This window comes from Thalassolituus pacificus, from assembly GCF_025318105.1.
Lineage (GTDB): Bacteria > Pseudomonadota > Gammaproteobacteria > Pseudomonadales > Oceanobacteraceae > Venatoribacter > Venatoribacter pacificus.
Genome location: NZ_JAOANI010000032.1, coordinates 1 through 57,671, shown reverse-complemented (window position 1 = coordinate 57,671; position 57,671 = coordinate 1). Strand labels below are relative to the sequence as shown.

General features: G+C 51.5%; 45 protein-coding genes (1 of these 45 running past the window's edge). 22 read left to right on the top strand and 23 right to left on the bottom strand.

The annotated features are described in order from the left end of the window. Together NYR02_RS19110 and NYR02_RS19105 are read left to right on the top strand one after the other, a co-directional pair. A protein-coding gene (locus tag NYR02_RS19110; RefSeq protein WP_260977962.1) for an aminotransferase class I/II-fold pyridoxal phosphate-dependent enzyme crosses the window boundary here: on the top strand, positions 1-437 show its 3' end. The gene continues 874 nt to the left of window position 1, outside the view; the window shows 437 of its 1,311 coding nt (coding positions 875-1,311); its start codon lies beyond the left edge, outside the window; it ends in the stop codon at positions 435-437. Between the two features lie 83 nt (positions 438-520). Beyond that, complete coding sequence (locus tag NYR02_RS19105; RefSeq protein ID WP_260977961.1) at positions 521-1,543, top strand: type I glyceraldehyde-3-phosphate dehydrogenase; 1,023 nt, start codon at positions 521-523, stop codon at positions 1,541-1,543. Positions 1,544-1,629: 86 nt separating this feature from the next. On the opposite strand, the gene NYR02_RS19100 is transcribed toward NYR02_RS19105, so the two are convergent. Further along, entirely contained in the window at positions 1,630-2,811 is a 1,182-nt protein-coding gene (locus NYR02_RS19100) for a GGDEF domain-containing protein (RefSeq protein WP_260977960.1), read from the bottom strand. Positions 2,812-3,008: 197 nt separating this feature from the next. Here NYR02_RS19100 and NYR02_RS19095 point away from each other — a divergent pair, with 197 nt between their 5' ends. Continuing rightward, the gene (locus NYR02_RS19095; RefSeq protein ID WP_260977959.1) at positions 3,009-4,952 is read left to right on the top strand and encodes a methyl-accepting chemotaxis protein; all 1,944 of its coding nucleotides are present in this window, start codon (positions 3,009-3,011) and stop codon (positions 4,950-4,952) included. Positions 4,953-4,960: 8 nt separating this feature from the next. Here the strand turns inward: NYR02_RS19095 and NYR02_RS19090 are convergent, their stop codons facing one another. After that, positions 4,961-6,730 (bottom strand): ABC transporter transmembrane domain-containing protein, encoded by a 1,770-nt coding sequence (locus NYR02_RS19090; protein ID WP_260977958.1) that lies wholly within the window; start codon positions 6,728-6,730, stop codon positions 4,961-4,963. Between the two features lie 466 nt (positions 6,731-7,196). Here NYR02_RS19090 and NYR02_RS19085 point away from each other — a divergent pair, with 466 nt between their 5' ends. After that, on the top strand, positions 7,197-7,688 hold the full coding sequence (locus NYR02_RS19085; RefSeq protein WP_260977957.1) for a substrate-binding periplasmic protein: 492 nt from the start codon (positions 7,197-7,199) through the stop codon (positions 7,686-7,688). A gap of 188 nt (positions 7,689-7,876) precedes the next feature. Here NYR02_RS19085 and NYR02_RS19080 read toward each other — a convergent pair whose 3' ends face one another. Both NYR02_RS19080 and dapC read right to left on the bottom strand, forming a co-directional pair. Further along, entirely contained in the window at positions 7,877-8,308 is a 432-nt protein-coding gene (locus tag NYR02_RS19080) for a SufE family protein (RefSeq protein WP_260977956.1), read from the bottom strand. A 9-nt stretch (positions 8,309-8,317) separates the two neighbouring features. Beyond that, positions 8,318-9,511, bottom strand: coding sequence for a succinyldiaminopimelate transaminase (gene dapC, locus NYR02_RS19075; RefSeq protein WP_260977955.1), 1,194 nt, complete (start codon positions 9,509-9,511; stop codon positions 8,318-8,320). 163 nt (positions 9,512-9,674) lie between these two features. Here dapC and NYR02_RS19070 point away from each other — a divergent pair, with 163 nt between their 5' ends. Further along, a complete protein-coding gene (locus NYR02_RS19070) occupies positions 9,675-11,489 on the top strand; it encodes a sensor domain-containing diguanylate cyclase (RefSeq protein ID WP_260977954.1) in 1,815 nt (604 codons plus the stop codon). Here NYR02_RS19070 and NYR02_RS19065 read toward each other — a convergent pair whose 3' ends face one another. Together NYR02_RS19065 and NYR02_RS19060 are read right to left on the bottom strand one after the other, a co-directional pair. Then, positions 11,490-13,310 carry a GGDEF domain-containing protein gene (locus NYR02_RS19065; protein ID WP_260977953.1) on the bottom strand — a complete coding sequence of 607 codons (1,821 nt, stop codon included), beginning with the start codon at positions 13,308-13,310 and terminating at the stop codon, positions 11,490-11,492. A gap of 185 nt (positions 13,311-13,495) precedes the next feature. After that, the gene (locus NYR02_RS19060) at positions 13,496-14,848 is read right to left on the bottom strand and encodes an 8-oxoguanine deaminase (protein ID WP_260977952.1); all 1,353 of its coding nucleotides are present in this window, start codon (positions 14,846-14,848) and stop codon (positions 13,496-13,498) included. 355 nt (positions 14,849-15,203) lie between these two features. Here NYR02_RS19060 and NYR02_RS19055 point away from each other — a divergent pair, with 355 nt between their 5' ends. Then, on the top strand, positions 15,204-16,889 hold the full coding sequence (locus tag NYR02_RS19055; protein ID WP_260977951.1) for a sensor histidine kinase: 1,686 nt from the start codon (positions 15,204-15,206) through the stop codon (positions 16,887-16,889). A gap of 21 nt (positions 16,890-16,910) precedes the next feature. Here the strand turns inward: NYR02_RS19055 and NYR02_RS19050 are convergent, their stop codons facing one another. The 5 genes from NYR02_RS19050 to NYR02_RS19030 form a co-directional block, all read right to left on the bottom strand. Continuing rightward, positions 16,911-17,615, bottom strand: coding sequence for a TetR/AcrR family transcriptional regulator (locus NYR02_RS19050; protein WP_260977950.1), 705 nt, complete (start codon positions 17,613-17,615; stop codon positions 16,911-16,913). Positions 17,616-17,727: 112 nt separating this feature from the next. Further along, positions 17,728-18,465 carry a hypothetical protein gene (locus NYR02_RS19045; RefSeq protein ID WP_260977949.1) on the bottom strand — a complete coding sequence of 246 codons (738 nt, stop codon included), beginning with the start codon at positions 18,463-18,465 and terminating at the stop codon, positions 17,728-17,730. Positions 18,466-19,016: 551 nt separating this feature from the next. Beyond that, positions 19,017-19,943 carry an ABC transporter permease gene (locus tag NYR02_RS19040; RefSeq protein ID WP_260977948.1) on the bottom strand — a complete coding sequence of 309 codons (927 nt, stop codon included), beginning with the start codon at positions 19,941-19,943 and terminating at the stop codon, positions 19,017-19,019. Between the two features lie 3 nt (positions 19,944-19,946). Continuing rightward, the gene (locus tag NYR02_RS19035) at positions 19,947-21,017 is read right to left on the bottom strand and encodes an ABC transporter permease (protein ID WP_260977947.1); all 1,071 of its coding nucleotides are present in this window, start codon (positions 21,015-21,017) and stop codon (positions 19,947-19,949) included. After that, positions 21,010-22,548 carry an ABC transporter ATP-binding protein gene (locus NYR02_RS19030; RefSeq protein ID WP_260978010.1) on the bottom strand — a complete coding sequence of 513 codons (1,539 nt, stop codon included), beginning with the start codon at positions 22,546-22,548 and terminating at the stop codon, positions 21,010-21,012. Before NYR02_RS19030 ends, NYR02_RS19035 begins: the two co-directional genes overlap by 8 nt. A 273-nt stretch (positions 22,549-22,821) precedes the next feature. On the opposite strand from NYR02_RS19030, the gene xdhA reads away from it, so the two are divergent. The 9 genes from xdhA (at position 22,822) to NYR02_RS18985 (ending at position 32,654) form a co-directional block, all read left to right on the top strand. Further along, entirely contained in the window at positions 22,822-24,282 is a 1,461-nt protein-coding gene (xdhA, locus tag NYR02_RS19025; RefSeq protein WP_260977946.1) for a xanthine dehydrogenase small subunit, read from the top strand. Further along, a complete protein-coding gene (gene xdhB, locus NYR02_RS19020) occupies positions 24,279-26,639 on the top strand; it encodes a xanthine dehydrogenase molybdopterin binding subunit (RefSeq protein WP_260977945.1) in 2,361 nt (786 codons plus the stop codon). The genes xdhA and xdhB overlap by 4 nt, the downstream gene beginning before the upstream one ends. Beyond that, positions 26,636-27,571 (top strand): xanthine dehydrogenase accessory protein XdhC, encoded by a 936-nt coding sequence (gene xdhC / locus NYR02_RS19015; RefSeq protein WP_260977944.1) that lies wholly within the window; start codon positions 26,636-26,638, stop codon positions 27,569-27,571. Before xdhB ends, xdhC begins: the two co-directional genes overlap by 4 nt. A gap of 91 nt (positions 27,572-27,662) precedes the next feature. Continuing rightward, positions 27,663-28,658, top strand: a complete 996-nt coding sequence (gene alc / locus NYR02_RS19010) for an allantoicase (RefSeq protein ID WP_260977943.1) — start codon at positions 27,663-27,665, stop codon at positions 28,656-28,658. A gap of 10 nt (positions 28,659-28,668) precedes the next feature. Beyond that, positions 28,669-29,184, top strand: coding sequence for a 2-oxo-4-hydroxy-4-carboxy-5-ureidoimidazoline decarboxylase (gene uraD, locus NYR02_RS19005; RefSeq protein WP_260977942.1), 516 nt, complete (start codon positions 28,669-28,671; stop codon positions 29,182-29,184). A 49-nt stretch (positions 29,185-29,233) separates the two neighbouring features. Next, positions 29,234-29,593, top strand: coding sequence for a hydroxyisourate hydrolase (gene uraH, locus NYR02_RS19000; RefSeq protein ID WP_260977941.1), 360 nt, complete (start codon positions 29,234-29,236; stop codon positions 29,591-29,593). Position 29,594: 1 nt separating this feature from the next. After that, the gene (locus NYR02_RS18995) at positions 29,595-30,131 is read left to right on the top strand and encodes an ureidoglycolate lyase (RefSeq protein ID WP_260977940.1); all 537 of its coding nucleotides are present in this window, start codon (positions 29,595-29,597) and stop codon (positions 30,129-30,131) included. Between the two features lie 16 nt (positions 30,132-30,147). Next, positions 30,148-31,473, top strand: a complete 1,326-nt coding sequence (gene guaD, locus NYR02_RS18990; RefSeq protein ID WP_260977939.1) for a guanine deaminase — start codon at positions 30,148-30,150, stop codon at positions 31,471-31,473. Continuing rightward, entirely contained in the window at positions 31,473-32,654 is a 1,182-nt protein-coding gene (locus tag NYR02_RS18985; protein ID WP_260977938.1) for a urate hydroxylase PuuD, read from the top strand. Before guaD ends, NYR02_RS18985 begins: the two co-directional genes overlap by 1 nt. A 23-nt stretch (positions 32,655-32,677) precedes the next feature. On the opposite strand, the gene NYR02_RS18980 is transcribed toward NYR02_RS18985, so the two are convergent. After that, on the bottom strand, positions 32,678-33,658 hold the full coding sequence (locus NYR02_RS18980; RefSeq protein WP_260977937.1) for a substrate-binding domain-containing protein: 981 nt from the start codon (positions 33,656-33,658) through the stop codon (positions 32,678-32,680). Positions 33,659-34,115: 457 nt separating this feature from the next. Next, positions 34,116-35,288 (bottom strand): helix-turn-helix transcriptional regulator, encoded by a 1,173-nt coding sequence (locus NYR02_RS18975; protein ID WP_260977936.1) that lies wholly within the window; start codon positions 35,286-35,288, stop codon positions 34,116-34,118. Between the two features lie 88 nt (positions 35,289-35,376). Here NYR02_RS18975 and NYR02_RS18970 point away from each other — a divergent pair, with 88 nt between their 5' ends. Next, positions 35,377-36,831 carry a LuxR C-terminal-related transcriptional regulator gene (locus tag NYR02_RS18970; RefSeq protein WP_260977935.1) on the top strand — a complete coding sequence of 485 codons (1,455 nt, stop codon included), beginning with the start codon at positions 35,377-35,379 and terminating at the stop codon, positions 36,829-36,831. 88 nt (positions 36,832-36,919) lie between these two features. Here NYR02_RS18970 and NYR02_RS18965 read toward each other — a convergent pair whose 3' ends face one another. Together NYR02_RS18965 and NYR02_RS18960 are read right to left on the bottom strand one after the other, a co-directional pair. Beyond that, entirely contained in the window at positions 36,920-38,827 is a 1,908-nt protein-coding gene (locus tag NYR02_RS18965; protein ID WP_260977934.1) for a ribosomal protein L7/L12, read from the bottom strand. Positions 38,828-39,019: 192 nt separating this feature from the next. Continuing rightward, positions 39,020-40,258 carry a hypothetical protein gene (locus tag NYR02_RS18960; protein WP_260977933.1) on the bottom strand — a complete coding sequence of 413 codons (1,239 nt, stop codon included), beginning with the start codon at positions 40,256-40,258 and terminating at the stop codon, positions 39,020-39,022. Between the two features lie 563 nt (positions 40,259-40,821). On the opposite strand from NYR02_RS18960, the gene NYR02_RS18955 reads away from it, so the two are divergent. After that, complete coding sequence (locus NYR02_RS18955) at positions 40,822-42,093, top strand: DUF3137 domain-containing protein (RefSeq protein ID WP_260977932.1); 1,272 nt, start codon at positions 40,822-40,824, stop codon at positions 42,091-42,093. Between the two features lie 32 nt (positions 42,094-42,125). Then, positions 42,126-42,701 (top strand): LemA family protein, encoded by a 576-nt coding sequence (locus NYR02_RS18950; protein ID WP_260977931.1) that lies wholly within the window; start codon positions 42,126-42,128, stop codon positions 42,699-42,701. Positions 42,702-42,784: 83 nt separating this feature from the next. Here NYR02_RS18950 and tkt read toward each other — a convergent pair whose 3' ends face one another. Beyond that, positions 42,785-44,773 carry a transketolase gene (tkt, locus tag NYR02_RS18945; protein ID WP_260977930.1) on the bottom strand — a complete coding sequence of 663 codons (1,989 nt, stop codon included), beginning with the start codon at positions 44,771-44,773 and terminating at the stop codon, positions 42,785-42,787. Positions 44,774-44,881: 108 nt separating this feature from the next. After that, the gene (locus tag NYR02_RS18940) at positions 44,882-45,043 is read right to left on the bottom strand and encodes a hypothetical protein (RefSeq protein WP_260977929.1); all 162 of its coding nucleotides are present in this window, start codon (positions 45,041-45,043) and stop codon (positions 44,882-44,884) included. A gap of 50 nt (positions 45,044-45,093) precedes the next feature. On the opposite strand from NYR02_RS18940, the gene NYR02_RS18935 reads away from it, so the two are divergent. Next, positions 45,094-45,957: an SDR family NAD(P)-dependent oxidoreductase gene (locus NYR02_RS18935; protein ID WP_260977928.1), complete on the top strand. Its 864-nt coding sequence runs from the start codon at positions 45,094-45,096 to the stop codon at positions 45,955-45,957. A gap of 255 nt (positions 45,958-46,212) precedes the next feature. Then, positions 46,213-48,546, top strand: coding sequence for a M48 family metallopeptidase (locus NYR02_RS18930; protein WP_260977927.1), 2,334 nt, complete (start codon positions 46,213-46,215; stop codon positions 48,544-48,546). Positions 48,547-48,666: 120 nt separating this feature from the next. Here the strand turns inward: NYR02_RS18930 and NYR02_RS18925 are convergent, their stop codons facing one another. After that, positions 48,667-49,413, bottom strand: coding sequence for a TrmH family RNA methyltransferase (locus tag NYR02_RS18925; protein ID WP_260977926.1), 747 nt, complete (start codon positions 49,411-49,413; stop codon positions 48,667-48,669). Between the two features lie 4 nt (positions 49,414-49,417). Then, entirely contained in the window at positions 49,418-51,046 is a 1,629-nt protein-coding gene (locus NYR02_RS18920) for an NAD(P)/FAD-dependent oxidoreductase (RefSeq protein WP_260977925.1), read from the bottom strand. 311 nt (positions 51,047-51,357) lie between these two features. On the opposite strand from NYR02_RS18920, the gene NYR02_RS18915 reads away from it, so the two are divergent. Further along, on the top strand, positions 51,358-51,894 hold the full coding sequence (locus NYR02_RS18915) for a hypothetical protein (protein ID WP_260977924.1): 537 nt from the start codon (positions 51,358-51,360) through the stop codon (positions 51,892-51,894). Positions 51,895-51,988: 94 nt separating this feature from the next. On the opposite strand, the gene NYR02_RS18910 is transcribed toward NYR02_RS18915, so the two are convergent. Beyond that, entirely contained in the window at positions 51,989-52,891 is a 903-nt protein-coding gene (locus NYR02_RS18910) for a LysR family transcriptional regulator (protein WP_260977923.1), read from the bottom strand. Between the two features lie 113 nt (positions 52,892-53,004). Between NYR02_RS18910 and NYR02_RS18905 the strand changes: the two genes are divergently transcribed. Further along, a complete protein-coding gene (locus tag NYR02_RS18905; RefSeq protein WP_260977922.1) occupies positions 53,005-53,922 on the top strand; it encodes a DMT family transporter in 918 nt (305 codons plus the stop codon). A 333-nt stretch (positions 53,923-54,255) separates the two neighbouring features. Here the strand turns inward: NYR02_RS18905 and NYR02_RS18900 are convergent, their stop codons facing one another. The 3 genes from NYR02_RS18900 to NYR02_RS19660 are packed head-to-tail and all read right to left on the bottom strand — an operon-like array spanning position 54,256 to position 57,572. After that, a complete protein-coding gene (locus NYR02_RS18900) occupies positions 54,256-56,466 on the bottom strand; it encodes an efflux RND transporter permease subunit (protein ID WP_338055966.1) in 2,211 nt (736 codons plus the stop codon). Continuing rightward, on the bottom strand, positions 56,445-57,323 hold the full coding sequence (locus NYR02_RS19550) for an efflux RND transporter permease subunit (RefSeq protein WP_338055964.1): 879 nt from the start codon (positions 57,321-57,323) through the stop codon (positions 56,445-56,447). Before NYR02_RS19550 ends, NYR02_RS18900 begins: the two co-directional genes overlap by 22 nt. A 3-nt stretch (positions 57,324-57,326) precedes the next feature. Then, positions 57,327-57,572 carry a hypothetical protein gene (locus tag NYR02_RS19660; RefSeq protein WP_476756260.1) on the bottom strand — a complete coding sequence of 82 codons (246 nt, stop codon included), beginning with the start codon at positions 57,570-57,572 and terminating at the stop codon, positions 57,327-57,329. Positions 57,573-57,671: the final 99 nt, after the last annotated feature.

Genomic DNA, 57,671 nt, shown 5'->3' with positions numbered 1-57,671 from the left:
GTGCCTTTATTCACAGCGATGCCCAGACCCGTGAGCGTCTGTTGCTGCGCCTCACACCGGGCAGCAACTGGGTCAGCCATCTGCTGCAGGATCTGATCAGCCTGCTGCTGGCCAGCGATGAGGTACAGCAACAGCTGACACAGGCGGCGGATTATTACCGGGCGCAGCACAGCGCACTGGCGGCGGCGCTGAATGCGGCAGAATTACCGGGACTGCCAGTGCTCAGTGCACCGGCGGATGGTCTTAATTTCTGGCTGCCATTGCCGGGGCTGGATGCAGAACAAATCAGCCATCGTCTTGCCCGCTACGGCTGGCTGGTGCGTGATGCGGCGGTGTTCAGTGTGCGTCAGCCACAGAGTGCATTGCGCATAACCATCAGTGAGCTGGACGGCGAACAGCAACAGAAGCTGATTGCTGATCTGCGCAAATGCCTGTGACAAAAACGGTGCGGCTTTGCCAGCACCGGTTAAATCCGCGAGAATAACGACCTGATTTTTCTGGCCCGGAGGCCGGGTATTTTATGACCACCCGTATTGCTATCAATGGTTTCGGCCGTATCGGCCGTTGTGTACTGCGTGCTCTGTACGAAAATGGCTATCGCGATCAGTTGCAGGTTGTCGCCATTAACGAGCTGGCCGATATTGAAACCATCAGCTACATGCTGCGCTACGACAGCACCCACGGACGTTTTCCGGGCCAGGTTGAGGTGGTGGATGAACGTCATCTGAGTGTGAATGGCGACCGTATCTGTATCCGCCACGAAGCGGATGCCGCCGCCCTCGACTGGGCTGCGCTGAATATTGATCTGGTGCTGGAATGCAGCGGCCAGATAAAAACCCGCGAAGAGTGTGAGCAGCATCTGGCCGGTGGCGCGCATAAAGTGCTGATTTCTAACCCTGCCGACAGTGCGGTGGATAACACCATTATTTTTGGTCTTAATCAGCACACGCTGAGTGACGATCAGCACATCGTTTCCAATGGTTCCTGCTCGACCAATTGTCTGCTGCCGATTCTGACTTTGCTGGATGACGCCTTCGGCATCGAAGCCGGGGTAACCACCACCATTCACTCGGCGATGAACGATCAGCCGGTGATTGACGCCTACCATTCCGATTTACGCCGCACCCGCGCTGCAGGGCAAAGTATTATTCCGGTCGATACCGGATTGCCGCTGGGCATTGCGCGGTTAATGCCGAAACTCGCCGGTAAAATCGAAAGCCTGCATGTGCGTGTGCCAACCATTAACGTGTCGGCGCTGGATATCAGTCTGCAATTACAGCAGCCAACCACCACGGATGTGGTTAATTCACTGCTGGCAGAAGCCAGCACCGGTGCATTAAAGGAGATTATCGGTATCACCGATGATGCGCATGCTTCTATCGATTTTAATCATGATCCGCGTTCAGGGGTTGTCGATGCCACCCAGACCCGTGTCAGTGGCGGTCAGCTGCTGAAGTTGCTGGTGTGGTTTGATAACGAATGGGGTTTTGCCAACCGTATGCTGGATACTGCCTGCGCCATGAGTGCAGAGAATCGTCGCTAATGTTTTTGCTTATGCCCTGGATATTCTTTCAGGGCTAGATGGGCTGCTCCCTGTGCTGCCTCTGATAAATTATTGTGTTGCTGGTTTTATTTATCGGGGGCTGGGGCAAAAACATACTGATTGCGGCCGTTGTTTTTTGCGTTATAAAGGGCTTCATCGGCACGGATGCAAACAGAGTCAATGGTGTCGCTGGCCAGAACCGGCGTAATTCCAAAACTGCATGTCACTGGTTGCTCCAGTTCCTCAACCCCTAGACTGCCGGAGTTAAGCAGCTGCATTATTTTTTCAATTCTATTAATGGCCGTATCCCTACTGCATTCCTGCAGTAAAATCATAAATTCCTCACCGCCAAACCGGTACACCTTATCGACAGGGCGGATATTGGCCTCAATCAGCTTCACAAATGCCAGCAATACCTTGTCACCAATATCATGACCAAAGTTATCGTTAATCTTTTTAAAGTGATCAATGTCGGCGGCGATAATAAATAAGCTTTTATCGCTCTGTTCCAACCGCGATGCCATCTTTTCAATATCCCTGAAATGATCCTGAAAGGATCTCCGGTTCAGGGCATTGGTTAATGAATCACGATAGGCCAGGTTTTTCAGCTGAAGTGTTTTTTCACGCAGAGAGTGCTGGAGTAAATATTGCTGTCTTACATTTTTATGGTGGGTGATCGATAACAGTATGCCTGCGCCATTAGTGAACGTATAACCAAAAATCATCATTATCTGGTCATGAACATTCAGTTCTTTCAGGGTGAGTACAATGAGTATCGCCATGGACGAGTGGTAGAGACAGATGATTGTTGAGAGCTTTACCGTCAGTATGCCGGCAGCGTACAGACTGAGCATGATGATGATGTCAAACAAGGCGTACAGTGCGTAGTCACCCAGAAAGGTAAACGAACCCAGCTCCAACAGAACAAACACCACAAATAAAGTACAGAACAGCAAGGCATCGTAAGTGGAAGGGCGCTGCACATGGGGAATAACCAATAAGAAAATAATACAGACACCGATATGAAGCAGTCGCTGTATCAGCAGAAACGTATCCCATGGTGCAGGTTTCACAACCATGAAATCAGACAGCATAAACATAGGGATGGATATGGTAATAAAAGCACAAAGTCCAAAGACCAGGCGACGTTGTTTCGGCAGTTCCTCCTGACGGAAGAGGTTCTCTTTCTCAGGGTCTTTAAAAACGGCAAGAAAGCGATGCATGTGCGGCGATCCTAAGTCCATATCAACAGTCGGCTTTTCCCCCATTACTTTACCTCAACGATTGTTTAGTAATAGCCTAGCCCAACTTGCTGATCCGTCCACATCCCGGTGCTATCGTACTGAATCACGCATACAGTGGCCGCAGGGCGGGCGCTGTAACGCTTGTTATTAATAAAAGTGTCGATCAAAAACCGGGCTAAACTGCGAATAAGACAGCCGTTTATATATGCCGGAGTTATTGCATGCTTATCCGTACCCGCCTGACCCTTGCCCTGTTGTCAGCTGTCATCATCCCTTTGCTGATCATTACCATTCTGGTTGTTCTGGAACTGCGCAGCAGCGCTCTGAACAGCTTTGAAACCCGCAGCAGTGCTGAAATCCGTCATATTGATACCGCCTTCAGCCTTTACCTTAATGGTCTGGCGGAAGATGCCGCTTTTCTGGCTTCGACCCAGGCGCTGAAAGCTCTGGACGAGTCGGTATCGGATTATCGTGGTGCAGCAAAACCGACCTTTGCTCAGCGCAGTGGCAGTGTTGAGGCTGATGCCTATGCACTGATGGACGATTTCGGTAAAGCGCGGCCGGATCTGGCTTATGTTTTTCTGGGGCTCAGCAGTGGTGGTTATATTCAGTGGCCGGGCAGTGATCTGGGCAAGTATGACCCGCGTCAGCGTCCCTGGTATATCGCTGCTCAGGCTGATCCTGGCAAGCCGGTACGGGCAGCCGCCTATGAAGACGTAAACACCGGAGCACCGCTGCTTGATTACTTGCATACCTTTACCACCGACAGCGGCCTGCAAGGTGTGGTCGGGGTGGATGTCACCCTGAGTAAGCTGACCGATATGGTGAAACAGGTACAGTTCGGCAAAGACGGCTATCTGATTCTGGTGGAAGAAACCGGTACGGTGCTGGCCGATAGTGGCAATAAAACAAATAACTTTAAAAATATAAAAGAGCTGGGCGAAGCCTATCAGCAGTTTTTTGCCCGTGAAGGATTATTTGAAACTGAGCTTAATGGGCAGCGCTGGTTTGCAACGGCTTACACCTCACCGGCGTTGGGCTGGAAATTTATCGGCGTTATTCCGGCTGACGAAGTGTTTGCTGTTGCCACTAAAGTGCGCAATACCATTTTACTGATCAGTCTTGTGTTGCTGGGTATTTTTGCCGTACTGGCTTACTGGATCAGCAACCTGATTGCCAAACCGATTGGTGCAGTTACCCGGGGTCTGGAAGAAGTTGCCAGTGGCGAAGGGGATCTGACGCGCAGACTGAGAGTGCTCAGCTCAGATGAGTCCGGACAGATGGCTAATGCCTTTAACCGTTTTATCACCATGATTCATTCACTGGTATCCGATATTAATGAAGGCGCCGCAGATGTAAAAAATCAGGCTCTGGCTGCACAGGCTATTTCCGATCAGCTGGCGGGTATTTCTGATCAGCAATCCAACTCGATAGAACAGGTATCGACAGCTTTTAATGAAATGGTGGCGACGTCCAACGAAGTGGCAAAAAACTGCAGTGAAACGGCAATTGCCGCCGACCAAAGCCAGCATCATGTTGAAGACGGGCGGCAATTTATTCAGAAAACGACGAACGCAGTCACGGCTCTTGAAAAGGTCATTGAAGATTCCAACCAGGCAATGTCGACCCTGGCAGAAGAGTCGCGCAATATCACCACCATTCTCGATACCATTCGCGGTATCGCCGAACAGACCAATTTACTGGCACTGAATGCTGCCATTGAGGCGGCACGAGCAGGCGAACAGGGGCGCGGCTTTGCGGTAGTGGCCGATGAAGTACGGACTCTTGCCGGGCGTACTGCGGAATCAACCGAGGAAATTGATCAGATGATTACATCGCTGATTAACCGCACCAGTGAGGTGTCGGGCAAGCTGGCCAGCAGCCTGGATCACTCACGGGAAACCGCAGAGACTACCGAGCAGACCCGTGCGGTATTTGAGTCCATCGAAGAATCCGTCTCCCGAATCCGTGATATGGCCACCCAGATTGCGGCGGCCGCTGAAGAACAGCATCTGGTGGCGGAAGAAATTAACCAGAATATTATCCGCATTAATACCGAAGCCACCAATGCCAACGACAGCTCGCGACAGCTGAAAGAAAACTCTGATTCGCTTGGCAATCTGTCGCATGATCTGTCAGCGCTGGTCAGCCGCTTCCGGGTTTAAATTCAGGGTCACTGGGCTGGCTGATCGTCGGTGTTTTTAAACTGGGTGTTTTTAAACTGCAGATCGGCCAGCCGTTTGTACAGTGGCGAATGTTGCATCAGCTCCTGATGTGTTCCTATCGCCACCAGTTGGCCATGATCAAACACCGCAATACGGTCAACATTAGTGATGGTGGCTAAGCGGTGGGCAATCACAAAGGTGGTGCGGTCTTTCATTAAGATATCCAGCGCCTGTTGCACCAGATGCTCACTTTGCGCATCGAGGGCGCTGGTGGCTTCATCCAGCAATAATATTTCCGGATCACGTAGAATAGCACGGGCAATGGCCAGTCGTTGTTTTTGTCCACCGGACAGCTTCACCCCTTGCTCACCTAAAAAAGACTGATATTTATCCGGTAATTGCTGAATAAATTCATCGGCATTCGCGGCCCTGGCTGCGGCCAGAATTTCAGTCTCACTGGCATCGGGTTTGCCATAACGAAGGTTATCCAGCACGTTGGCGCTGAACAGCACCGGTTGCTGTGGCACCAGGGCAAACTGGCCGCGCAGCTGCTGTAAATCCCAGTCCCGTAACGATTTTCCATGCAGCAGAATATCGCCCTGTTGTGGATCGCGAAAGCGCAGCAATAAATCAAATAAGGTGGATTTTCCGGCTCCGGATGGACCAACCAGTGCGATGCGCTCACCGGGTTGTATATCCAGCGTTAAGTGACTGATGGCTTTACGGTCCGGGCGACTGGGGTAGTGATAATGCACATCGCGGAAACTGACTAATGGCTGACCGGCTTTTGCCTCAAGCAGAATCTCTGTGCTTGGCTGCGGTGATTGAATATCGGCTTCGGTCGCAAGCAGCTCGCGGATACGCTCAGCGGCGCCGGCGGCACGTTGTACTTCACCATAGACCTCGGTCACGGCAGCCAGCGAACCGGCGACCATAATGGCGTAAAACACAAAGGCAGCCAGATCACCGCCTGACAGTTTTCCGGCAATCACATCACTACCGCCGATGTACAGCATACCGGCCACAGAACCCATCACCAGCACCATTACCAGAGCAATCAGCCAGGCGCGCTGGCGGATTCGTTTCAGGGCGACATCAAAGGCACCTTCAGCGGCGAGGGCGAATTGCTGGGTAACAATATCTTCGCGGGTAAATGCCTGCACCACTTTAATATGCTGCAGACTTTCACCGGCCCATGCGCCGACGCTGGCAATTTTATCCTGGCTGTCACGGGACAGTTTTTTCACCTTGCGGCCAAAATAAATCATCGGAAAAACCACTAAAGGCACGGCGACCAGAACAATCAGGCTGAGTTTTAAATTGCTTAAAAACATCAGCGTGATGCCACCGATAAAGGTCAACGAATTACGCAGGGCAAAGGAAAATGATGAGCCGATAACCGTTTGTAGTAATGTGGTGTCGGTGGTTACCCGGCTCTGAATTTCACCGGCCAGATTATCTTCAAAAAAGCTCGGAGGCAGGCTGACCAGATGCTGATACAGTTGTTTGCGGATATCGGCCACCACCCGCTCACCGAGCCACGACACCATATAAAAGCGGAAATAAGCGCCGGTAGAAACCAGTACAACCAGAATGGCGAACAGCTGCAGGGCATCGGCCAGACCTTCGGTGGATTGTGCAGCAAAACCATTGTCGACCATTAAGCGCACGCCTTGTCCTAATCCGAGGGTGAGCCCAGCGGTAGCAACCAGCGCAATAATGGCGATGGTTAAACGGAATTTATAAGGGCGGATAAATTGCCAGAGCCAGAGCAGCATCAGAAAGGTCTTTGTTAATAAGAAGTTACTCAGGCTAACGGCTGCGCACTTTTGGAGCAAGGTGCATACACGACGTTCTCATGCTGACGGTACATCGTGCAGTCTGTTTGCTGCTGGTACAAATGACAGTCTGCATACGCGGCAGAAGTGATAACGCAGGCTAAGATAATCTTTAAGACAATATTCGGAAGGATGAGTTATGCGTTTCTCAAAGTTACTGAAGTTCGTATTCATACTGTTACTGACTGCCGGATTTAAACCCGTTTGGGCAGGTGACCTGACGGAGCTGGAATACATAACCGAATCTTATCCGCCTTATAATTTTAAGGAAGGTAACCAGCTGCAGGGGATCGCAGTCGATGTCTTGGTTGCTGCAACGGCGGCCGCGGGCGATCCTTTATCTGTTGCCAGCATTCGTATGCTGCCCTAGCCGAGAGCGTATCTTCGGGCTCAGAAGGAGGATGGCGTGGTGCTTTTTTCTACCACCAGAACTGAGCAGCGTGAACCGTTGTTTCAATGGGTTGGTCCTATTGCCGCAACCCGGGTGGTTCTGATGGCCCGTAAGGCAGACAATATTGTTATCAGTAGTGTTGATGATATCAGCCGCTATACCGTGGGGGCGATTCTTGATGATATTGGTGAGCAACTGTTAAAAAGCGCCGGTGTTGCTGAATCTTCGATCAAAATTATTCCTTCAGCAGATGCGTTAGCGAAAATGCTGGGGGCGGGGCGTATTCAGCTTTGGGCTTACGAAGAGAACGTCGCCCGTTGGTATATTAAACAAAGCAAACTCGACAATACTCAGTTCGAAGTTGTGCATGTGCTGAAAGAGAGTGATCTTTATTACACGCTTAACAACAACATACCGGCAGAAACGGTTCAGCGTTTGCAGAATGGTGTGGATAAAATCCTGAATGATAAAGCCGCGTATCAAAAAATTCTGGACCGTTATTTATAAGCCGTCGGCACAGATGAGCATCATCGGTAAGTATGTGCGTTCCAGCCGTAGGGCGGGCACTGCCCGCCAGGCTGTGGGAACGGCTTTTATCTGCGTGAACGGCATTTATCTGTGGGAACGGCTTTCAGCCGTGACAACACCGAAAAAACCATCACGGTCAGCACTGGCGTTTTATCAGGCGGGCGTACTCAGGCGTTACGCGCCGTATCCTGAATACGCTGCACCATCGCGCGCAGCCCGTTACCACGGGTCGGACTCAGGTGTTTGACCAGATCAATTTTGCTGAAATAGTTGTCGATATCAAACGCGATAATATCGGCCGGGGTTTTGTGGTTGTACGCCGCCAATACCACACCGAGTAAACCGCGCACGATGTGTGCGTCGGAGTCGGCTTCAAAATTCAGCACGCCGTTATTCAGTTCGCTGTCGATCCACACCTGACTCTGGCAGCCGCGCAGCAGGTAAGTATCATTTTTCTTGTCATCACTCATCGCCGGTAATTGTTTACCCAGATCGATGATGTATTTGTAGCGCTCTTCCCAGTCGTCAAAAAAGCCGAGGGTATCGAGGATGTCGTCGGTGCTGATGTCTGCCCCGAACGGGTTCTGTACTAAAGCCATGATCAGTCCTTACAGCGATTCAACAAAACGGCGGATACGGTGTGCAGCTTCGATGCATTCATCCACGCTGGCCACCAGTGCCATACGTACGCGGTTTTCACCGGGGTTAATGCCATCGACGGTGCGCGATAAATACGAGCCGGGCAATACGGTTACATTCTGCTGGGCAAATAACTGCTGGGCGAAGGTTTCTTCATTAATCGGGGTTTTGGCCCATAAATAAAAACTGGCGTCGGTCTGTTCCACCGCCATGACCGGATTAAGAATTTCAATCACCGCGCGGAATTTCTGCGTGTACAGCGCACGGTTATCGGCAACGTGCTGCTCGTCGTTCCAGGCGGCGATAGAGGCCAGCTGCGTTTGCAACGGCATAGCACAACCGTGGTAAGTACGGTACAGCAGGAAAGGTTTTAACAGCGCGGCGTCACCGGCAATAAAACCGGAGCGCAGGCCTGGCAGGTTGGAGCGCTTGGACAGCGAGTGAAACACCACGCAGTTTTTATAATCGTGGCGGCCTAAACGGGCACAGGCTTCGAGCAGGCCTATCGGCGCTTCTTTGCCATCGACATAAATTTCGGAGTAGCACTCATCACTGGCCAGGACGAAATTGTAACGGTCGGCCAGCTCAATCAGCTGTTTAAACTGTTCGAAGCTCAGTACGGCACCGGTCGGGTTGCCCGGCGTGCACAGGAACAATAACTGGCAGCGCTGCCAGACATCCGCCGGCACGGCGTTGTAGTCCGGGTGGAAATCGTTATCGGCCAGACAAGGCAGGAAATGCGGTGTGGCACCGGCCAGATAGGCTGCGCCTTCGTAAATCTGATAGAACGGATTCGGGCTGACCACCAGAGCATCAGGCTGACTGCGGTCAACCACCGCCTGGGTAAAGGCAAAAATAGCTTCGCGCGTGCCGTTGACCGGAATCACCTGCGATACCGGATCAATGCTGTTCAGACTGAAGCGGCCTTTGAGCCAGCTGGCAATGGCTTCGCTCAGCTGTGGCAGCCCCTTGGTGGTCGGGTAATTTTCCAGACGGCTGATATTGTCGATCATCGCCTGTTGTACAAAGGCCGGAGACGGATGCTGAGGCTCGCCGATGGACAGCGCAATGTGTGGCAGCTGCTCATTCGCCGTAACGGCGGCTTTCAGCTTAGCGAGTTTCTCAAAGGGATAGGGCTGTAATTTGCTCAGATCGGGATTCATGCCTTCCACCGGAGTTCGGAATTTCAGATGCGCGGCATTATACAGGCATTTGCGCAGGATGCTGCTTTGGCGGCCTGCCGGAATTTGACGCTGGCCATCATGCCACCCATAGTTTCAGCACGGATATTGTTTCGGACGGAAAATAATGCGGCGGCGTATTTGTTTGATATTAGCCTGGCTGCTGACCTTATCTGCCACAGAGTTGCAGGCGGAAATAGCGCAAGAGTTCCGGGCGCAGCAGGGCGTCATGAATCTGTCCGGCAGGCCGGTAACTCAGCCATTGGCGCTGGCGGGAGAGTGGCGTTTTGCCTGGCAGCAGCTGAGTGATGGCACAGGCAGTGATGACTGGCCGTTGTTTGTTATGCCATCGACCTGGGATCAGAGCGGCCAGGCCGGTTATCAGTACCCGGGGCAGGGCTATGCCACCTTTGTGCTGGATATTCAGGGGCTTGATCCACAGGTTGACTGGGCGTTGTTTGTGCCGGAAATCGCCACCAGTTTCCGCCTGTTGGCCAATGGCCGCGATATTCTGCATGGCGGCCGCGTGGGTACTTCCCGTCAGGAGGTACAACCCTATCAGGGCAATCGCTGGGTCAGGCTGGGAGGTATCGCTGATGGCCGTCTGCAGCTGGTGCTGCAGGTTGCTAATTATCACCATCACAGTGCCGGGCCATGGCAGCCACTGTTACTGGGCCCGGAAGATCAGATCACCCGAGGCTACGCCCAGCATGTGATTTATGAAGCCGTTATCCTGCTGCTGTTATTGTTGATTGGTCTGCTGTTGGTGATGGAATATACGGTAGACCGTAAAGACCGCACCGGACTGTGGCTGGGGCTGTTTACCCTGATGCTGGGCGTACGCCTTGGTACCACCTCATTTGCCCCGCTGTACTGGATGCTGAGCCTTAATCCGCCCTGGGAACTGCATATCCGGGTGCTTTATATCAGCATGCTGGTCAGCCCGGTGCTGTTGTTTGGCTGGCTGCACTCTGCTTTCGGTACCGACTTCAGCCGGAGTCTGCGTAATCTGTTCAGCCTGCCTTTCCTGTTAGCCGCGCTGCTTTGTCTGTTGTTACCGCCGCTGTGGTTTACCGCATTACTGGGAATCTTTGGTGGTTTGCTGCTGCTGGGCGTGGTGGTGTCAACGTCGGCATTGCTGCGTATGGTGTATCTCGGCCGTCGTGGTGCCTGGCTGATTCTGCCGGGGACGATGCTGTTGGGTGTGGCGGTTATTCACGATGTGCTGCTGAATAATCAGCTGCTGAGCGGACAGTACTGGTCGCCGCTGGGGTTTCTGATTTTTATTGTGTCGATGATCTGTAACTTCCTGCTGAACCGGGTCTGGTCACGGCATGAAATTGTTCGCCTGAGCGAAGAACTGCGGCTGATAAACCGCGAGCTGGAACAGCGGGTGGCGGAGCGTACTCAGGCGCTGGCGGAGAAAGCCAACGCCCTGCTGGATGCCAACCAGCAGCTGCAGGTGCTGGCGGATGTGGATGGTCTGACCGGCCTGCTGAATCGCCGTGCTTTGCTGGAGCAATTGCAACAACTGAAACAGTGGCAAGGCAGCGTCGCGGTTTTGTGGATCGATCTGGATCACTTTAAACGTATTAATGATGGTTTTGGTCATGCCGCCGGTGATGCTGTGCTGGCGGCGTTTGGTGCATTGTTGCGCCGCCTTGGACGTGACCGTGACCGGCTGGCACGGCTGGGCGGGGAAGAGTTTGCGGTGCTGCTGCTTGATTGCGGAGCCGAGGGCGCGGAAACCTTTGCCCGGCGTCTGCAGCAACAGTTGCGTGAGTTGCAGGTGCCGGACTGGCCGCAGATTCATAATCTGAGTGCAAGTACCGGTATCACCGTCGGCCGTCTGGGAGAAACCGATGGCGAAGAGCTGCTGAACGCGGCTGATCAGGCGATGTATGAAGTAAAACACTCGACCCGTGACGGTTACAAAATTGCCGCCGACTACCGTCGCTGATCAGTGACCAGCGGCTTTAATGGCAACCGGCAGGATGGGTTGTATCTCCTGTCCCAGACAATGCCAGGCACTGCCTGTTTTTTGCTTGGCCTGCTGTTTTGCCTGTGCCGCCAGTTGCGCGAGGCTTTGCGGGTCCTGATTTTCAATCAGGGTTGATGGCACCACGCCAATGGCTAAACCGAGCAGCGGAATCCGGCTCAGCTGGCCGCTGCGGTCATGGGCGTTAAGATAGCCACGACTCCAGTCGTCGTTGCGGTGAAACTCCGAACACTGCTGGTTAAACGCCTGCAATAGTTGCTCACACAGCGGATAAAAATCTGCTTCCTGGCTGATCAGTACAAAATCATCGCCACCAATATGGCCAACAAAATTAAGCGCCGAACTGTGCTGTTGCAGCAAGCGGCCGAGCCAGCGTAATACCGCATCGCCCTGACGGTAGCCGTACTGGTCGTTATAGGGCTTGAAGTGGTTCAGGTCGAGGTACAGCAGATAGAAATGGCTTTGCTGGCGCAGCAGTTGCTCAATATGTTCGTCGATCGGTACGTTGCCCGGTAACAGGGTTAGCGGGTTGGCATAACGGGCTTTCTGAATCTGGCTGTCGGTAATGTGTTTGAGCAGGTCTTTGCTGTTTACCACGCCCTGATAACGGCCTTCGCAGGTAACAATCAGATGCTGGCGCAGGTCTTCGTCATCATCGTCGGTGAGCACTTTACTGACTGCTTCCAGAGTCATGGCGCAATCGACGATCAGCGGATTCTGCTGCATAAAGTGACCAACGGTTTTGCGTTCAAACAACGCGCGGCCATACGGTTGGGCGAATAATTCCAGTAATTTACGCCGGTGCAGTAAACCGACCGGGCGTTCTTTTTCCAGTACCGGTAATGACATCAGTAAGGGATTGTCGCGGAACCGTTCATCCACTTCGCGCATCGGCACGGAGGCGGCAATGGTTTCCAACGGCTGGCAAAGATTGCCGATGGGCTGCTCAACGCCATTGGCGTGTATCGGGCGGGTAGGGGGGATGCTCTGTTCGGGCGTGAGAAATTCCGCTTTGCTTTGCGGCTTGCCGAGCAGATAACCCTGGCCGATATGAATGCCCATGCTGCGGATTAAATTCAGCTCGCCCTGGGTTTCGATACCTTCGGCAATCACTTCGCATTGCAGTTGTTCACACAGATGCACCACCGAGGTAACAAAGGCCTGCTTTACTGTGTCCTGATCAATGCGGTCGATAAAGTGACGGTCAATTTTTACATAGTCTGGGCGAATTTCGGACCAGAGTTTTAAGCCGGAGTAACCGCTGCCCAAATCATCAATGGCGATGCCATAGCCCAGCTCTTTCAGGTGGCCGATCAGAGTCAGAAACCGGCTGGTATTATCAATGGGAAAACGCTCGGAAATTTCCAGTACAACATCGGTTGGTTGCAGACCGTGATGACCTAAACGTTCGGTCAGCTCGCTGAGTTCTTCGCCATAGGTTTCTTCGGCCGAGGTTTCTTTGGCCGGGGTTTCTTTAGCATAGTTGAGCAGGCTTTGCGGACAGATGTTAATAAACAGCAGCCCATCGCTTTTTTGCCGCGAAAAATGGCGGACAGCAGAACGGATGCAAAGAATCTCCAGATCCGGAATGCGGTCAAACTGATGCGCCGCCTGGAACATCAGATCCGGGCGTTGCAGTAAATGACCCGGAGCTCCGCGGGTCAGTGCTTCATAGCCCAGAGCGCGGTTACGGCTCAGATCGACTATGGGTTGCAGCACAGTGTGAATGGCTTCCTTGCTGATCAGCTCGTCCAGACTGCGTTGCAGAAGATGGGGCGCCATATCAAAACCAAACAGAATAAGTCGGCGTATAGTGCCGCCGCTGCATGACCTGCAGATGACAAAATGGTAAACAAAAGCAGGGGTTGTGTAAGGGGATGTGAGCAGCGCTGGCCTGCCAAGAAAAGGCGGCGTGAAGAGAAAACCGGTCAGCAGACATGACGCCGCCTGCTGACCCCTGTGCGGACTCAATGCCCGCTAAACAGTTCTCTGGCGGCCTGCTGGTGGTTAGCCATCAGCTGCTGGATATCGCCGCCCAGCCATTGTTTATCGCGTACTTTCCAGTCGCCGTTAATCATCACCGCATCGGCCTGACTGGCACCGCACAGCACCAGGGCTGCCAGTGCATCATGGGCGCCACTGAAGCGCGGTTCATCCAGTTTAAAAAAGGCGATGTCTGCGCGCATGCCGGGCGCCAGTTCACCAATATCATCCCGGCGTAAAACCTGAGCCGAACCTTTGGTGGCGAGGTGTAAAGCATCCAGATGGGTAAACTCATCAGCCTGATAACGCAGGCGCTGAATTAATAACGCCTGCCGTACTTCCTGCATTAAATTGCTGTGGTCGTTGGAAGCGCTGCCATCCACACCGAGCCCGACCGGGCTGCCGGCGGCGCGCAATTCATTCACCCGGCAAATGCCGGAAGCCAACACCATATTGGATGACGGACAGTGGCAAATGCCGGTGCCGGCCGCGCCCAGGCGCTGAATTTCTTCGTCATTAAAATGAATACCGTGGGCCAGCCAGGTGCGGCTGTTAAGCCAGCCAACAGAATCCAGATAATCCAGTGGGCGTTGGCCAAACATCTGCAGGCAAAAATTATTTTCGTCTTCGGTTTCAGCAAGATGAGTATGCAGGCCGACATCGTATTGTGCCGCCAGCTCCGCACTGGCGCGCATGATGTCCGGCGTGACGGAAAACGGCGAGCACGGAGCCAGGGCGACTTCGAGCAGACCGTGTTCATCGCGCTGGTGCCAGCGCTCGATCAGGCGTTTGCTGTCATCCAGAATCACCTGTTCGGTCTGCACCACCGAACGCGGTGGCAGGCCGCCATCATCCACACTCAGGCTCATCGAGCCGCGGGTAAGGGTGGCGCGCATGCCCAGTTTTAAGCTGGTTTCGGCCTGAATATCGATAGCGTTTTCCAGCCCGGCCGGAAACAGATAATGATGATCCGCCACCGTGGTGCAGCCAGACAGCAACAGCTCAACCATCGCCAGTTCGGTCGCCAGCGCATGTTGTGCCGGGGTCAGCCCGGCCCAGATCGGGTAGAGGGTTTGCAGCCAGGGGAATAAGCGCTTGTTGAGTGCTGGTGGGCAGGCGCGGGTAAGGGTCTGATAAAAGTGATGATGGGTATTCACCAGACCGGGCAATACAACGTGCTCGCTGGCATCAAAGGTTTGCGCCACCGGTTGTGCCGGCTGCTGGCCTTGTGCCAACACTTCTACAATGCGGCCGTCGGCGATAACCAGTCCGCCGCTGGCGTCCAGTTGGTTTCCGCTAAATACGGCGCGGGGGTTTTTAATCCAGAGTGTGTTCATGGTGTGCTCCGCAAAAAATCCGCAGCGGCACAGAAGGCAGAGGATAGGCTCTCACCACCGGTCGCTAACGAACAAAAAATAAACCGCACAGGTGCGCGGTGAACGTTAGCAGTGACCAAGTGTTAATCTGCCGGCGCTGATGATAGCAGGATGCTACTGGCAGACAAGTATTCCCGCGTTAATGTGACTCAGGCCACGGGTGTGATGCAGTTATAAATAACAAGCATATCAACCTTGGTGCACAGACTGTTTTACGCTCTTAATCCCGTTTGATTGGCGATAAACCGCTGGCTTTCTACACTGATATCACCTGTGCACACGGAACACTCAGGGAGGTTATATGCAGAGAGGGAATATGAGTGCATTTCAGTGGCGCAGTGTTTCAGGCCGGCGCTTGCTGGCCTGTGTGTTTGCATTCAGTCTGGCGCTTACCTTGCTGTCGGTGGCGGTTGCTGTTTACATCGATTACCGCAACGTATCCCGCAACAGCAATTACCTGCTGCAACAGATCGAAAAGGGCTATCTGCCCGCACTCGCACAGAGCGTGTGGAGTTTTGATATCCCCCAGGTTGAATCTCAGCTGAAGGCGTTAACTCACTTCCCTTATATCCGTTATGCCGGGTTGGATATTGGGAATGGTGAATACCTATCGGCCGGTTTTATGGATAACGCAACAGCGGCCGGCGATCCGGTCAGTCATCTGCCAACAGCCAGTCAGGAATGGCTGAGAGAGTTTGATCTGTATTACAACACAGGCACGGGCAGCCGTTTGGTCGGTCAGCTGCAACTGCAGCTCGATTCCCCGGCCATGCTGCAGCAGGTAATGGCAAATATACCGACGCTGCTGGTCATGCATTTTGTGAATATTCTGGCGGTCAGCGCATTTCTGTTATGGCTGTTAAACCGTCTGTTCCGGCGTTATTTCGGCGCGCACTGGCAGAGTATTACCGATTGGGCGGAGCGCGGCGATATACGCACTCCAGTGCATCTGGAATACGGGCCGGAAGAGGATGATGAGCTGATTCAGGTTACCCGGACCATTAATGATTTGTGTGCTCAGCTGCAACAGATTATGGCCGAGCGGGACCGCTCAGACAGTGAACTGCATCAGCTTAACTGCGACCTGGAGCAGCGGGTGGAAGAGCGTACGGGGGAGTTAAACAATGCCATTGCGTCCTTGAACCATCTGATTGATAACCTGCAGGAAAGCCGCCACGAACAAGTAGAAAATGAAAAAATGGCGCAACTGGGCAATCTGGTTGCTGGTGTTGCGCATGAGTTAAACACCCCTTTGGGCATTTGTGTGACCGCACGCAGCTATATTGAAGATTCGGTATTGTTGATTCAGCAACGGATAAAGGAAGGTAAATTAGACAAAAATACCTTCTCGGCTCAGCTTAATAATATTTCAGAAGGACTATTACTCATTGATGAAAATCTGAACCGCTCCCACCGCTTGGTGCGAACGTTTAAATCACTGGCGGTGGATAAAGAAAGTGATTTCCGCTCACGTTTCTCGCTGGACGAATTTTTGCAGGAGTTTGCCGGTAACAATGAAGACTTTATCGTCGAAGAAAATAACTGCCGGATTGATTATGACATCAGCCAACCCATTATTATGAATACCTGTCGTCAGACACTGGGGCTGGTGATAGCCGCATTGATTGGCAATTCGCTGGATCATGGCTATCCCGAGGGTGGAGACAGCCATATTCAGATGCATGCGACGGTTGATACAACCGACAACCTGCTGACACTGATATATGAAGACGATGGCATTGGTATTGGTGATGAAGTGCGCCAGCGTATTTTTGATCCGTTTTTTACCACCGGACGCAGTCGCGGTAAAACCGGATTGGGGATGCACCTCGCCTATAATCTGGTCACTCGCATTCTGTATGGCAATATCGAAGTGCGCGAGCGCCGTCAGGGTGCGGAAAACCCTGGCGCAGAAATTCACCTGCGTATACCGCTGGATCTTGACCGTTATGAGCGGACAATGGATGAGCAGGGCTTAAAGCTGGTGATTAATAATCACTGATGCATGTATAACAGAGGCTATTCAGGCCTCTGTTATACCGGTGCTATCCGTTGTTGCAGCTTGATCGTCGACCAGTGCCAGATACGCTGCCCGCCCAGGAGGGGTTAAACCACAGCCACGCAGGATCATATCTTCAAGAAAATCCCCAATACGCAGGATATCGTCTTCTTCGTACTGACGCTTATTGGTTACTTCCAGAACCTGGGTTTCAAAGTCGGCATAATGCTGTGTTGACGACCAGATCATAAAAATCAGATGGGTCGGATCAACCGCGCGTATTTTACCGGCATCAATCCAGCTTTGAATAACCAGTGTTTTTTCCCTGACCCACTGGCGCATTGCGCCGCTGATATAATCTTTCAGGTAAGGCGCACCCTGAATAATCTCCATGGCAAAAATCTTGGAAGCATTCGGGTGAGTATAAGAAAGACGGATTTTGGTACGGATAAACAGACTGAGAATCCGCGCCGGATCACTGTCGGAATTGATATCAGACAGCACCTCGTTCCAGGTGGTCAGGATATTTTCCAGCAGGGCACGATATAAATTGCCCTTGTTCTTAAAGTAATAATGAATATTGGCTTTAGGAACGCCGGCACGATCAGCAATGGCCTGCATACTGGTGCCTTTAAAACCATGCAGAACAAACTCCTGCTCGGCGGCGGCAAGAATATTTTCGTTATTGCGCTCGCGAATGGCGCCGGTTTTGTACTTCTGTGTGCTCATGTGTATTCCATTCAGTGGAATCCCTGAAGAACGGCAATCATAACATAAGTAATCTGCCGTTTGCGGCAGGGACAAAAAAGGGAGCCTAAGCTCCCTTTGGGTCAAGCAAGTCTTACAGGTGTACTTTCAGCAGAGCGCTGACAACGTTCTGGTCAACACCTTCGATGCCGTACTTGTTACCCCAGTAGCTGTATTCGATACCCACTTTCACTTTACTGAAGGTTTTTCCGATGACAGGTGCCAGATCGTAAGTGATTTGTGGATTGAAGTGCAGGTTGGCTTTGCTGCCACCACGGTTACCATCGGCTTCTACCTGAGTGGAGTAATCAATATAACCGTCGATATTGAAAGCACCGGCAGACCAGCCGTAGGTCAGGGTCAGCTGGTAATCGTCTGCGGTATTGTCGTTCAATGCATAGAATACCGTGGCGCTGGCGAAGTTCATGCCTGGGATATTGAGGTCGGCACCAACACCATACAAGTAGTTATCAAAGCCGCCCGAACTGGATTCCAGAGTGAATGCAGCATTAACGTTTTTAACGAGGCCACCCTCAAAAGATTTCAGGGTTACTTTAGGTGAAAATTCACTGTAAGTGGCAGTAAAACCATCTTCACCTACGTGACGATCCATAAAGTAGAATAAGCCGCCCCAGCTGTGACCGGAAACGTGTTCCAGAGTGTAGGTGGTAAGTGCGAAAGTATCATCTTGCAGGTCGCCGTTAAAAGGACCATCGACTTTATAGTCTGAGCCGTACAGTACCGATACGCTGTTGTCAGCCCAGAATTGTTCTGCCTGAACAGCGCTTGATGCGGCAGCGATAACTGCCATAGCTAAAAGTTGCTTTTTCATGTTTCTCTCCAGATTTAACAAAGTGTTATTTCTAATAAGTTGTATAAATTTTGGTTTTAATCAACGCACCTAATCTATCAATCAATTCCTTTTTTTTCATCTGCTTGCAGATAAATTTCCTATTATTTTTAACATTGACCATTTTGGTCTTTTTATCATTTCCGGAAAGTTATCCGGGCAATGGTTCTGCAGCATTCAGAAATAATTTTATTCTGAATTAATGTCAGAGAATCGGGCCTGCCTGCGGTTCTGTAAACAGCAGGTCAGGCCAGTATCTTCTAGGGTCTGTCGACACTAATTAAACAGACCTGTTATCGGCTAAAAATTTCTCAGGCAAGGCGCTGAGAGTGTGGCCTAACGGGTTAAGCGAGCGAACAGTAACGTAGGATGAGGGATTTTTAGCCATAACCCTTCGGGCTGAGGCCAGTTTTCCCCATTAACATCGTCGTTCGTCATTCATTTAGCCCGCTAATATCACTCCTCTCTCCTTGTTCTGAGAAAAACTGGCTCTCAGCAGGCCGGATTTACTTAGTGTCAACAGGCCCTAGTTTTTAAGCCAGTGGTCGGTACGGCTGGCCAATAGACTTGGGTGCACTCATTTTGGTTTTAATGGCATCGGATGACAGCCAGACCAGCACAATAATAGTCGCCACATAAGGCAGCATAGCCATAATGTTTGGCGGAACTTCAAAGCGTGTGCCCTGCAGTACCAGATGCAGAATGCTGGCAAAACCAAATAGGTAAGCACCGAGCAGAATACGTTCGGCTTTCCAGCTGGCAAATACGACCAGTGATAATGCGATCCAGCCACGCCCGGCAGACATGCCGTCACTCCACATCGGGGTGTAAACCAATGACAAATACGCACCAGCCAGGCCGGTCATCGCACCACCAAAAAGCACAGCCATAAAGCGAATCTGCTGAACATTAATACCGATGGCATTGGCAGCTTCCGGATTTTCGCCAACGGCACGGATTTTTAAACCCAGGCGGGTGCTGCGGAATACCCAGAACACCAGAGCGAATAATGTCAGGGTTAAATACACCAGCGGATCATGCTGAAACAGCACCTTACCGATTACCGGAATATCGCTGAGCAGCGGAACCGACCAGACCTGAATGCCCTCAAGGCCGATACCAATATAATTAGTACCCAGAAAGGCACTCAGACCGCCACCAAAAATGGTCAGCGCCAGACCGGTTGCCACCTGATTGGAAGCCAGAGTGATTGACAGGTAACCAAACAAAAAAGCCATGCCCATACCGGCGAATATGGCGCAGAAGGTTGCCAGGAAATAATTGCCGGTTACCGATGCGGCAATAAAACCGACCACCGCACCCACCAATAACATACCTTCCTGACCCAGGTTCAGAACGCCGGATTTCTCGCAGACCATTTCACCCAGTGCAATCAGAATAAGCGGAGTGCCTGTTTTGAATGTTGCAAACAGAATATTAGTAATTAAATCGATATCCATGACTCAGGCCCGGGCAGTACGAGGTTGAAAGACAATGCGATAACTGATCAACAGATCCGCAGCCAGCAGGAAGAACAACAGCATTCCCTGGAATAAACCGGTCAGGGATTTCGGCAGGCTCATTTCGATCTGCACCATTTCCCCGCCCATAAATGTCAGTGCCAGCAGCATACTGGCCAGCAGAATACCGAAGGGCTGCATGCGGCCTAAAAAGACGACAATAATGGCCGCATAGCCATAGCCAGGAGAAACATGCGGGATAAGCTGACCAATCGGGCCGGTGACTTCAGACACACCGGCAAGGCCCGCCAAGGCACCACAGACTAATAAGGCAACCCAGGTCAGGCGGTTGGTGTTGAAGCCGGCATAACGTGCGGCTTTGGCATCTTCACCCAACACCTGAATCTGATAACCAACCCAGCTGCGGGCCATGACCGTCCAGATAACCACGGTAAAAAACAGCGCAAACAGAATGGAAATATTCAAACGGTAATCGTCGCTGAATAAGGGTAGTAATGCGGCATCGGCAAACATGGCGGATTCCGGAAAGTTAAACCCGGCCGGATCGCGTAACGGTCCGTGTACGGCGTACAGCAGAGCATTCAGTGCAATGTAGTTAAGCATGATGGTGGTCAGAATTTCATTGGCGTTAAAGCGGGTTTTCAGCCACGCAGCCAATGCTCCCCACAATAAACCACTGATGCTGCCGGCAATCAGAATCGGCACTAATACCCAGCGGCTTTCGGCATCAAGAAACTGCAGTGCGGCCATACTGCCGCCCAGAGCACCCATAATAAACTGGCCTTCGGCACCGATATTCCAGATTTTGGCGCGGTAACATAATGTCAGACCCATCGCACACAGTAACAACGGCGCTACTTTTATTCCCAGTTCAGTCCAGCCATAAGTATTGGTCAGTGGCGAGATAAAAAAGGTATACAGCGCGTGCAGCGGATCATGCCCCAGCACCGAAAACAGCAGTGCACCGGCCAGCAGGGTCAGCACAATAGCGATAAGAGGGGATACATAACTCATCAGGCGTGAGTCGGCCTGGCGTTTTTCAAGCTTAAGCATGTGCGCTCTCCACAGCGGATGGATTGGCACTGTCGTGACCAAATTGACCGGCCATCCATTGACCCAGTGTTTCAATGCCCACTTCCTGGGTTGGTTTTACCGGGCTCAATTGCCCATCACAAATAGCACCGATGCGGTCGGATATCTGATACAGCTCATCAATATCTTCCGATACCACAATAATGGCGGCACCTTCGTCACGCAGTTGAATCAGTGCGTGGCGGATTAAAATGGCAGCGCCAATATCCACACCCCAGGTCGGGTGAGAACACACGAGCAATTTCGGTTGCTGTTCTATTTCGCGGCCAATAATGAATTTTTGCAGGTTACCGCCGGACAGGCTTTTGGCCTGAGCGTATTCGTTGGCGCATTTCACATTATATTTTTCAATAATATCGCGGGCGAATTCGCGTACTTTGCGGTAGTTAATCCAACCGTTGGCTTTTAAATCACGATGACTGCTGCTGAGCAGGGTATTTTCAACCAGTGACATATTGGGCACGGCACCGCGCCCCAGACGCTCTTCAGGCACAAACGCAAAGCCCAGGCGACGGCGCTGATCGGGGCTCATGGCACCGATATTCTGGCCGAGTAATTCAATGCTCTCAGCGCGGGTGATTTCTTCACCGCTGAGCAGAGCGCAGAGTTCATCCTGACCATTACCGGCAACACCCGCGATGCCGAGAATTTCGCCGGCTTTTACTTTCAGGTTCAGATTATTAAGGGTCACGCCGAACGGATCTTCCGGCGCAAAGCTGAGGTTGTTCAGGCTGAGGGCGGTCTCTCCGCCTTCGGCTTTCTGATAATTCTGATTCAGCGGGGTATCTTCACCCACCATCATCCGCGCCAGGTCTTCACTGCTGACATCCTGTGGATTGCAGCGGCCGGTAACCCGGCCATTACGCAGTACGGTGGCGGCATTACACAGCTCGGTGACTTCATCGAGCTTGTGCGAAATAAACAGAATGGAGCAGCCTTCGGCGGCCAGGGTTTTCAGGGTGCGGAACAGTTCGCGCACTTCCTGTGGGGTAAGAACCGAAGTGGGTTCGTCGAGAATCAGCAGCTTAATGTCTTGCAGTAAACAGCGGACGATTTCCACCCGCTGCTGAGCCCCGACCGAGAGGGTGTGTACATGGCGATCAGGGTCCAGTGCCATTCCGTAGTGCGTAGAAATTTCACGGATGCGCTTACTTAGTGCTTCCATGTCACGGCTTTCTTCCGCCGGCAGACTCAGGGCAATGTTTTCGGCGACGGTCAGGGTTTCAAACAATGAAAAATGTTGAAACACCATACCAATACCCAGCTGGCGCGCGTGAGCCGGGCCGTTCATCTGAATGGCTTCTCCCTGCCAGACAATCTTACCGGCATCCGGTTTGATAACGCCGTAGATGATTTTCATCAGGGTGCTCTTGCCGGCGCCGTTTTCCCCAAGTAAGGCGTGGGTCTCGCCGGCATTCACCAACAATTCAATATCATCGTTGGCAAGGCAGCCCGGATACTCTTTGCGGATACCGCTCAGATGCAGGCGCATGGTTGATTCTTGTGCTGGCACTAAGATTCCTCAAATTTAAAAGCTGACCACTTGGACAAATCGTTAGCAATTAGCTTGCCACATGCTGCTGCTGCACATTTCAACATGTTTTGTTATATGCTTGACCAGTTGGTCAGGAAATTGCAAAGCATTCCCCGGACAGAATTCTCTACTGAAATTCAGCTATGTCGGGCGATGCTGCCGGGAATACGCCTTTAAAGCGTACAGGCCGCACGGATAAACAGAGCTGTCGGGCAGAAAACAGGTGTAAGCGTGATTCGATTTAACCTAAACGGTCGCTGGATTGAAGACAATAAAATTGATCCAAATTGTACCATTCTGAAATACCTGCGCACCACGATGATGCAACCTGATGCAAAAGAAGGTTGTGCCGCGGGTGATTGCGGTGCCTGCACATTGATGCTGGGCGAAATGACAGAGCGTGGTATTGAATACCGCACACTGAATGCCTGCATTGCGTTAATGGCCAATGCGCACGAACGCTATCTGTTAACGCCTTCCGGTATTGGCCGTGCCGGGCAATTGCATCCGGCACAGCAGGCAATGGTCGATTGCCATGGCTCGCAATGCGGATTCTGTACTCCGGGATTTGTTATGTCGCTGGCCAACCTGTATCAGCAGGCGGGTCTGCATGCGCAGCAGAGCGCATTAACCGATGAGCAGATTCACGCCGCCTTGTCCGGAAACCTGTGCCGCTGCACCGGTTATCGTCCGATTATCGAAGCGGCACATAAAATGGCAGAACTGCCAGCCTGTGATGTACGCGACATTTCTGCCCGCAGTGACGTACAAACGTTTAACCCGCAGGTGGAATCTTTATCGCCAGCGTCGCAGCAGGCCCTGCAGGACGTCGATGGTCGGCGTTTGTTTATGCCATTAACCGAAGAGCAACTGAAAGCTCTGCTGCAGGATTATCCGGACGCTTGCCTGTGGGCCGGCGGTACCGATGTGGGTCTGGAAATTACCCAACGCTTTAAACAATTCGACACCATTATTTGTCTTAACCGCATCACTGCACTTGCTCAGACGCAGGCGCTGGACGAGCAGTTGTGGTTGGGCGCCGGTGTTACCTACAGTCAGGCTGAGCATGAGCTGGCTGATCTTTTTCCTTCGTTTGCTCAGCTCTTGCATCGAATTGGCTCACGCCAAATCCGCAATATGGGCACTTTGGGGGGCAATATTGCTAATGCTTCACCGATTGGTGATACGCCCCCCGTTTTTTTAGCTCTAAATGCCACGCTGGAAATTGACGGAAATCATGGCCGCCGCGACGTTGCCATTGATGATTTTTATCTGGGGTATAAACAGACCGTGCTGCAGCCCGGTGAATATTTACGCGCCATACGCATTAATAAATTACAGAGCAGTGAATCGCTGACGCTGCATAAAATCAGTAAACGTTACGATGACGATATTTCAGCGGTGATGTTTGCACTGTATCTGGATGTACAGAGTAGCATTATTCAGAAAGCGCGTCTGGCCTGCGGCGGTGTTGCGGCCACACCATTACGTGCGTTAAAAACCGAACAGGCATTAATTGGCCAGCCGTTTTCTGAGCATACCTTTTTACAGGCAGCGAACTTAATCGATCAGGATTATCAGCCGCTGTCGGATGTCCGTGCCAGTAAAGAATATCGTCTGCAGGTCACGCGCAATCTGTTGCTGAAAAGCTATCTGGAATTAACCTCCGGACAGGCAGGAGATGCCGCATGAGTCACGTTTCTTCAAAAGTAACGCCCTGGGAAGCACGTCGTCAGCGTCCGGCCAAAGGTAAGAGCGGCAGTAAGCTGGCACATGAAAGCGCCGAAAAGCACGTGCTGGGCACTGCGACTTACATTGATGATATGCCGGAATTAGCGGGCACTTTATTTGCCACGGTGGGTAAAAGCACCATCGCCCATGGCAAAATTCTGTCGCTCGATTTAACCGCCGTGCGCAATGCGCCGGGAGTGGTGGATGTGATAACGCTGGATGATATTCCCGGCGAAAAAGACATTGGCCCGGTTTTTAAAGGCGATCCGATATTTGCCGATGGCGTGGTGGAATTTCACGGTCAGGCTTTATTTGCCGTTGTGGCCGAAAGCTTTGAACAGGCAAAGCGTGCCGTATTGCTGGCTAAGGTCAGTTACGAAGAGCAACCGCCGCTGTTAACTATTAAAGAGGCATTGCAACAAAACGCTTTTGTCCGTCCTGCACACAGTATGCAAAAAGGCGATGCGACAGCAGCCATTAATGCCGCGCCGTTGCAGCTGAGTGGCGAGCTGTATGTTAAAGGTCAGGAGCATTTTTATCTCGAAGGGCAAATCAGTTACGCCCTGCCCGCTGAAGACGGCGGTATTAAATTGTATTGCTCCAGCCAGCACCCATCGGAAGTGCAGAAACTGGTTGCTGAAGTACTCGACCTGCCAATCAACCATGTGCAGGTGGAAGTGCGGCGCATGGGCGGTGGTTTTGGTGGTAAAGAAACCCAGGCCGCCCAGTGGGGCTGTATTGCTTCGGTCTTTGCCCGACGTCTGAACCGCCCGGTAAAAATGCGTCTCGACCGCCAGGACGATATGGTATTAACCGGTAAGCGCCATGATTTTTATAACCGCTATCGTCTGGGTATTGATGAGAGCGGCAAGATTCTGGGGGCCGATATTGAGCTGGCCGGTTTTTGCGGATACTCGCCGGATTTATCCGACGCCATTGTTGATCGTGCGATGTTCCATGTGGATAACGCCTACGATCTGAATAACGCGCGGGTTATCGGCCACCGCTGTAAAACCAACACCGTATCCAATACCGCCTACCGCGGTTTTGGCGGGCCACAGGGGATGATTTTTGCCGAAGCCATGCTGGATGATATTGCCCGTAACGTGGGCAAAGATCCGCTGGATGTACGTAAAGCCAATTTTTACCGCGATGGCGGCAGTACCCATTATGGCCAGCCGGTGGAAGATTTTTATCTGCCGGAATTAGTTGAGCAGCTGGAGCAGGATTGTGATTATCGTGCCCGCCGTGCCGCCATTACAGAATTTAACCGCGCTAACCGCTGGAAAAAACGCGGGCTGGCATTAACACCAATCCGTTTTGGTATTTCATTTACCATTCAGTTTTTAAATCAGGCCGGTGCCCTGGTGCATATTTATACCGATGGATCGGTTCATCTGAACCATGGCGGTACCGAAATGGGGCAGGGCTTATTCACCAAAGTCGCGCAGGTGGTTGCCCATGAATTTGATATCGACATCGATATGGTTCAGGCCAGTGCCACGGCCACCGATAAAGTACCGAACACCTCGCCAACAGCGGCATCGTCCGGCTCGGATTTAAATGGTAAAGCGGCACAGAATGCCTGTCAGATTCTGAAATCGCGGCTGGTGCAGTTTGCGCAACAGCATTATCAGGTGAATGCCAGTGACGTACGCTTTATCAATAACCATGTAGTGATTGGCAGCGATGATGACAGTGCGCAATGGATTTCTTTTGCCGAGTTCGTCACGCTGGCGTATCAGAACCGGGTATCGCTTTCCACTACGGGTTATTACGCCACACCGAAAATTCATTACAACCGCGATACCGCCAGTGGCCGTCCGTTTTTTTACTTTGCTTTTGGCGCCTGTTGTGCGGAGGTGGAAGTCGATACCCTGACCGGCGAATACAAAGTACTGCGCGCCGATATTCTGCACGATGTGGGCCGCTCGCTGAATCCGGCGATTGATATCGGCCAGATAGAAGGGGCCTTTATTCAGGGCATGGGTTGGTTAACCACAGAAGAATTATTGTGGGACGATAAAGGCCGTCTGCAATCCAACTCCGCAGCGACCTATAAAATTCCGACTTCGGTTGATATTCCTGAGCACTTTAATGTGCAGTTGTTCGACCGCGCCAATGCCGAAGATACGATCTATAACTCCAAGGCTGTGGGCGAGCCGCCATTTATGCACGGTATTGCTGTGTGGTGTGCTCTGCGTGATGCCGTCGCCAGTGTGGCGGGTTATACAATCAGTCCGCCACTGGATACACCGGCAACCCCAGAGCGGGTATTAAATGCCGTGATGTTCTGTCAGCAGGAGAGTAAAGCATGAAATTTGTGCGCTGGTATGAAGCCATTGCCCGCTGCCAGCAACGCAGTGAATCCTATGTGATTGCTACGGTGATGGGCAGTGCGGGTTCTGTACCGCGTGATCCGGGCAGTAAAATGGTGATCACGGCACAGGATCAGTTTGACACTCTGGGTGGCGGTCAGCTTGAATTTCAATTAATTCAAAAAGCACGGCAGTGGCTGTCAGATAGTGCGCTTGCCGGAGCAGAGTTTTGCTCGCAGAAAATGGAGAAAATTCCATTAGCGGCCAAAGCCGGACAGTGCTGCGGTGGCAGTATCAGTGTGCTGTTAGAAATGTTTGTACTGGATACGGCCCCTCTGGTGGTATTGGGTGCCGGGCATGTAGCGAAGGCGCTGATGAATATTCTGGGCGGTCTGGAGCAGAGGGTCATCTGGGTGGATAACCGTCTTGAGCAGTTCCCGGCAATGGATGATCTGGCAGACAATATTGATTGTCGCTGCCTGGCTGATCCGGTCAGTATTATCGCCGAGCTCCCGGCCGGTAGCGAGCTGATGATTCTGACGCATAATCATCAGCTCGATTTTGATTTATTACAGGCCGCGTTAAACCGTGATGATTTTGCTTTTGTCGGTTGCATTGGCTCGGCGACTAAAACAGAACGCTTTACCCTGCGTTTGCAGCATGCTGGTTTCGATGCTGAGCAACTGGCGCAGCTGACTATGCCCATCGGTCTGGCAGAAGTCGGTGGCAAGTTACCGATGGAAGTGGCGGTCTCTATTGCCGCGCAGTTATTGGCGCGTAAAACCGCGCAGGTATCAGCACGCAAAACCGCGCAGGCATCTGCCGGAATTGATACCGATAAAAGCCGCCGTAAAGGTCTGAGCTGGAAACACATGCAGGAGGGACTGGCCAGTAACTCTTCTCTGCAGCCGCAAGTGGATATGAATAAGTAGTGTGTCATGGTCTGACGACCAATAGTTTCGTCCAATAATTCAGTCAACTGATTCATGCAAACGATTCAGTCTAACAATGTTGAGAACCGATATGAAAAACGAAGTGCATCCTTACAGCGAATGGATTGACCTGGCGAACCGTCGTCTGGGTGGACAGGTTCTGAGTTGCAGTGATGATTTTTTTGCCGAGATGGAAAACCTGATCAAACCGGAAGCTCCGGTGTTTATTGATGGGAAATACACCGATCGTGGTAAATGGATGGATGGCTGGGAAAGCCGCCGTAAACGCGTTGCCGGTTATGACTGGGCCATTCTTAAACTGGGTAATCAGGGGCGAATTAAAGGCTTTAACGTGTGCACCACACACTTTGCTGGTAATGCACCGCAACAGGTATCCATTGAAGCCTGCAACAGCAAAACGGCACCGGATAACAGCACTGAGTGGACGATGATCGTACCGCAGCAGGATGTAAATCCGGACAGCAATAATTTTATTGATTGTGATTCCACTGGTGTATGGACTCATTTACGCATCAACAGCTTCCCTGACGGCGGTATTGCCCGTTTACGTGTTTATGGTGAAGCGGTGATGGACAGTAACTGGTTCCTGCCAGGCGAGCCTGTGGATCTGGCTTTTGTGAAAAACGGTGCACGTCCGGTGTCGTGCAGCGATATGTTTTTCAGCTCCATGAGCAACCTGATCATGCCCGACCGTGGCGTGAACATGGGCGATGGCTGGGAAACCAAACGCCGCCGTGGTGGCCGTGAATGCGATTGGATTATTATTAAGCTGGCAGCAACCGGCTCCATTAAAAAAGTGGTGGTGGATACCGCACACTTTAAAGGCAATTATCCGGATGGTTTCTCACTGCTGGGTATTACCATGCCGGAAGGTGAGCATCCGCAGGAAACCTCTGAGTGGGTGCCGGTGATTGAGCGTCAGAAACTGACCGCCGATGCCGAACATTTCTACAAAGATGAAGTGATCAGTGGCGAGCAGACCTTTACCCATATCAAGCTGAATATGTACCCGGATGGTGGTATCAGCCGTTTGCGTGTATTGGGTTTTATCAGTAATGGTGAATAAAGGCGCAACTATGACTCTGGATGAATTGAATAATCTCAGCGCCGCTGACGCGGCGGCGGCCTTTACCAGTTGCTGTGCCGCTGAACGCTGGGTTGATCTGATGGTCGCCAGCCGTCCTTTTTCCGATACTAACGAGCTGCTGAAAACCGCCCACAGCCATTGGCAAACCATGGCAGAGAGTGATTTTCTGCAGGCTTTTACCGCCCACCCGAAAATTGGTGATGTGGAATCATTACGCGCAAAATATGCCAATACCAAAGCGTTGGCCGCGAATGAACAGAGTGGCGCGCAGAGCGCCAGCGAGTCGGTATTGCTGGCGCTGGCCAGTGGTAACCGCGAATATGAAGAAAAGTTTGGCTTTATCTTTATCGTATTTGCGACCGGTAAAAGTGCCGGGCAGATGCTGGAGCTATTACAGCAGCGCCTGCCAAATAACCGCGCTCAGGAAATTCAGAACGCAGCGGATAATCAGATGCAGATTACCGACCTGCGCTTAAAAAAATTGCTGGGGCTGGTTGGTGGATAACGCTCTGGCCAGACATCCGTCTGAACATATGCCTGAAAAGGACAACGTAATGCAGAAAAGTGTGATTACCACTCATATTCTTGATACTCAGCGCGGTCGTCCGGCGGTGGGCGTTGAAGTAACACTGTACCGTGCTGCCGGTGCTGATATCAGTGCGCCTGATTGGCAGCACATGGCAACCGCCTGCACCAATGACGATGGCCGGATCATCGACTGGTTGGGCGATCAGCAGCGTGAAAAAGGGTTATACCGTCTGGTATTCGCCTGTGGCGATTATTACCAGCGGCAGGGGCTGAGCACACTTTATCCTCAGGTTGAGATAGTGTTTGAAATTGATGCGCCGGACGAGCATTACCACATTCCTTTGTTGCTTTCAGCCAATGGCTATTCGACTTACCGGGGTTCCTGATATGGCAGCGACAGATGTGACAATACAATTGACGCCACAACCGCTGACCGCAGAACGTTTTGCGCCGTTTGGCGAGCTTGTCAGCGCGCGTGGTAAGCCGATTATGATTAATAACGGTACAACCGAGCGTTATCATAATCTGGCGCAGGTCACGCTGGGCGATGCCCCGCAAGCCGGGCAGGGCATTATCAGTATTTTCCGTGCCGAGCCGCGATTGCTGCCCATGCCCATTACCATGATGGAGCGCCATCCACTGGGCAGTCAGGCCTTTTTGCCAGCATCCGCCGAGCCTTATCTGATTCTGGTGTGTCTGAGTAAAACGGTGGATGGTGAAGAACAACCTGACCCGGCCACGCTGACACTGTTTTATGCAGAAGGTGCTGGCATTAATTACAAAGCAAATTGCTGGCATCATCCGTTGCTGGCGTTAAATCAAATCAGCGATTTCTGGATCGTAGACCGGCTTGGGCCGGGTAATAATCTGCAGGAATTTTTCTTTCCGGAACGCTGGGATATCAGCATTCACTTAGCTGATTAATTATTGAACGAGAGACATGACCATGAATTACCAGGGTTATCGCGCTGCGATTCTGCATTACACCCATGCACCAGCCAGTACTGCCAACAGCGCCGAGCCGGTTGCACATTATTTTGCCGATGGATTATTGGTTGTTGATGCCGATAACGGCACCGTCGTCGCGTGTGATGATGCCCAGACGCTGCTGGCCCAATACCCGAAATTGCCGGTAACGTGCTATGACAACGCTTTGCTGACCCCCGGCCTGATTGATACCCATGTGCATTATCCGCAGGTGGATGTGATTGCCTCCTATGGTGAGCAGTTATTAGATTGGCTGAATAATTACACCTTTCCGACCGAACTTAATTTTGCCGATCCGGCAGTCGCTACCGATGCCGCCGGTTTTTTCCTGAACGAACTGCTGAAAAACGGTACAACCACCGCTCTGGTTTTCGGTACTGTGCATAAAGGCTCCGTTGATGCCTTCTTTACCGAGAGTGAAAAACGCAATACCCGGATGATTTGTGGCAAGGTGATGATGAATCGTCATGCACCGGAAGGTTTGTGCGATACCGTGGAAAGCTCGGTTGCGGATAGCCAGGCGTTGATTGACCGCTGGCATAATAACGGTCGCCAGCTATACGCCATTACGCCGCGTTTTGCCATCACCTCAACCGCTGAGCAATTAGCCGCAGCGGGGGAATTACTGGCTGCTAATCCGGGCGTTTATATGCAGACTCATCTGGCTGAGAATCTGGATGAAATAGCCTTTGTGAAAGAATTATTCCCGGAGCGTAAAAGCTATCTGGATGTGTACGATTATTACGGTCTGTTGGGGGAGCGCAGCGTATTTGCCCACTGCGTGCATCTGGATGATGAAGACTATCGCCGCATGAGCGAAACCAACAGTAAGATTTCTTTCTGTCCTACTTCTAACCTGTTTTTAGGCAGTGGCTTATTTTCGCTGGAAAATCAGCCGCACCCGGTTGATGTCAGTGTCGCCACCGATGTCGGCGGCGGCACCAGTTTTTCCATGCTGCAGACCATGAATGAGGCTTACAAAATCTGTCAGTTAAAGGGCAGCAGCCTGTCGGCTCAGAAAGCGTTTTATATGATGACGCTGGGCAATGCCAAAGCGCTGTCGCTGGACGATAACATTGGTAATTTTGAACGCGGTAAAGAAGCCGACTTCGTAGTGTTCGATCTTGGCTGCACTGATTTAATGAAACGCCGTCAGGCCATCTGTAAAACGCTGGATGAAACCTTATTCAGCCTGATGATTCTCGGTGATGACCGTGCCGTTGCCGAAACCTGGGTGGCCGGCAAGAAACAGTGGCATAAAGCAGAGGGGCATTGCTGATGGAAGCCTATATCTTTGAGTGGCTGAATCTGTTCTTTCGCTGGTTTCATGTCATTGCCGGTGTCGCCTGGATTGGTGCTTCCTTTTATTTTGTCTGGCTGGACCTCAGCTTGCGTGAGCCACCGCAGTGGAAAAAAGATAAAGGTATTAAAGGTGATTTGTGGGCCATTCATGGTGGCGGGTTTTATGAGGTTGCCAAATATCAGTTAGGGCCGGAAAAAATGCCGCAAACCCTGCACTGGTTTAAATGGGAAGCTTATACCACCTGGCTGACCGGTTTTACCTTACTGTCGGTGATGTACTACTGGGGTGCGGATCAATACCTGATTGATCCGGCGAAAATGGCGCTTAGCCAATGGCAGGCGATTGCGATCAGCCTGGTATTTCTGACCGGTGCATTTGCTATCTATGAAACGTTAATTAAAAGTCCGCTGCGGGCGCATAATAAATCGTTTGCGATTATTCTTTATGCTCTGCTGGTCTTGGCTGCCTGGGGACTGGATCAGATTTTTTCCGATCGTGCGGCGTACCTGCATGTCGGTGCATTAATTGGCAGCATTATGGCGGGCAATGTGTTCTTTGGTATTATGCCGGCCCAGCGTGAACTGGTGCGAGCGGTAGAAGCAGGAGAACAGCCGCAGGCTAAGTTTGCCGAGCTGGCCAAATTGCGTTCTACCCATAATAACTATTTCACTCTGCCGCTGATTTTTATCATGATCAGCAATCACTACCCGATGACCTATGGCCATGAATATGGCTGGTTAATTCTGGCAGCTATCGGCTTTATCAGCGCATTTGCCCGTCACTTCTTTAATCTGAAAACCCAGGGCATTTTTAAACCCTGGATTTTAGTCGTAGCACTGATACTGATGCTGGGGCTGGCGGCGGTCATGGCTCCGCGTACGCCGCAGTTAGCGCAAGGTGAAACGGTGATTACTACACCACAGGCGTTGCATATTACCCAGCTGCGCTGTGCTGAGTGCCACAGCGAATCGCCATCCAGTGATATGTTCACCAGCGCCCCGGCGGGTATCGTGCTCGGCAATGAAGTGCAATTACTGCAATATAAAGATCGCATGCTCAGCGCTTTGCAAACCGGTTATATGCCACTGGCGAATATTACCGCGATGACCGACAGCGAACGCACGCAGCTGATTCTCTGGTTGCAGGTGCAGCCCTGAAGCCGGACTAAAACTAATAAATCTCACTGCCCGGCGGCAGGTTTGTCGGCGGTGATGATAGTGTTGGGCGTATAGACAACGGCTTTTAACGGTTTTTTGTTAATGCTGTTAAGCATGTTGTTGTACGTCAGTTCGCCAATGCGAAAAAAATCGATACTGACCAGTGCGTGCAGTAATTGCTCCTGCATCAGCTGGTTGTATTCGGGTAATATTTTGCCAACACCGATAATCATCAGTGGCTTCTTTTTACGCAGTTCTTCCTGGAACGGCAGCAGAGTGTTGCGGTATGCCTGGGGGTTAATCAGCGGCCAGCTTCCTACCGACAGCATCACATCGGGCTTTATCTCTGCAAGCGTAATGCGTATTTGCGCCAGTGCGCGTTGGCTGCTGTCACCGCTATCCCAAAGACAGCGCTCAGGTTCATGCCAGCCACCTTCACCGCGCAGAGGTTGGCCATCGGCAAAGTCTGGATTTCCGCTCAGCTCCCGCCTGACTCCCAATACCCGTAAAGCCAGGTTGGTATCGTGCTCCGCCGTCATTAAACATACCGAACCGCCGTTGGGGTGGCGGGCTTTGGCTTGTCTGGCGAGATCACGCCCGAACTGTTGATTGTCGGTACCGACATAACTCAGGCTTAAACTCCGCTCAGATTCCGCGAAGGGGGAATCAAAGGTGATTACCGGAATCTCAGCCAATGAGACAGCACCGGCAATGACACTGGATTTAGTCACCGATATGGCCATGGCACGGTATTGGCGGCTGTTGATAGCACGTTCAATCGCTTGTGACTGCAGGCGGGCGCTGGCCTCTTGCTCAGGGCCAAGCAGTACACAATGATCCTGATTCTTTTGTGCCGCCGCCTCACATCCCCGCCAGACCTCGATAAAATTTTCATCGCTGGTGTTTTTGGCGATCAGGGCGAATGTATTCCCTTCGGCCCGTGTGTTGTCTGCTGTCATTATGGCTAACACGAGAAGCAGGGCGGTTTGAATCAGTGGATGCATCAGATACCTCTCTGCAGGATGGTTGCTCTGTATACCTGCATTATGTTCGCACAGCGGGAATTCAGGCCCATTCAAAGTTAGCCTTTAACGGCAAAAACTCAGGGAGAAGACATAAAAAAACGGCTATTGGCTGTTTGAAGGCTTTGTTGTTAACAATCTCAGCTACAAAAGCTCATGCTTAAAAACCAGGGCGGCTTTGAATAATTCTGTGCCCGCTTCGGCTTACAGAGAGCGTTCAGATTAAGGCACCATGCTGAGGGCAAAACAGGTTACATCAAAGCGTGATAACACCAAGCTGGATTTTTCAGCAAGTCCGAGGAAAGGGAGAGCTCCTGAGTATTTCGATGGTGTCGTCGACCTCAAAAAGGAGTCACGATTCACCTCAATAGATGCCTTGTCACCAGTACTCTGCAGCACTCGCGCGAAGTTTTTCAGAATGGTTCCTCGATGCCTTAGGTTACAAGTACAGACTGTGTTTCAGCGTGGTGGATAAAACCCGCGCGACCAGCTCAGTCTGCCGGCGTGTGTCGGTTTTGCGCAGCATGGATTTTATATGGCTGCGCACGGTTGATATCTCGCGGTTGAGTGTGCTGGCAATCATGTCGGCGGAGTCACCGCGACAGAGGTAACTGCATATCAGCCCCTCGGTCTGTGATAAACCGAACAGCTCGCTGATGTGTCGCGGTTGTGGCATATCGTGTTGTTGCCAGTCGTGAACACTGATCAGAACGCCGGGTGTTGATAGCGTTGGCCTGTTCTCTGCCACAGGGTTTATCAACGACGTCAATGTCAGGGTCAGTGGTTGTGCGGCATCGCGAAAGGCCAGGCTGGTGGCCGGCTGGCTGGGCTTGCGCTGCAGTTTGTGCAGCTCGGCGTACAGGTTGGCGTTGTGGCGATGGTCGCTGAACTGCAGGGTCAGGTTGGTTGACGATGGCTCGCTGGCATTGACTAACGGTGACGATTGCAGCCACTGACGCGCCGCCTGATTGGCGAATTGCAGTTGTAACCCGGGCGACATGACCAGTAGTGGTACGGTCATCGCGTGCAGTGCTTCAGCCAGATAGGCCGGCGTTTGCTGGCGCTGATGGGCCAGTTGTTGCAGGCTGATGGCGCGTCGCAGATGCGGTAGTAACTGGTCGAGCTGCTGTAATTCAGAAGCGCTGAAGTGGCCGTGCTGAGCACCACGTCCCAGCGTCAGGGCGACGCAATATTGGTCGTCGCGGTAGGCGATGGCACAGGCGCCATCGACCAGCCCCGCTTGTGCGCACCACTGGCTGATCAGTGGATCCTGCAGGGTTTGCTGATGATTAATGAAAGCGCTGCAAAAACCGCTCTGGCGATTGGCCAGATGAAACAGAGGATCACGCCAGGCCAGGTGTGAGATATACCACTGCACATCGGCTTCGGGCATGTCCTGATACCAGCCACCAATTACCTGGCTTTTGCGGGTTTCGCGAATCGACAGGGTAGCGGTCTGACAGCGGAACTGCTGTTGTAACAGAGCCAGAAACGGATTGAATCCGCCGTGGTCGGAGACCCCAAGGTACAGCTCGTCCAATAAGCGTTCCAGCCTGGGGTCGTTATCAAGTGGTAACCGTTGCAGTGCGGCGGCATTAACAAGTGCGTTCACGATCAATAGGCCTGTTCCATTAACTGGGGTATATTGTCGCTGCGGGTAGCTTTACCCCATATAGGGGAAGTTGGGGGAAATCCATGTCATGGAGAAGAAGTTAATGGAGTACCATGATCCCTTTCATGCGTTGTTAGTTGATACCTATCAGATCGCCCGGCAGGTGGATGCAGCAAACTTTAAGGCCGCGATACTGCAACGTCTTAAGCAAGTGGTGCCGTTAGATACCGCGTTCTGGATGACGCGCAGCGAGGTAGATACCCCTTACGTGGCGGAGGAAACCTATACCTACAATCTGCCGCCGGACGTGCAGGACAATTACATTCGCCACCCAACGGTGCTGCAGCAAGCACTGGAGCTGAACCGGGTGCTGATGGAAAATATCGGCACCACCATTGATGTGAAAAGCATCATCCCCCAGGAGCAGTGGCTCAGCAGTAATATGTATTTATTGCATTGCAAAAAATACGATATTGAACACTCCATTATGACCCTATACCCGAGTGATCATAATCAGATGATTGCTTCGATCTCACTCAACCGGCACGCCCATAACCCGGAATTTTCAGAGCCACAACGTTTATTAATACAGCGTTATGTACCGCATATGCTGGAAGCAGAGCGGATTAATACCATTCACAGTATGCAGCGCTCGGAACGCGATCGGGTGCTGCGTGCGGTGGTGGATAAGCACGGCCATATCATTGAAGCCAGCCCACGCTTTAACACCGCGATCATGCATCTGGGACTGGATGCTGAGGGCACCATCTGTCGTGATGTCTTGCAGCAGCGTTTGGCTGACGAACGCTATTTTCAGCTGGTGGTACGCCAGGAAGCTGGTCTGGCTTATCTGGAACTGCATCAGCCACCGCTGGATCAATTGATCAGTGCCCGAAAATTACAGCTGGCGCATTTGCTGGCGCTGGGCCATCCGAATAAAACCATCGCCGCCGAATTGCATTTATCACTGGATACCGTGAACGATTACGTTAAAGAGCTTTATCAGATACTAGCGGTGAATTCGCGTTATGAGGCCATTGGTCAGCTGCTGGCGATGAGCAATACACAAGCGGCTGAACATGAATCCGGGACCTGTGCCCGGCAACGCTTTATTGGTGCACAGCTGTTGTTTTCGCATCAGGGGGATTTATTGTACAGCGATGACTGCCTGGCTGAGCTGGCTCCGGAGTTAAGCGATGTGATTGCAACACGGCTGCAGCACAGTGAATGCCAGTATCACTATGATAACGGGCTGATCATCAGCCTGGATAAACGCAAAGAATTTTTGCTGGCCAGCATTACCGATATGTCAGCCTATGCCGATTGCTTAACGGCCCGGGAAATTCAGGTGGCTTTTTTAATTGGTCAGTTTTTCTCGAATGCCGCCATTGCCGGGGCGCTGGGAATATCGGTTAAGACGGTCGAAAACCAGCTTACCCGCATCTATCAGAAACTAACACTGCGCAACCGCTCCGAGCTGGTTGCGCAGTTAAATCAGAGCGTTGGCTTACAGCGCCACCTGCAGAATTTCCAAGAGCTGTAATCGCCATGATAAATCCCCGCTATAACACTGAAGCAGCGTTATAACGGGAGTAATTTATACCGGGAGTAATTTATACCGGGAGTAATCGTTATTTTACTTCCACCTCCGCACCGGCGCCTTCAAGCTCAGCTTTAATTTGCTCAGCCTCTTCTTTGCTGCTATCGAACAGCCGCGCCTGGCTGTTTGGGGTATTGCTGTTACCGCGGCGGCTATAAAACAGTTGAGCTTCGTTATTGCTTTGCGTGCCCTTTTGGGCGGTATAAACCAGCGTTGTCTCATCGGAATTATCGAGATAGACGTTAAGGCTGCCTTTCATCGATAAAAACTCACCGACATCGATATCGCTATCAACGGTTTGTGTATCTAACCAGCTATTGCCATCGTAAAAGCGGCTGTAAAGCGTGCCGCGTCCAACCGTGTTATTGGACTGATCAAAGGTGTAACCAACCCAGGCAATAACGGCTTTACCGTTATCATTGATGTCGCCAACAAATTTACTGGCGACCAGTTCACCGCCGTTCTGATGTCGGGTGCTGGTTGCTGCAAACGAACTGGCATCGGAGAGATTCGTATGCAGCTCGGCATTGTTGTTACTATCCAGCACCGACCACAATGTCAGGCCATAATCGGCGCCATCACTTAAATAGGTTTGCAGTGTCAGTGTGGCGATTCTGAGTTGCTGGTCCAGTGTAGTTGCCAGCGACCAGCTGCTGCCATTATGGAAGCGGGCTTTTAAATCAGCGCTTTCATTGAATACCGTTAAGCTGTGCTTGGTATCATTCAGAGCCATACTCGCGATATTGTTAGTACCTTGAGGCGAGGCAATATTGGTTGCGGAAGCAAGGCCTGCTTGCGTATCAAACTCTGAAATAAAGACACCCTTGGCATCTGAGGTGTTTAAAGTTAATACCTTACCTTCGCTATCGCTGCCCAGGCCAATCGCTGCAACACGACGGTTACTGCCGAACGAGCTGGCAGAGTTTCGCGGCTGCGAATTGCATTGGTCGCTGCTGTCGCAATACTGATACCGGCTATTGCCTAAATCACGGCGTCGCCAGGTCATTAACATACTGTTATCACCGGCTAAGGCAATATCGAGATCTTCTACGTTATTACAGAAATATTCGGCAGTTGGATTGGCCAAAATCCGTGCATTGGTGAAGCCAGCCCAGTTATTGCCATCGTAGCGGTGGTATCTGAGTATGCACTCAATGTGCCCGGTGGCAGCACTGACGGTATTCTCCGAGCGACCAATGATGGCTTTACCATTGCTGTTAATATCCCACACCAATTGGTCCTGAGGATCATGATTGAGTACAAAGAGGCCAGCTGTGCTCCAGCTTGTTCCATCAAATTCACGGGTATACAGGGCGTTATTTTTTCCATACAGCATCATGGGCTTATTGCCTGCGCCATCCATCAGTACCGGCCAGGTTGCAACAGAGCCATCTTCCAGTGCCGCCGGAGTGGACCATTGTGCCTGTATATCCGCAGCCGCTTCTGTTGTGGAAGTAAAGCTGAAGCTATAAACAACTGTGTTACCGGCCGACAGCGTTGCCGTTGTTGTGACACTGGTTTCATATTGTTCTGAGGTGTTGTGCAGGAAAATAATTTCATCACCCGCGCTGACCAAGGCTGTTTGTCTCAGATCGTCTTTGGTCGGTTTTTTAATAACATCCCAGGCGAAAGCAAAGGCACCACCTTCTTCAACGGTCAAGGTTAACTCACCGTCAAAGCCAGACAGAGTAACAGGAGCGAACGCGATAAAATCGTCGGTTGTGACATCGGTTAACGGTGTGATGCTGATGCTGTCAGGGGTGGTATCCCGGTTCTCCCCTGAGTTATTGCCATCAGTCATCTGGGATGTATCGGAGCCGGAACCTGAGCCGCCACCGCAGGCACTCAGGCTTAATGCCGTGGCCAGAATGGCACTGCTTAATACGGTTTTAAATACCTGGATTTTTAATAAATTCGTTGTTAAATGTTGGTTTTCCATCTCGGTTATCCTTATCAAGTCGTCAGGCGATAATGTATTCCTGACGCTTTGATCAGGCCTCCCCTGAATGGGGGAAAGTCATTTGTGGTAATAATTTTTACATCTTAAACTCCGTTCTTCTGGCATAAAAAAGCCGGACTCTCTTTCACAGAAAGTCCGGCTGTCAGCATTAATCAGGTAAGTAGTGTTTAATTAAGGGTAAACCGGCGCTTGAAGCTCTATGATCTTTCCGGCATCGGTTGAGTCATAGCACCACATTTTCTGGCCGTAACCATTGGCCGGGTTAGCGGTAATGGCATCACTGCAGCGTTGTGCCAGCGTGTCTGATGTTGTTGTTAATGTACGTGCTGGCACATTCACAAAAGGACGATAACCGGCCACTGCAATGCCTGGGGCATCGGAGTCAGACACCAGATAAATCAGGTCGTGATTATTCACGCCCTGAACCAGAGTCATACCTTTTACCGCCATCGGCTGCGCAACCCCCACAAACACATCGTTAACCGATTGTGAAACCACTACTGGAGTTGGGTTCTCAGGCGCGGTATTGATGTAATACAGTGTATTGTAGGCGTCATCATCCTGGTAGGTGAAGATATAGGCATTATTACCATAGGCGGCTACCGCATCGATACTGTCATTAGGGCCCGCTTGATACAGGCTTTCCGCTGCAGCTCTTTCCGTACCTGCGGATACTGAAACCGCACCTTGATCAATGGTTTTGGTGGTATCAAACTCTAATGTCACCTTAACCAAACGATCACCGCTGATACCTGAACTTACGGGTTCGCTGTAACCAGCTACATAAACTTGAGCGGCCGTGGCAGTGCTGCTACCTCCGGTAAAATGAGCGTCTAAGCCATTGCAGCCGCGAACAACGAAGAAGTTGTTGATGTCGGCCAGCAAAATACTTTCAACATCCCCTGGGTTTGTACTTTCCCAGATATGCAATTTGGTTGGCTGCTCATAACCCGTAGAGTTATTACCGTCCTGACAAGCGATCACATAGTCTTTGCCATTGGCGCTAATGATATCGAATTCCTGATAATCCTGACGGTCATTGAGATTATCGATATTGCGGATCTCGCTGAAGCTGGTTTGCGGGTAAGTGACCGACTGGAATGAAAACTCATCACCGTCCTGAGCGCTTACCGGTTTGCCTTTCAGCAGTGAGATAGCAGGGTTGTCTTTCGTGCCACCGTAGCTCAGACCGAGAATACGATCTTGTCCGGCACTCCAGCTGGTGTCGGTTAATGTGACCGGATTTCCACCCTGATTGTTGTCGCCTGGGTTGTTGCCGCCAGGGTTGTTACCCGAGTTGTCTGTCGGATTGCCACCACCCGATCCGGAATCGCCGCCACAGGCTGTTAAGGTCAGTGTGCTGGCTGCGATCGCCGTGGTTAATAGAGATTTTAAAACGTCAGTGTTCATTGTATGTGCCCTTACGATCAGTTCAGGCTGCAATGTATTCCTGACGCTTTGATCAGGCTTCCCCAAAATAGGGGAAATTAAATTAATGAGGGGTTATGCGTACTATTTGGCAAGAATGACTTGTACTGGGAGGCTATTCATCATTCTGAACAGCTTCGCGTGAGTGTTACAGAATGTGTTTGGCTGAAGTAAGTGGCGGGTTCTTTTTGAGGTAGAAAACACCATTAGGGTTCTGTTATATCTGGCACTAATTCTTAAGGTAAGTTGTGAGAGTGGGCGATGTCTTACTAATTCGTCTCTAATTCGAACATAAACGCTCTCCGTCAAAGCACTCTGCAGCACTCATGCGAAGCGGTGCGGAATTATTCAGACGTGCCTTAGCATTCCTGTGTATCTGATAACGTATTCTGCGGGTAATTACCAGTCTGATTGGTCGGGAAAATCCTGTTTATTGCAGGGAATAATCCGGCCGGATGATGTGTTGCCGTAACCATATATTACTATTTCAGATGTCAATACTGGTAGAATGGCGATGGGATATTACGTAATGCTAAGGATTGTTCATGAAGTACAACCAGCAGGTGAGTGCCAATATTGCTCAGCTGAAGGAAAAAGTTGAGGCGGCAAGCAGTCAGGAGGATCTGGTCAGAACGATTCGTTCACTGGAGCACCATCCGGGCCCACTGGATTATAACGATAAACTCTGGGTCGTTATCAGTGTGCTGTTTCTGGGCTTTGGAGGGCTGGCGTTATTCAGTATTTTTTTCCGAAGTCTGCCGTATGAATTCGATTATTGGTTGGGAGTCGTGCTGTTCTACAGCCAGTATTGGTTGCCTCTGACCGCCGCTGTCTTCTGGCAGCTCTGGCGTGAGGAGCAAGGCAAGGTACGATTCTTATCCCGGCATATTAAAACTCCGGCGCAGCGTGTCGTGGTGGTAGCCGGAGTCACACTGGCTCTGGTGTTGACCCCGTACTGGGGACAGTTGTATTGGGGGGCATTTCAGGCGCTGCTATTGTTGATTTCAGGCGGTGGATTTGTTTCTTCTGAGCCGGCTCTGCCGTTGTTTTTATTGGTTTCCGGAGGCGTTATCGGGTGGTGCTCATATCGCCGTAAGCACTGGCGAAGACCCCTTTCTGAGCGGATCAGTCTGTTGGATATTCTGTTTAACAATGGACTTAAGGCTTTACCTTTTAAAAGAAAAGAGAAAGCCAAAGAGCTGGGTCAGCAGTTTAAGGAATTTATTCGCGGCAATGATCTGCGCGAAATTCAGCATTTATATCAGGGGCATTATGAGGGCGAGCTGCACAGTTTTGATTACCGCCTCTACCGTTTTCATTACGTTGTACGTCGTACCGAAACCTACACCGACTCCAAGGGTAATACTCGTACCCGCGTGGTAAGAAACAGCTATTACCGTCATGGTCTGCTGTTGCACTTTCCATTTGCCAGAGGGTTGAGTCTTGAAGGTGGCAGCGGTATTTCTTTCAGCGGAGAAGAGTACACAACAGCTTCAAATGAATTTAACCGGTTATTCAGCGTCCGCGCTGATAAAGAGATCGCCGCGGCCCGTTTCTTATCGCCCGCTGTGATTGAAGCAATGCTGGCTATGGCGTCTGAGTACTCACGTCCTGTGCTGGAAATAAACGTCCGTGGTGATCTGTGCTTTGCTTTTAATAATGACGATATGCTGGAGTATAAGCGTCATTATAATCTGGAGAATCCCGTTGAATTTGCCAGCGAAATTGCCAAGCACGATGAACTGAAAAAGCTCGATGGCTTACTGTTTCAGATGCATAACCTGATGCGCCTGACGGATAATAATTTTGAACTCTGACCGGGTTGCCGGTTTACTTTTGTGGAGAGCGTATGAACGATTTGTTTTTTTTACTGGTTCCGGTGCTGCTGTTGATTGCCGTTGTCATTATTTATAACGGCATTGTGGGCAAGTTTAATGCCGTTGACCGCGCCTGGGCATCGGTTCTGACTCAGGAGCGTCAGAAAAATAAAATCATTCCCCATGTGGAAAAGTTGGTCGAAGACTACAAGCTGCACGAAAGCAGTGTTCTGGCGGATGTTACCCGCTTGCGTAACAGCATCGCTGAACTTGCTAATCCATCGTCTGCCACACCGGATACCGCTAAGCTGGCTCAGGCAGAAAAATACACGGCCAGTCTTTTGCAGGGATTAAAAGTGGCTGTTGAAGCTTATCCGGAACTGAAAGCCTCGGATCTGTATCTGAAACTGATGGCGGAAATATCAGAACAACAAGAGCAGATTGGTGCCGCCTTACGTATATTCAATCGCAATGTTGAAGAGTTTAATAACGCGATTCAGATGTTTCCCGGATCGTTGGTGAACAGCCTGCTAAACCATAAACAACCGCTACAGAGTTTTACAGATAGCGAGGCTCAGGCTGGTTTTGATTACAAACCCAATCTCTGACGGGGTTTGATGCGACATAAAAAAACCGGCCATTGGCCGGTTTTTTTATGTCGTTGCTATTAACAGATAACAGCGGCAGCGGATTACAGCAGGCTGTTAACCGCTTCGACTACCGCATCCACGGTAATACCGAATTCTTTAAACAGCAACGGCGCCGGTGCGGATTCACCAAAGGTGTCCATACCGATGATCTTGCCGTTCAGGCCCACAAATTTGTGCCAGTAATCTTTGTGCAGCGCTTCCACGGCAACGCGTGCGCTAACGGCGGCGGGCAGTACGGCTTCCATATAGGCAGCGCCCTGTTTGCAGAACACTTCCGCACACGGCATGGATACTACGCGCACGTTCTTACCGGCCAATTGTTCGGCAGCGGCGGTGGCCAGTTCTACTTCAGAGCCGGTCGCAATAATGATGGCGTCCGGTGTACCGGCACAATCTTTCAGGATATAACCACCACGGGCAATGGCAGCAACCTGTTCAGCAGAACGCGGCTGATGCTGCAGGTTCTGACGGGAGAAGATCAGCGCGCTTGGGCCATCTTTGCGCTCGATAGCGGCTTTCCAGGCGGTAGCGGATTCGACGGTATCGCATGGACGCCAGGTTTCCAGGTTCGGCGTGTTACGCAGGTTGGCGACTTGTTCTACCGGCTGGTGCGTTGGACCGTCTTCACCCAGACCAATGGAGTCGTGGGTGTAAACGAAGATGGAGCGTTGCTTCATCAGCGCGGCCATACGTACGGCGTTGCGGGCGTATTCCATAAACATCAGAAAGGTGGCGCCGTAAGGAATGAAGCCTCTGTGCAGAGCGATACCGTTCATCATTGCGCTCATGGCGAACTCACGCACGCCGTAGAATACGTAGTTACCGGCAGCATCGGTTTCGCTCACGCCCTGGCAACCTTTCCACAGGGTCAGGTTGGAACCGGCGAGGTCAGCAGAACCACCGAGGAATTCCGGCAGCAGCGGGCCAAACGCGTTCAGAGTGTTCTGCGAAGCTTTACGCGAAGCAACTACTTCGCCTTTGGCCTGACATTCGTCGATATAAGCCTGAGCCTGGGCAGAGAAATCGGCTGGCAGTTCATTGCCTACACGACGTTTGAATTCGGCTGCCAGCTCCGGGTAAGCCGCGGCATAGGCGGCGAATTTTTCGTCCCAGCTTTGTTCGGCGGCCTGACCTTTTTCTTTTGCGCTCCAGCCTTCATACACATTGGCAGGAATTTCGAAGGCACCGTGTTTCCAGCCCAGACGCTCGCGGGTGAGGGCGATTTCGTCGTCGCCCAGTGGTGCGCCGTGGCAGTCTTCTTTGCCTTCTTTGTTGGGTGAACCAAAACCGATGATGGTTTTGCAGCAGATCAGGGTTGGCTGCTCGGTGTTAGCGCGGGCGGTTTCGATGGCCTGTTTGATTTCTTCAGGGTCGTGGCCGTTAACGCGTGGAATTACCTGCCAGCCGTAAGCTTCAAAACGCTTAACGGTATCGTCGGTGAACCAGCCTTCCACTTCGCCGTCGATGGAAATGCCGTTGTCATCGTAGAAGGCAACCAGTTTGCCCAGACCCAGAGTACCGGCCAGTGAGCAGGCTTCATGGGAAATACCTTCCATCATGCAGCCGTCACCCATAAACACGTAAGTGTGGTGATCAACCACATTGTGCTTGTCGCGGTTGAACTGTGCGGCCAGAACTTTCTCGGCCAGTGCCATACCGACGCCGTTGGCAATGCCCTGACCCAGTGGGCCGGTGGTGGTTTCAATACCCGGTGCATAACCGTACTCCGGGTGACCCGGTGTTTTGGAGTGCAGCTGACGGAAGTTTTTCAGATCGTCGATGCTCAGATCGTAGCCGCTCAGGTGCAGCAGCGAGTAGATCAGCATTGAGCCGTGACCGTTGGACAGAATAAAACGGTCGCGGTCGGCCCATTCCGGGTTATTCGGGTTGTGCTTCAGGTAGTCATTCCACAGGACTTCGGCGATATCGGCCATGCCCATAGGCGCGCCTGGGTGGCCGGATTTGGCCTTTTGTACAGCATCCATGCTCAGTGCACGGATGGCGTTCGCCAGTTCGGAACGAGATGTCATGTAACGACTCCTGATCAAGGTTCGGTTCTGGCCAGCAAGGTTTGCCCGGAGGCGACCAATTGCCAGCCTTTAAAAAAAGGGGCGCCATTGTCGCGCAGAAGGGCTGTTTCAGCAATGGCGCTGGTCAGTCTGCGGGCAGATAAATAGCAGACAAACCTGCATTCTCAGACCGTTATCATGGCCGATATTCACCGGGTCAGCGTCTTTGTCGCGTGACACACTGCGCAGCATTGGGTTCTTGCCGGAACCCGTTAATAACAATAACACCACTCAACGCCGCTGGCGGGACAGGGTTCAGGCTCAGAATTCAGGAGATACGCATGAAAAATTTCAATAATAAAGTGGCGGCAGTAACCGGCGCCGGTTCCGGCATTGGGCGTGCCCTGGCCATTAATCTGGCGCAGCAGGGCTGCCATCTGGCGTTGAGTGATGTCAGCGCCAAAGGTCTGGAAGAAACGGCGCTGATGCTGCAAAGCTCAGGCGTGAAAGTGACCACCACTATTCTGGATGTATCTGACCGTGAAGCGGTCTATGCCTGGGCGGATAACACCGCCAAAGAGCACGGCAAGGTCAACATGATTTTCAACAATGCTGGTGTGGCGTTGTCGGGAACGGTGGCTTCTCTGAGTCTGGAAGATTATCAGTGGATTATGGATATTAACTTCAACGGCGTGCTGTATGGCACCAAAGCATTCCTGCCGCATCTGGAAGCTTCCGGCGAAGGCCATATCATTAATACATCCAGTGTTTTTGGCCTGGCATCCCAGCCGTTAATGAGCGGTTATAACGCCAGTAAATTTGCGGTGCGTGGTCTGACTGAATCACTGCGTCAGGATCTGGAAATCTCCGGTTCGGCCGTTAGCTGCAGTTGTGTGCATCCGGGTGGGATTAAAACCAATATCGCTAAATCGGCGCGTATGGATGCCAGCTGCGCCGAGGTGACCGGCACTTCACAAGAAGAAGCGACCAAAGAATTTGAGAAGCTGTTTATTACCACGCCGGATAAAGCGGCAAAAACCATTCTCAACGGTGTGCGCAAAAACAGCCGCCGCATTCTGATTGGCCCGGATGCCCGTATGTTTGACCTGCTGGTACGTATGCTGCCGGCCACATATCAGTGGATTTTCACCAAGGCGGTGCAGATGCAGGCGAAAAAAGCCACCCGCCGGGCAAAAAACGCCTGATGACGGTGCTCTGAGCACGAATAAAAACGGGAGGCCTGCCTCCCGTTTTTATTGTTCTGCTCCGCTTCTTTTTCTTCTTCCGTGCAGCGTACCTGCTCTTTTCTACAAGTTTTCTCCGCCCCGTTCACAAAACCGACCCGCCTTCCTTGTTGATTTTTGACCTCTGCTGATAATATCCCGCTCAATATCGGAAGTGGACTTTACTGCAGGTCGCTTCATCTTCGCCCTATGGCATTTTTAACAAGGAGGTTGTTTGTGGGAACACCCGTATTGTATCCAGCCGGCCCGCAGCAGGTGCCGGCTGATCTGACCAAACCACGCGGTTCTTATCAGCGTCAGGCGTGGCTGGCAATGGCAGGTCTTACTCTGTTTATGCTGGGTTATATTGCCCTCGGAATCTGCTTTGCCGTAATCACCTTTAATGGCATCACGCACCTCAACACCTGGGGTTTTGATCTGTTCCGCCTGGTCATTACGGTGTGTGCGGGTCTGCTGACCCTGTTTATTGGTAAATCATTGTTTGCGGTACGCAAATCCGGTGACCCCCACGGTATAGAAATCAGCGAACAGGACCAGCCGCAATTATTCGCATTTATTTATCGACTGGCGGATGAAATCGGCGCGCCACGCCCGCACCGGGTGTTTCTGACGCCGGAAGTTAATGCGGCGGTATTTTATGATCTGTCGTTATTGAACCTGATTTTTCCATCGAAAAAGAATCTGATCATCGGCCTCGGGCTGGTGAATGTACTAACACTGGGTGAACTGAAAGCCGTACTGGCTCATGAATTTGGCCATTTTGCCCAGCGTTCGATGATGGTTGGGCGTTGGGTATACGTTGCCCAGCAGATCATCGGCCATATGCTGGCGACACGTGACTGGCTGGATAATCTGGTGCGGGGCCTGGGCCGTACCGATCTGCGCATTGCCTGGCTGGGGTGGTTGTTGTCGCTGATTATCTGGTCGATCCGCGCGGTGGTCGACACGATGTTCCGCCTGGTCATCATTGCGGAACGTGCCCTGAGTCGCGAAATGGAATTTAACGCCGACCTGGTTGCCGTATCCGTTACCGGCAGTGATGCCTTAATTAATGCGTTGCATAAGTTGCAGGCGGCCGATCAGGCCTGGCAAACCGCGCTCAGCGTTGCGCAAACGGAAGTCGATGCCGGCAAGCGCTTAAGTGATTTATTCAATGCTCAGAACATCACCATGGAAGCCATGCGCCGGGTGCTGGATGATCCGCAATATGGCCTGCCGCCGGCGGCGGACGATGCCGAATCTGCTGCCGCGCACCGGGTGTTTACCGAATCCATGGCGCGTCCGCCGCAGATGTGGGCGACTCATCCGGCGAACCGCGACCGTGAAGAGAATGCCAAGGCACGCTACATTGCCGCAGAGATTGACGCGCGCAGCGCCTGGGAAGTCTTTGCTGAAGCGGAAGCCCTGCGTACAAAAATCAGCGCCGGTTTTTATAACGGCGAAAAGCATGATGAACTGGAAGCGGTCGGCGAAGACGACGCGGTAATGAGACATTTCTCGCACAGTTCCTTAAATCCACAATATCGCGGTAATTATCTTAACCGCGATGTGATGCGTAATTTTTCATCGTTAGCTGAGCTGCTGGACTGTGGTTCGCTGGAAGCCTCGGCAGCGCAATCCCTGAGTAAGGTTTACCCGCTGGAACTAAAAGAACAGCTGGCCGCAGCGCGCAGTCTGGAAAGTGAAATCAGCACCCTGAAAGCCTTAATGAGCGGTGAGCTGAAACCTTCCGGCGGCGTGATCCGTCACCGTGGTGAAGAACTGCAAAAAGCCGATATTCCGCAGGTGCTGGATCAGCTGGCAGCAGAGCGGACGGAGCTGACCAAAGCCTTAAAAGAGCACGACGCCAGTTGCCACCGCGCGCATCTGCAGGCGGCGGCTGATATCGGCCGGGGGTGGGATGATTATCTGCACGGCTTGCTTGGCCTGTTGCACAGCTGCGAACATCTGGCGGCGGTGGTTCGTAATGAACAAGCCTTGCTGGGAAATACCTGGGCGGTGATCACCGCTGACGGTCAGATTGGTTTCTTTGAAAAGCGCCGCATACTCAACGTTGCCAGAGCCGTAGATGAGCGCATGTTCGAAGTGTCGGCGGGGATGCTGCACCTGCAGCTGACGGATAAACTTATTACCGCGCTCGGCGTTGAAGACTGGAAGGAACAGTGTCCGCAACTGGCATTGCCAGAGGTTGATAAAAAGAACTGGATTGAGTGGTGTCCGGCTGCACATGAGCGTCTGGATGGCATCGCCGGATTGCTGGAATATATGAGCGCTCTGTTGCTGGAAGATGTGATTGTTACCGAGCAATATTTAGCACAGTCGGTTCAGCAGCCGGATGCTGTGGATAATACTGTGCAGGCACCGGCCGCCGGTGTGGCACCTTACCACTACCCCGTATTACTACCCGGTGATGAACACCAACTGCAGAGCAAGCTGGATTTATGGAACCGTTTCCAGCTGGCGCATGGTTTTATGCCGACACTGGCGCGTCTGTTCGTGGCCGGAGCCATTGTTGGTGGCACGGTTTACGGTGGTTGGGTAATTGCTTAATCTTTGCTTAGTGGCTGCTTAGTAGCTGCTTGATTCAAGCGGGTGAATAAAAAACAGCGGCTTTTAGCCGCTGTTTTTTTATTCGGTATGTTGTATCGGTTTTGATCGCGTTAAGCGTATTCAGCGCACCAGCTCATACACACACATATTCACCGCCGAGGCTAAATTCAGCGATTCAATCGCGCCATTGCCGTTAATGGTAAACGGCTGGGCGTTCATGGCGTCGAGTTGTTCACGCGGCACGCCACGGGCTTCGTTACCGAATACATAGCAATCAAACTCTTTAAAACCGCAGTCGCTTAACGCCTTGCCCTGCATATCGAGACAGGCAATGCGGGTATAGCGTTCGGCCACTACTTCGAGCGCCACATACTGCTCCAGCGCGACGTGGAAAATAGCCCCCATACTGGAGCGCACAACCTTAGGGTTGTAGGGATCAACGCTGTTGGCACTGAGCAGACAACGGAAACCACCAAACCAGGCGAGGGTGCGCAAAATTGTTCCTAAATTGCCCGGGTCCTGAATTTCATATAAATAAATGGCGCGTTCGTTTTTGACCGGCTGCAGGTTGCTTGCCTGAACCGGAGCAAAAGGCACGGCGGCAATAATGCCCTGCGGACTTTTGGTATCGGACATCTGGCTCATGGCTTTATGACCGACGACTGTGGTGCGCAGATTCAGGCTGATATTCTCCGCCACCCAGTCCTGATATTGCTCGGTAATAAACAGCTGCGACTGGGCCAGATGTGGCTGGGTCGCCGCTGCTTTCTGCAGCTCCAGAATCAGGTGCTCACCTTCCACCAAAAAGTGGTGCAGTTCTTCACGGTATTTTCTGTGCTGCAGTTTTTTTACGTCATCAACTTTCATGGCTTCAGCCCTGGTTCGCGTATTGCGCAAGGATGTCCAGCGCGACCGCTTCGGCGACTTTAATACCATCAACCCCGGCAGATAAAATACCACCGGCGTAACCTACGCCTTCACCAGCCGGATATAAACCTTTGGTGTTCACACTCTGCAGGGAGTTGCGGTCGCGGGCGATACGCACCGGCGATGAGGTGCGGGTTTCGATGCCGGTTAAAATTGCATCGTCGCGGTCAAAGCCACGGATCTGTTTGCCGAATTCCGGCAGAGCTTCGCGGATGGCTTCAATCACATAGGAAGGCAGTGACGGATACAGGCTGCCGAGTTTAACGCCGGGTTTATACGACGGCTCAACCTCACCGAATTCGCTGGAATCTTTTCCGCGAATAAAATCACCAACCAGCTGGCCCGGTGCGCAATAATCGCTGCCACCCAGTTCGTAGGCTTTTTCTTCGAGTTTTTCCTGCAATTCAACACCGGCTAATGGGCCACCGGGGAAATCCTGCTCCGGATTAATACCGACGACAATGCCGGAGTTGGCATTGCGCTCGTTACGGGAATACTGGCTCATACCATTGGTAACCACACGGCCCGGCTCGGACGTGGCAGCAACCACGGTACCGCCGGGGCACATGCAGAATGAATACACCGCACGGCCATTTTTCGCGTGATACACCAGCTTATAATCAGCGGCGCCCAGTTCCGGGTGACCGGCGTATTTACCTAAGCGGGCATGGTCAATTAACGATTGCGGATGTTCGATACGGAAGCCCACAGCAAAAGGTTTGGCTTCGACGTACACGCCTTTTTTATGCAGCATACGGAAGGTATCACGCGAGCTGTGACCCAGCGCCAGCACCACATGACGGCTGTGAATCACTTCGCCATCAGCCAGTACAACGCCTTCGGTCTGGCCATCTTCATTGCGCAGAATTTCAGTGACCTTGCTTTCAAAGCGCACTTCGCCACCGAGCTTTTTAATTTCTTCGCGCATGGTCGATACCACCCCGGTTAACCGGAAGGTACCGATATGCGGCTTGCTGACGTACATGATTTCTTCCGGCGCACCGGCACGGACAAACTCGTGCATCACTTTGCGGCCGTAAAATTTCGGATCTTTGATCTGGCTGTAGAGCTTGCCGTCGGAAAACAGACCGGCACCGCCTTCACCAAACTGCACGTTGGATTCCGGCGTCAGGGTTTTCTTGCGCCACAGTGCCCAGGTGTCTTTGGTGCGCTGGCGTACTTCTTTACCGCGCTCCAGTACGATCGGTTTAAAGCCCATCTGCGCCAGGGTTAATGCGGCAAACAGACCACAGGGACCAAAGCCAATCACCACCGGGCGCTCGTTCAGACCTTCCGGGGCATGGCCGACCGGGTAGTAGTGGGTGTCTGGCGCCGGGCGGATATGCACATCCTTTTCAAAGCGCGCCAGCAGCTGCTCTTCGTTGCGTGCTTCCAGATCAATGATGTAAACAAATTTGATCTCGGTGTTTTTCTTACGCGCATCGTAGCTGCGTTTAAACACTGTGAAGTTCAGCAGGTCGGCATCCTGAATGTTCAGACGCTCAAGAATGGCCGCGCGCAGCGCTTCCTGCGGGTGATCGAGGGGCAGGGCAAGTTCGGTAATACGGATCATAAGACTTCCTGGCCGGTGACTCCGGCAGAGGTTAGGGGCAGAAGATAAATATGGCGCCATTCTAACCGATGTGCCGGCGTTGGCCTATTGGCAGAGATGCTGACGAGGTACACAGAGGGTGACTTTCAGATGGTTGGTTGTACCGTTGTCAGGCCATGCTGGTTTTGGATTTGACGTTATCTTGACCTGTATCCTACAGGACGTAAATGGATTGTGACGCAGCCCGCTTTTCGGTAAAAACTGCGCGAATGATGATTTAAAAAACCGTATTATCCGCGCCCCCATACACCTTAAAAAGGACTTGTTTGTTTATGAATATTAAAGCGGCTTTACTGGCTGTTGCGGTTACTTTGCTTGCCGGTTGTGCTTCGACCTTCCAATACAGTTCAGGCTCTGAGGAATATCGTAATAAACCGCTGGTAATTTCATCGGTTAAGGTTGAGGTACGACTGGATTCGGCCAAGCAGCCAAAGGGTTATCTGACCGAAGCTGAAATTGCCGAAACCGTACGTGCCGACATGATTCGCCTGCTGCAGGAACATGATGCCATTACTTACGCTGAGAATGCGGCGGATGGTCTGAGCACAACGGTTAAGCTGAACTACTTCCGTAAGTTCAGCTATGGCGACGCAATCGCTAAGCCGGAATTCAGCGGCAGTATCTATGTTGATCATGGCTCCAAACGTCTGGGTTCCCGCTCTTTTGCTAAGGCCACAACGAAATTTGGCGGCTTTACCGATGCTATGGTAAATGCTGAGGTTGCTGTTGGTAAGTGGGATCATGAAGATGAGCCGCGTGATCTGGAAGTGATTGCCAGTGTTCTGGTGAGCGATCTGGAAGACTTCTGATCCGCTCTCTTCCCTGGCCTGTTAATAACCATTAAACAGGCCCTCATCAAATGCCGGTTGTATCAGCCTTTATCTGTTTGCCAGCCGCTACCTGTCAGGGCATCGGCTGGTGACTTACCCACTCCAGCACAAACTGAGTAAACGCCTTAAGCCGTGCCGGCATGACATCGCGGTCGCGGTAATAGAGGTAGACCGGTCGCTGCTGCCCCTGCCAATCGGGTAATACCGCCTGTAAACCTTCGGCCGATGTGTCGCTGGCCAGATAGTAGGTTGGAATCAGTGCGATGCCGAGCCCGGCTTTGGCGGCGTTGGCGGCAACATCAATATCGTTAACGCGCAGGCGCGATTGCGGTGCCAGACGAAAATATTCCTGATTGTGTTTATTCTGCAGCAACCATTCATTGATCGGGTAGGCAGCCAACAGCGGATGCTGATGCAATTGTTGCGGATGGCTGACCGGTTCCGCGTTTACCAGATACTCTGAGGATGCGCAGAGGACCATGCGGGTTGACCAGACGGGGCGGGCAATCCAGCTGCTGTCGCGTGGCTCGCCGACCCTGAAAGCCGCATCAATATGTTGCTCGATCAGATTTTCATATTGATTGGACAGAACCAGATCAAGCTGAATCCCCGGATACTGTTGCATAAAGGCAAAGAAGCATTGGCCCAGCCAGCTTTGCGTCATGCTGACCGGCGCGGTGATACGCAGGCGTCCCCACAGGCGGGTGTGCTGATCGTCCAGCTGATTACGGATCTCGCGCAGCTCGGCTAACAGCGGTGTACAACGCTGATAATAGTGTTCGCCCAGCTCGGTCAGCGAAAAATAATGCGCACTGCGTTCCAGCAGCCGGCCTCCCAGCGTCTGCTCCAATCCTTTCAGGCGACGGCTCAGGGTTGCCTGTGGAATGCCGGTGGCTGTGGCAGCCGCGGCGATACCACCATGCTGCACCACCTGCCGAAATAACCAGAGATCATCGAGAGAAAGCTTTGATTTCATTTATGGAATATAACTTGCCAAATGTCGCTATTTATTAACATATATGAAATCAATAGGCTAACCCCTGTATTAACGATCCATACCGGGTCGCAGCTTTTATCCGGAGTTTTGTTGTGAATTCAAATGCCAGTATCTGGTTACTGATTGTGTTCAGTACGTTGTTTTGGGGCAGTAATTTTAATGCTGGCCATGAAATTGCCGGGGTGATGCCGCCCCTGACGGCCGCTGCCGAACGCTTCTTTATTGCGCTGGTGATTTTCTGGTTATTCCGCTGGTGGTCAGGCAAGGCAGAATCTCAGCTGCATTGGCGCGATGCTCCGGTGCTTGGAGTACTCGGAATTCTCGGGGTGTTTGGTTTTAACTATGCGTTTTTTATTGCCCTGCACAGCACAACACCGCTTAACGCCGCACTGATTATGGCGTTGTCGCCGCTGGTGTCTGTGCTGCTATCTGTGGTGCTGCTGAATGCGCGCATGAAAGCGGTGCAGATAGCCGGGATGATATTGGCTTTTGTCGGCGTCAGCCTGGTTATTACCGGTGGTGATTTCAGCCAGCTGAATGTTGCCAGTGGTGATTTATGGATGTTGCTGGCCTGTCTGGTCTGGAGCTTGTACAGCGTGGGCTCGAAAAAATACGCTCCGCACATTCCACCGCTGCAGTTTGCCCGCTGGACGGTCAGCATTGGGGCGATAGCCTTAATTGTTGCTGCGCTGGTGATTGAGCAACCGCAGCAGATTATTCCGCAACTGACGCTGAAGTCGCACAGTATTCTGCTGTATATGGGACTGTGTGGTTCGGTACTGGCCTATGTGTTCTGGCTGAAAGGCGTACAGCAGTTAGGGCCGGATAAATCAGCCATCGCCTTTAACCTTGTGCCGGTTTTTACCTTGCTGGTCAGCCTGATGCTGGGCGTTATGCCGAATGCGTTACAGGTTGGGGGGCTGGTACTGGTGTTGTTTGGCGTATTAGTCTTCAACGGTAAGGTGGCGTTGCCTGCGGCTCTTAAACCATCGGCAGGCCGGGTGGGATAACGGCGAGGTCAGCAGCAAAAAGTGCAAAGCGCCAGGGTTAGATAAAAAGCGCCGCCGCAGTTATATCGACTGCGGAGCTTTCTGCAAAATCCAGCTCAGCGTTGCCACTTTTTGGCGTAATCCGTTATGCCAAAAAGTGGTTCCTTGATCTGAACGTTTTAGTATGCCGAAGCGGGCACTGAATTATTCAGAGGTGCACTTAAGAGGTGCCTTAATAGTAAATAGTCCAATAAGTCAGGCAAATAAAACATTCATCTTAATCTGTTGGAGTGGGGTTCTATTTTTCACCATTAGTTAATATTGAATCGTGATCGGTGACCATTTTCTTACGGGTTATTGGCTCTCTGCTTTTATGTTAAACGCTAAGCTGTACATCACAGGCAAAACGATTAATGTCAGCAGTGAAGCGAAGCCTAAGCCAAAGATAATGGTAATCGCCATTGAGCCGAAAAAGGCGTCTGAGATCAAAGGAATCATCCCCAGCATTGTGGTTATGGCTGCCATCATCACAGGACGAACACGGCTGATACAGGAATCCACTAAAGCTGCATAATCTGTTTTACTTTCACTGAGTTCAAGATTGATTTGGTCAACCAAGACGATGCCGTTTTTAATCACCATGCCCGATAGACTCAGTAAGCCAAGCAGTGCCATAAAGCTGAAAGGCGCACCAAAAATCAATAATCCTGCCGATACACCAATTAACGCCAGCGGCACAGTCAGCCAAATCACCAGCGGCTGGCGAACAGAGTTAAACAGAAAAACAGTGATTAAAAACATTGCCAGGTAACCCATTGGAATGGAGTTAAATACGGCGGTTTGTGCTTCGCCAGCGGTTTCATGCTCACCGCCCCATTCCAGGTGATAGCCTGAAGGTAAGCTAATCGCCTCAATCTGGAATTTTACTTTACGCAATACAGAATCAGCGGTTTCATTACTGTCAATACTGGAGTCGGCTAATACCGCCAGCATACGCATACGGTCACGGCGCATCACTAATGGATTTTCCCACTGAGTATCAAAGCGACTGACTACCTGGGTGGCAGGAATAAAGCTATTGCTCTCACTGCTCCAAATTTGCATTTGCCACAAATTGTCGGCCTGCATTCGTTCTGCTGCAGGTGCACGCGCCACAATGGGGAGCAAATGGCTGGTCTCGCGATACAAACCGATTTGCTTACCGCTAAAGTTAAGCAATAGCGCATTGTCGAGATCTTGCTTGCTGATGCCCGATTCACGTGCCTGGGCGTTTTCAAGCTGAGGACGGATCACATTGACTTGGTTACGCCAGTCGTGACGAATGCCATCCATGCTGGGTTCGTTGTGGAAGATGGTTATTGCCTGTGCTGCTAAACTGCGCAGTATTTCAGGATCTTCACCATAAAATCTGGCTTCAATTTTTGCCGCCGGCGCCGGGCCATTTTCCATGTTTTTGAAGCGATATTGCGCTTGTGGATAATGTTCCTCTAAGAATTTTTTCAGTTCTGGCATATAAGCCTGAACCGCAGCTAAATCTTTCATTTCCACAATCAGTTGGGCAAAGGCGGGATAGCCTTTTTCTGGCTGGTAGGGCAATACAAAGCGTTGCGCCCCTTGTCCAATCACGCTGGATAAATGTACTAGCGCTGAATTTTTGTGATCATTTTGATGTAAGACTTCATGTTCAATATCGGTAACAAAACGCTCGGTAGCTTTAATGTCTGTGCCTTCTTGCATCCAAATATCAACAAAGAAAATTGGCGTATTCGATGCCGGAAAGAACACGTTTTTAATATGACCAAACCCGATGACTGCGGCTAGTAACATTGCGGTAACTAAGGAAATGCTGGCTAAGCGAAAACGCAGAGAAAAGGTTAATATCGAACGATATCCGTTGAAGAACCAACCTTTATAGGGAGTAGTTTCTTCGATTTCAGGTACGCCATCTTTAAATAGTAAATGACAGAAAAACGGTGTCAAAGTAATGGCCGTCATCCAGCTGATAAACAGGGATATCATCAGCACCTGAAATAGCGATCGACAGAACTCGCCGGCGGCATTTTGCGATAAACCAATTGGTGCAAAAGCAATGATCGCAATCACAGTGGCCCCGAGTAGTGGCCATTGAGTTTGGCTTACAATCTGCTTAGCCGCTTCCAGACGGGTTTTTCCCCGGCTAAGACCAATTAAAATACCTTCGGTGACGACAATCGCGTTATCGACCAACATCCCCAGGGCAATGATCAGCGCACCAAGTGAGATAAGTTGCAGCTCAATTCCTAATAGTTTCATCACAATGAACGTACCAAGAATCGTCAGCAGTAAGATCAGCCCCATCAACAAGCCCGAACGCAGTCCCATAAACAGCAGCAGTACTGCTATTACAATTGCTATCGACCCGAGTAAGTTAATCAAGAAGTTATTAACGGTGCTGTCAACCACCTCGCTCTGGTTATACACCGTGTCTAAGTTCATACCTATGGGGCGCTGGCTCTCAAGCTCGCCAAGGCGCTCCTTCACTTTTCTGCCCACGTCGACGACATTTACGCCGCTGGAAAAAGAAATTCCCAGTGATAATGCTGCTTCTCCCTTATTGTGATATAAAATATCGGGCGTTTCGTCATAGTCTTTTTGATGCTGGCAATATCGCCTAAATAGATAAGCTCTGCGCTCCCCGGAGGGCTGACGACTAAGTGTTCCAGTTCGTCGACCTGACTAAATTCTCCCGTAGGATGAAGACGGATTCGATTATTACCAATCACAATACTCCCGGCGTTTGATACCCCATTTTGATTGTTTACCAGGCTGTAGATGTAGCTTTGATCTAATCCAAGTGCGGACAGTTTTTTCTGGGATATTTCAATGACGACTTGTTCGGTAATATCCCCTTTTAATGATACTTTTTTCACGCCTGGTATTAGTACCAGTTCGCGGCGCAGATAGTCGGCGTAGTTTTTCAACTCGCGATTATTAAAGTCATTGCCTGACAGGTTTAGTAAAATTCCATACACGTCACCGAAGTCATCAATGACTCTCGGCGTGGCTGTACCCGGCGGTAAATGACTCGCAGTGTCGTTAACTTTTCGACGCACTTCGTCCCACACTTGTGGCAGGCTGTCTTTATCGTAACGTTCTTTTAGCTCAATCTGAATTTGCGACAAGCCCGTACTATTAATAGAGGTAATATGCTTAATACCGTCGAGTTGCTGCAGAGCATCTTCGAGTGGCAGGGTGACTTCTTCCTCAACCTGCTCAGGTGAAGCCCCGGGATACGCTGTGATCACCAAGGCTTGTTTGATGGTGAATTCAGGAAACTCCAGCTGGCCTAAACCCGTAAAAGCAATGCTGCCACCAACGAGTAGCAGTAGTGCAAACATCCAGCTAATAACTTTATGACGGATGGAATATTCAGCGATGTTCATCCATTATACCCCGCGCTGCCAGCGTAATGGCTTGACCTTCATTCCGTCTGACAACTGTGCGACGCCAGCGCTAACGATAAGATCTCCTTTAGCTAAACCTGAGGTCACTTCAACACCATCTGTACTGACGTGGCCCAGCGTTACTGCTTTGGAGCGTATGTCACCACTCGCGGTTTGATACACCCATACTTGCACGCGGCCATCCTGATCGCGTTTATCTATAGATGACACGGGTACTATAACGCCCATGTCGGTTTGATTGTCCCTAGTATCAACTTTGAACCGCGACAGTAGCTCCTAAATTCCATAGTACACCTCCTCTGGTGTTTTGTAGTTGAGTCGTTTTCT

Excerpts from the sequence above, each read along its gene's own strand:
- NYR02_RS19105 (WP_260977961.1), top strand. The coding sequence starts at position 521 with ATGACCACCCGTATTGCTATCAATGGTTTCGGCCGTATCGGCCGTTGT.
- NYR02_RS19100 (WP_260977960.1), bottom strand. The coding sequence starts at position 2,811 with ATGGGGGAAAAGCCGACTGTTGATATGGACTTAGGATCGCCGCACATG.
- NYR02_RS19095 (WP_260977959.1), top strand. The coding sequence starts at position 3,009 with ATGCTTATCCGTACCCGCCTGACCCTTGCCCTGTTGTCAGCTGTCATC.
- NYR02_RS19090 (WP_260977958.1), bottom strand. The coding sequence starts at position 6,730 with ATGCTGCTCTGGCTCTGGCAATTTATCCGCCCTTATAAATTCCGTTTA.
- NYR02_RS19080 (WP_260977956.1), bottom strand. The coding sequence starts at position 8,308 with ATGGCTTTAGTACAGAACCCGTTCGGGGCAGACATCAGCACCGACGAC.
- dapC (WP_260977955.1), bottom strand. The coding sequence starts at position 9,511 with ATGAATCCCGATCTGAGCAAATTACAGCCCTATCCCTTTGAGAAACTC.
- NYR02_RS19065 (WP_260977953.1), bottom strand. The coding sequence starts at position 13,310 with ATGGCGCCCCATCTTCTGCAACGCAGTCTGGACGAGCTGATCAGCAAG.
- NYR02_RS19060 (WP_260977952.1), bottom strand. The coding sequence starts at position 14,848 with ATGAACACACTCTGGATTAAAAACCCCCGCGCCGTATTTAGCGGAAAC.
- NYR02_RS19055 (WP_260977951.1), top strand. The coding sequence starts at position 15,204 with ATGAGTGCATTTCAGTGGCGCAGTGTTTCAGGCCGGCGCTTGCTGGCC.
- NYR02_RS19050 (WP_260977950.1), bottom strand. The coding sequence starts at position 17,615 with ATGAGCACACAGAAGTACAAAACCGGCGCCATTCGCGAGCGCAATAAC.
- NYR02_RS19045 (WP_260977949.1), bottom strand. The coding sequence starts at position 18,465 with ATGAAAAAGCAACTTTTAGCTATGGCAGTTATCGCTGCCGCATCAAGC.
- NYR02_RS19040 (WP_260977948.1), bottom strand. The coding sequence starts at position 19,943 with ATGGATATCGATTTAATTACTAATATTCTGTTTGCAACATTCAAAACA.
- NYR02_RS19035 (WP_260977947.1), bottom strand. The coding sequence starts at position 21,017 with ATGCTTAAGCTTGAAAAACGCCAGGCCGACTCACGCCTGATGAGTTAT.
- NYR02_RS19030 (WP_260978010.1), bottom strand. The coding sequence starts at position 22,548 with ATGCGCCTGCATCTGAGCGGTATCCGCAAAGAGTATCCGGGCTGCCTT.
- xdhB (WP_260977945.1), top strand. The coding sequence starts at position 24,279 with ATGAGTCACGTTTCTTCAAAAGTAACGCCCTGGGAAGCACGTCGTCAG.
- xdhC (WP_260977944.1), top strand. The coding sequence starts at position 26,636 with ATGAAATTTGTGCGCTGGTATGAAGCCATTGCCCGCTGCCAGCAACGC.
- alc (WP_260977943.1), top strand. The coding sequence starts at position 27,663 with ATGAAAAACGAAGTGCATCCTTACAGCGAATGGATTGACCTGGCGAAC.
- uraD (WP_260977942.1), top strand. The coding sequence starts at position 28,669 with ATGACTCTGGATGAATTGAATAATCTCAGCGCCGCTGACGCGGCGGCG.
- uraH (WP_260977941.1), top strand. The coding sequence starts at position 29,234 with ATGCAGAAAAGTGTGATTACCACTCATATTCTTGATACTCAGCGCGGT.
- NYR02_RS18995 (WP_260977940.1), top strand. The coding sequence starts at position 29,595 with ATGGCAGCGACAGATGTGACAATACAATTGACGCCACAACCGCTGACC.
- guaD (WP_260977939.1), top strand. The coding sequence starts at position 30,148 with ATGACCATGAATTACCAGGGTTATCGCGCTGCGATTCTGCATTACACC.
- NYR02_RS18985 (WP_260977938.1), top strand. The coding sequence starts at position 31,473 with ATGGAAGCCTATATCTTTGAGTGGCTGAATCTGTTCTTTCGCTGGTTT.
- NYR02_RS18980 (WP_260977937.1), bottom strand. The coding sequence starts at position 33,658 with ATGCATCCACTGATTCAAACCGCCCTGCTTCTCGTGTTAGCCATAATG.
- NYR02_RS18970 (WP_260977935.1), top strand. The coding sequence starts at position 35,377 with ATGGAGAAGAAGTTAATGGAGTACCATGATCCCTTTCATGCGTTGTTA.
- NYR02_RS18965 (WP_260977934.1), bottom strand. The coding sequence starts at position 38,827 with ATGGAAAACCAACATTTAACAACGAATTTATTAAAAATCCAGGTATTT.
- NYR02_RS18960 (WP_260977933.1), bottom strand. The coding sequence starts at position 40,258 with ATGAACACTGACGTTTTAAAATCTCTATTAACCACGGCGATCGCAGCC.
- NYR02_RS18955 (WP_260977932.1), top strand. The coding sequence starts at position 40,822 with ATGAAGTACAACCAGCAGGTGAGTGCCAATATTGCTCAGCTGAAGGAA.
- NYR02_RS18950 (WP_260977931.1), top strand. The coding sequence starts at position 42,126 with ATGAACGATTTGTTTTTTTTACTGGTTCCGGTGCTGCTGTTGATTGCC.
- tkt (WP_260977930.1), bottom strand. The coding sequence starts at position 44,773 with ATGACATCTCGTTCCGAACTGGCGAACGCCATCCGTGCACTGAGCATG.
- NYR02_RS18935 (WP_260977928.1), top strand. The coding sequence starts at position 45,094 with ATGAAAAATTTCAATAATAAAGTGGCGGCAGTAACCGGCGCCGGTTCC.
- NYR02_RS18925 (WP_260977926.1), bottom strand. The coding sequence starts at position 49,413 with ATGAAAGTTGATGACGTAAAAAAACTGCAGCACAGAAAATACCGTGAA.
- NYR02_RS18920 (WP_260977925.1), bottom strand. The coding sequence starts at position 51,046 with ATGATCCGTATTACCGAACTTGCCCTGCCCCTCGATCACCCGCAGGAA.
- NYR02_RS18915 (WP_260977924.1), top strand. The coding sequence starts at position 51,358 with ATGAATATTAAAGCGGCTTTACTGGCTGTTGCGGTTACTTTGCTTGCC.
- NYR02_RS18910 (WP_260977923.1), bottom strand. The coding sequence starts at position 52,891 with ATGAAATCAAAGCTTTCTCTCGATGATCTCTGGTTATTTCGGCAGGTG.
- NYR02_RS19550 (WP_338055964.1), bottom strand. The coding sequence starts at position 57,323 with ATGAACATCGCTGAATATTCCATCCGTCATAAAGTTATTAGCTGGATG.
- NYR02_RS19660 (WP_476756260.1), bottom strand. The coding sequence starts at position 57,572 with ATGGGCGTTATAGTACCCGTGTCATCTATAGATAAACGCGATCAGGAT.